52 protein-coding genes and 3 tRNA genes (2 of these 55 running past the window's edge) are annotated in these 57671 nt (G+C 42.6%); 34 read left to right on the top strand and 21 right to left on the bottom strand.

The annotated features are described in order from the left end of the window. Nucleotides 1-550: the 5' portion of a PAS domain-containing sensor histidine kinase gene (locus tag B3H30_RS15425; RefSeq protein WP_070561174.1), read on the bottom strand. It extends 1466 nt beyond the left edge of the window; only the first 550 of its 2016 coding nucleotides appear in the window; its start codon is at nucleotides 548-550; its stop codon lies off the left edge, out of view. A gap of 144 nt (nucleotides 551-694) precedes the next feature. On the opposite strand from B3H30_RS15425, the gene B3H30_RS15420 reads away from it, so the two are divergent. The 5 genes from B3H30_RS15420 (at nucleotide 695) to B3H30_RS15400 (ending at nucleotide 5145) form a co-directional block, all read left to right on the top strand. Beyond that, a complete protein-coding gene (locus tag B3H30_RS15420; RefSeq protein WP_070561173.1) occupies nucleotides 695-955 on the top strand; it encodes a hypothetical protein in 261 nt (86 codons plus the stop codon). Between the two features lie 117 nt (nucleotides 956-1072). After that, nucleotides 1073-1966 (top strand): helix-turn-helix domain-containing protein, encoded by an 894-nt coding sequence (locus tag B3H30_RS15415; protein ID WP_070561172.1) that lies wholly within the window; start codon nucleotides 1073-1075, stop codon nucleotides 1964-1966. An 86-nt stretch (nucleotides 1967-2052) separates the two neighbouring features. After that, nucleotides 2053-3282: a TCR/Tet family MFS transporter gene (locus tag B3H30_RS15410; RefSeq protein ID WP_070561171.1), complete on the top strand. Its 1230-nt coding sequence runs from the start codon at nucleotides 2053-2055 to the stop codon at nucleotides 3280-3282. Between the two features lie 107 nt (nucleotides 3283-3389). Further along, nucleotides 3390-4166: an SDR family NAD(P)-dependent oxidoreductase gene (locus tag B3H30_RS15405; RefSeq protein ID WP_070561170.1), complete on the top strand. Its 777-nt coding sequence runs from the start codon at nucleotides 3390-3392 to the stop codon at nucleotides 4164-4166. A 58-nt stretch (nucleotides 4167-4224) separates the two neighbouring features. Continuing rightward, nucleotides 4225-5145, top strand: a complete 921-nt coding sequence (locus B3H30_RS15400; RefSeq protein ID WP_070561169.1) for a helix-turn-helix domain-containing protein — start codon at nucleotides 4225-4227, stop codon at nucleotides 5143-5145. Nucleotides 5146-5277: 132 nt separating this feature from the next. Here the strand turns inward: B3H30_RS15400 and B3H30_RS15395 are convergent, their stop codons facing one another. The 7 genes from B3H30_RS15395 to B3H30_RS15365 form a co-directional block, all read right to left on the bottom strand. Next, nucleotides 5278-5886, bottom strand: a complete 609-nt coding sequence (locus B3H30_RS15395) for a flavin reductase family protein (RefSeq protein ID WP_070561168.1) — start codon at nucleotides 5884-5886, stop codon at nucleotides 5278-5280. 17 nt (nucleotides 5887-5903) lie between these two features. Further along, nucleotides 5904-7322, bottom strand: a complete 1419-nt coding sequence (locus B3H30_RS15390; protein WP_070561167.1) for an SDR family oxidoreductase — start codon at nucleotides 7320-7322, stop codon at nucleotides 5904-5906. Nucleotides 7323-7645: 323 nt separating this feature from the next. After that, nucleotides 7646-8638 carry an ABC transporter permease gene (locus B3H30_RS15385; protein WP_070561166.1) on the bottom strand — a complete coding sequence of 331 codons (993 nt, stop codon included), beginning with the start codon at nucleotides 8636-8638 and terminating at the stop codon, nucleotides 7646-7648. Beyond that, nucleotides 8601-9602, bottom strand: a complete 1002-nt coding sequence (locus B3H30_RS15380) for an ABC transporter ATP-binding protein (RefSeq protein ID WP_254667634.1) — start codon at nucleotides 9600-9602, stop codon at nucleotides 8601-8603. The genes B3H30_RS15385 and B3H30_RS15380 overlap by 38 nt, the downstream gene beginning before the upstream one ends. A 21-nt stretch (nucleotides 9603-9623) precedes the next feature. Further along, nucleotides 9624-10478: an NEW3 domain-containing protein gene (locus tag B3H30_RS15375; protein ID WP_070561164.1), complete on the bottom strand. Its 855-nt coding sequence runs from the start codon at nucleotides 10476-10478 to the stop codon at nucleotides 9624-9626. A gap of 208 nt (nucleotides 10479-10686) precedes the next feature. Next, nucleotides 10687-10977, bottom strand: a complete 291-nt coding sequence (locus B3H30_RS15370) for a hypothetical protein (RefSeq protein WP_070561163.1) — start codon at nucleotides 10975-10977, stop codon at nucleotides 10687-10689. Nucleotides 10978-11053: 76 nt separating this feature from the next. Continuing rightward, nucleotides 11054-11500, bottom strand: a complete 447-nt coding sequence (locus B3H30_RS15365; RefSeq protein ID WP_070561162.1) for an Hsp20/alpha crystallin family protein — start codon at nucleotides 11498-11500, stop codon at nucleotides 11054-11056. Nucleotides 11501-12102: 602 nt separating this feature from the next. Here B3H30_RS15365 and B3H30_RS15360 point away from each other — a divergent pair. The 4 genes from B3H30_RS15360 to B3H30_RS15345 all read left to right on the top strand — a co-directional run bounded on the left by B3H30_RS15360 (nucleotide 12103) and on the right by B3H30_RS15345 (nucleotide 14657). Continuing rightward, the gene (locus tag B3H30_RS15360; RefSeq protein ID WP_070561216.1) at nucleotides 12103-12750 is read left to right on the top strand and encodes a hypothetical protein; all 648 of its coding nucleotides are present in this window, start codon (nucleotides 12103-12105) and stop codon (nucleotides 12748-12750) included. 260 nt (nucleotides 12751-13010) lie between these two features. After that, on the top strand, nucleotides 13011-13586 hold the full coding sequence (locus tag B3H30_RS15355) for a Crp/Fnr family transcriptional regulator (protein WP_070561161.1): 576 nt from the start codon (nucleotides 13011-13013) through the stop codon (nucleotides 13584-13586). Between the two features lie 63 nt (nucleotides 13587-13649). Then, the gene (locus B3H30_RS15350) at nucleotides 13650-14270 is read left to right on the top strand and encodes an NAD-dependent epimerase/dehydratase family protein (RefSeq protein ID WP_254667633.1); all 621 of its coding nucleotides are present in this window, start codon (nucleotides 13650-13652) and stop codon (nucleotides 14268-14270) included. Then, nucleotides 14271-14657 (top strand): hypothetical protein, encoded by a 387-nt coding sequence (locus tag B3H30_RS15345; protein WP_254667632.1) that lies wholly within the window; start codon nucleotides 14271-14273, stop codon nucleotides 14655-14657. Between the two features lie 47 nt (nucleotides 14658-14704). On the opposite strand, the gene B3H30_RS15340 is transcribed toward B3H30_RS15345, so the two are convergent. Further along, on the bottom strand, nucleotides 14705-16837 hold the full coding sequence (locus B3H30_RS15340) for an ATP-binding protein (RefSeq protein ID WP_070561160.1): 2133 nt from the start codon (nucleotides 16835-16837) through the stop codon (nucleotides 14705-14707). Between the two features lie 146 nt (nucleotides 16838-16983). Next, complete coding sequence (locus B3H30_RS15335) at nucleotides 16984-19311, bottom strand: hypothetical protein (protein WP_070561159.1); 2328 nt, start codon at nucleotides 19309-19311, stop codon at nucleotides 16984-16986. A 290-nt stretch (nucleotides 19312-19601) separates the two neighbouring features. On the opposite strand from B3H30_RS15335, the gene B3H30_RS15330 reads away from it, so the two are divergent. The 4 genes from B3H30_RS15330 (at nucleotide 19602) to arsB (ending at nucleotide 22150) form a co-directional block, all read left to right on the top strand. Next, nucleotides 19602-19931: an ArsR/SmtB family transcription factor gene (locus B3H30_RS15330; protein ID WP_070561158.1), complete on the top strand. Its 330-nt coding sequence runs from the start codon at nucleotides 19602-19604 to the stop codon at nucleotides 19929-19931. Nucleotides 19932-20009: 78 nt separating this feature from the next. After that, complete coding sequence (locus tag B3H30_RS15325; protein ID WP_070561157.1) at nucleotides 20010-20483, top strand: DUF6428 family protein; 474 nt, start codon at nucleotides 20010-20012, stop codon at nucleotides 20481-20483. Between the two features lie 18 nt (nucleotides 20484-20501). After that, nucleotides 20502-21116 (top strand): low molecular weight phosphatase family protein, encoded by a 615-nt coding sequence (locus tag B3H30_RS15320; RefSeq protein WP_070561215.1) that lies wholly within the window; start codon nucleotides 20502-20504, stop codon nucleotides 21114-21116. A 2-nt stretch (nucleotides 21117-21118) separates the two neighbouring features. After that, nucleotides 21119-22150 carry an ACR3 family arsenite efflux transporter gene (arsB, locus tag B3H30_RS15315; protein WP_070561156.1) on the top strand — a complete coding sequence of 344 codons (1032 nt, stop codon included), beginning with the start codon at nucleotides 21119-21121 and terminating at the stop codon, nucleotides 22148-22150. Between the two features lie 204 nt (nucleotides 22151-22354). On the opposite strand, the gene B3H30_RS15310 is transcribed toward arsB, so the two are convergent. The 7 genes from B3H30_RS15310 to pfkA all read right to left on the bottom strand — a co-directional run bounded on the left by B3H30_RS15310 (nucleotide 22355) and on the right by pfkA (nucleotide 26697). Then, nucleotides 22355-23263 carry an SMP-30/gluconolactonase/LRE family protein gene (locus tag B3H30_RS15310; protein ID WP_070561155.1) on the bottom strand — a complete coding sequence of 303 codons (909 nt, stop codon included), beginning with the start codon at nucleotides 23261-23263 and terminating at the stop codon, nucleotides 22355-22357. Between the two features lie 120 nt (nucleotides 23264-23383). Beyond that, a tRNA-Leu gene (locus B3H30_RS15305) sits at nucleotides 23384-23468 on the bottom strand. A 5-nt stretch (nucleotides 23469-23473) separates the two neighbouring features. Next, nucleotides 23474-23546 (bottom strand) — tRNA-Gly (locus B3H30_RS15300). 50 nt (nucleotides 23547-23596) lie between these two features. Beyond that, nucleotides 23597-23672: transfer RNA gene (locus B3H30_RS15295), tRNA-Phe, on the bottom strand. A gap of 175 nt (nucleotides 23673-23847) precedes the next feature. Continuing rightward, on the bottom strand, nucleotides 23848-24846 hold the full coding sequence (gene gap / locus B3H30_RS15290) for a type I glyceraldehyde-3-phosphate dehydrogenase (RefSeq protein WP_070561154.1): 999 nt from the start codon (nucleotides 24844-24846) through the stop codon (nucleotides 23848-23850). A gap of 4 nt (nucleotides 24847-24850) precedes the next feature. Further along, nucleotides 24851-25702, bottom strand: a complete 852-nt coding sequence (locus B3H30_RS15285; RefSeq protein WP_070561153.1) for a hypothetical protein — start codon at nucleotides 25700-25702, stop codon at nucleotides 24851-24853. A gap of 17 nt (nucleotides 25703-25719) precedes the next feature. Then, nucleotides 25720-26697 carry a 6-phosphofructokinase gene (pfkA, locus tag B3H30_RS15280; RefSeq protein ID WP_075994837.1) on the bottom strand — a complete coding sequence of 326 codons (978 nt, stop codon included), beginning with the start codon at nucleotides 26695-26697 and terminating at the stop codon, nucleotides 25720-25722. A gap of 185 nt (nucleotides 26698-26882) precedes the next feature. On the opposite strand from pfkA, the gene B3H30_RS15275 reads away from it, so the two are divergent. The 7 genes from B3H30_RS15275 to B3H30_RS15245 all read left to right on the top strand — a co-directional run bounded on the left by B3H30_RS15275 (nucleotide 26883) and on the right by B3H30_RS15245 (nucleotide 38281). Next, the gene (locus tag B3H30_RS15275; protein ID WP_075992906.1) at nucleotides 26883-27554 is read left to right on the top strand and encodes an NUDIX hydrolase; all 672 of its coding nucleotides are present in this window, start codon (nucleotides 26883-26885) and stop codon (nucleotides 27552-27554) included. A 254-nt stretch (nucleotides 27555-27808) separates the two neighbouring features. Then, complete coding sequence (locus tag B3H30_RS15270; protein WP_286834568.1) at nucleotides 27809-28408, top strand: TetR/AcrR family transcriptional regulator; 600 nt, start codon at nucleotides 27809-27811, stop codon at nucleotides 28406-28408. A 28-nt stretch (nucleotides 28409-28436) separates the two neighbouring features. Beyond that, nucleotides 28437-29783: a TolC family protein gene (locus tag B3H30_RS15265; protein WP_115049040.1), complete on the top strand. Its 1347-nt coding sequence runs from the start codon at nucleotides 28437-28439 to the stop codon at nucleotides 29781-29783. A 14-nt stretch (nucleotides 29784-29797) separates the two neighbouring features. Further along, nucleotides 29798-30853 carry an efflux RND transporter periplasmic adaptor subunit gene (locus B3H30_RS15260; protein ID WP_286777384.1) on the top strand — a complete coding sequence of 352 codons (1056 nt, stop codon included), beginning with the start codon at nucleotides 29798-29800 and terminating at the stop codon, nucleotides 30851-30853. Between the two features lie 64 nt (nucleotides 30854-30917). Continuing rightward, nucleotides 30918-34100, top strand: coding sequence for an efflux RND transporter permease subunit (locus B3H30_RS15255; RefSeq protein WP_145326907.1), 3183 nt, complete (start codon nucleotides 30918-30920; stop codon nucleotides 34098-34100). Between the two features lie 150 nt (nucleotides 34101-34250). Next, nucleotides 34251-36092 carry a glutamine--fructose-6-phosphate transaminase (isomerizing) gene (gene glmS / locus B3H30_RS15250; RefSeq protein WP_286777385.1) on the top strand — a complete coding sequence of 614 codons (1842 nt, stop codon included), beginning with the start codon at nucleotides 34251-34253 and terminating at the stop codon, nucleotides 36090-36092. An 8-nt stretch (nucleotides 36093-36100) separates the two neighbouring features. Further along, nucleotides 36101-38281 carry a DUF4954 family protein gene (locus B3H30_RS15245; protein ID WP_286777386.1) on the top strand — a complete coding sequence of 727 codons (2181 nt, stop codon included), beginning with the start codon at nucleotides 36101-36103 and terminating at the stop codon, nucleotides 38279-38281. Nucleotides 38282-38493: 212 nt separating this feature from the next. On the opposite strand, the gene B3H30_RS15240 is transcribed toward B3H30_RS15245, so the two are convergent. The 4 genes from B3H30_RS15240 to lgt form a co-directional block, all read right to left on the bottom strand. Further along, on the bottom strand, nucleotides 38494-39060 hold the full coding sequence (locus B3H30_RS15240) for an AraC family transcriptional regulator (protein WP_286777387.1): 567 nt from the start codon (nucleotides 39058-39060) through the stop codon (nucleotides 38494-38496). A gap of 202 nt (nucleotides 39061-39262) precedes the next feature. Then, nucleotides 39263-39805, bottom strand: coding sequence for a L,D-transpeptidase family protein (locus B3H30_RS15235; RefSeq protein ID WP_286775266.1), 543 nt, complete (start codon nucleotides 39803-39805; stop codon nucleotides 39263-39265). A 94-nt stretch (nucleotides 39806-39899) separates the two neighbouring features. Then, the gene (gene trpB, locus B3H30_RS15230; RefSeq protein ID WP_236560212.1) at nucleotides 39900-41090 is read right to left on the bottom strand and encodes a tryptophan synthase subunit beta; all 1191 of its coding nucleotides are present in this window, start codon (nucleotides 41088-41090) and stop codon (nucleotides 39900-39902) included. 152 nt (nucleotides 41091-41242) lie between these two features. Continuing rightward, nucleotides 41243-42058, bottom strand: a complete 816-nt coding sequence (gene lgt, locus B3H30_RS15225) for a prolipoprotein diacylglyceryl transferase (protein ID WP_046672457.1) — start codon at nucleotides 42056-42058, stop codon at nucleotides 41243-41245. A 272-nt stretch (nucleotides 42059-42330) separates the two neighbouring features. Here lgt and B3H30_RS15220 point away from each other — a divergent pair, with 272 nt between their 5' ends. The 14 genes from B3H30_RS15220 to B3H30_RS15155 all read left to right on the top strand — a co-directional run. Then, nucleotides 42331-43449, top strand: a complete 1119-nt coding sequence (locus B3H30_RS15220) for a M42 family metallopeptidase (RefSeq protein WP_070561144.1) — start codon at nucleotides 42331-42333, stop codon at nucleotides 43447-43449. A gap of 36 nt (nucleotides 43450-43485) precedes the next feature. Beyond that, nucleotides 43486-43827, top strand: a complete 342-nt coding sequence (locus tag B3H30_RS15215; protein ID WP_046672455.1) for a DUF3467 domain-containing protein — start codon at nucleotides 43486-43488, stop codon at nucleotides 43825-43827. 417 nt (nucleotides 43828-44244) lie between these two features. Beyond that, entirely contained in the window at nucleotides 44245-45753 is a 1509-nt protein-coding gene (locus tag B3H30_RS15210; protein ID WP_046672920.1) for a bifunctional GNAT family N-acetyltransferase/carbon-nitrogen hydrolase family protein, read from the top strand. Between the two features lie 30 nt (nucleotides 45754-45783). Further along, the gene (locus B3H30_RS15205) at nucleotides 45784-47826 is read left to right on the top strand and encodes a M13 family metallopeptidase (RefSeq protein ID WP_159332955.1); all 2043 of its coding nucleotides are present in this window, start codon (nucleotides 45784-45786) and stop codon (nucleotides 47824-47826) included. A gap of 159 nt (nucleotides 47827-47985) precedes the next feature. Next, complete coding sequence (gene rplU / locus B3H30_RS15200; protein ID WP_028068281.1) at nucleotides 47986-48297, top strand: 50S ribosomal protein L21; 312 nt, start codon at nucleotides 47986-47988, stop codon at nucleotides 48295-48297. Nucleotides 48298-48341: 44 nt separating this feature from the next. Beyond that, nucleotides 48342-48605 (top strand): 50S ribosomal protein L27, encoded by a 264-nt coding sequence (gene rpmA / locus B3H30_RS15195; protein ID WP_046672918.1) that lies wholly within the window; start codon nucleotides 48342-48344, stop codon nucleotides 48603-48605. A 350-nt stretch (nucleotides 48606-48955) separates the two neighbouring features. After that, nucleotides 48956-49699, top strand: coding sequence for a hypothetical protein (locus B3H30_RS15190; RefSeq protein ID WP_115049607.1), 744 nt, complete (start codon nucleotides 48956-48958; stop codon nucleotides 49697-49699). A gap of 5 nt (nucleotides 49700-49704) precedes the next feature. After that, the gene (locus tag B3H30_RS15185) at nucleotides 49705-50295 is read left to right on the top strand and encodes a hypothetical protein (RefSeq protein WP_112376352.1); all 591 of its coding nucleotides are present in this window, start codon (nucleotides 49705-49707) and stop codon (nucleotides 50293-50295) included. Between the two features lie 235 nt (nucleotides 50296-50530). Further along, the gene (locus B3H30_RS15180) at nucleotides 50531-51499 is read left to right on the top strand and encodes a formylglycine-generating enzyme family protein (protein WP_070561140.1); all 969 of its coding nucleotides are present in this window, start codon (nucleotides 50531-50533) and stop codon (nucleotides 51497-51499) included. A gap of 26 nt (nucleotides 51500-51525) precedes the next feature. After that, nucleotides 51526-52839, top strand: a complete 1314-nt coding sequence (locus B3H30_RS15175; RefSeq protein ID WP_046672915.1) for a Gfo/Idh/MocA family oxidoreductase — start codon at nucleotides 51526-51528, stop codon at nucleotides 52837-52839. A 12-nt stretch (nucleotides 52840-52851) separates the two neighbouring features. Further along, a complete protein-coding gene (locus tag B3H30_RS15170) occupies nucleotides 52852-53874 on the top strand; it encodes an FAD:protein FMN transferase (protein WP_070561138.1) in 1023 nt (340 codons plus the stop codon). A gap of 15 nt (nucleotides 53875-53889) precedes the next feature. Then, nucleotides 53890-54813: a hydroxypyruvate isomerase family protein gene (locus tag B3H30_RS15165; RefSeq protein ID WP_070561137.1), complete on the top strand. Its 924-nt coding sequence runs from the start codon at nucleotides 53890-53892 to the stop codon at nucleotides 54811-54813. A 95-nt stretch (nucleotides 54814-54908) separates the two neighbouring features. After that, a complete protein-coding gene (locus tag B3H30_RS15160; RefSeq protein WP_070561211.1) occupies nucleotides 54909-56147 on the top strand; it encodes a nucleoside permease in 1239 nt (412 codons plus the stop codon). Nucleotides 56148-56189: 42 nt separating this feature from the next. Further along, nucleotides 56190-57671, top strand: the 5' portion of a protein-coding gene (locus B3H30_RS15155; protein ID WP_286834564.1) for a GMC oxidoreductase. The gene runs 204 nt beyond the window's last position; 1482 of the gene's 1686 nt are visible here — the first part of the coding sequence; it begins with the start codon at nucleotides 56190-56192; its stop codon lies beyond the right edge, outside the window.

Genomic DNA, 57671 nt, shown 5'->3' with positions numbered 1-57671 from the left:
AACTGTTGAGCTCATCATTTGTAGCGGTCAATTCTTCGAGCGTTGCCGCCATTTCCTCCATAAGCCCTTGTTCCTTTTTTTCTTTTTCCTGTATTTGTTGCTGATGCTGCCTCCTTAAAGTAACATTGTGGGCCGTGTTCAAAATACACCAGGTTTGATTGTTTTGGTCTAATAGGGCTCTATATTCATAATCGAAATAGTCAGTCACCGGAACACCGTTTTTAATGAGTCTGGCCGGCGCTTCCTTAACGGAATAGGATTTGCCCGTACGCCAAACCTCTTGCAGAATAGATAAGAACGGCTGGTCTTCCAGTTCGGGAATAGCACTGATCAGCGCCTTTCCAATAACGGATTCATCTTTGCCCCATAGGCTAAGCATACCCGCATTGGCAAACTGGATGGTCATCTCTGTCCCAGTATATATTGACGTCGGCTCGGGAGAACTGCTCAGCGCCTGTAAGATGTGGTCCTCGCCAAAAGTGGCACTGCCAAATTTATTATTGATGTCCATTAGTCCAAAGATAAAGAATACATTTTTATAAATAGACATCTATCTTTTGGCACGATTATTTGTTGATATTCGTTATAAAAAAGTATGAAATAGGAAGCTGATTTGTGTTCGATTCACATACTTTTTAGCATATTCGTATTGGCGTAATTGCTGTATTTTAAAAATTTTAGAGGATCTATATTTATGCAAGGCACAATTGATGGGATAAGCGGGGAACCACATCGTTCACAGGTGTTCCGTTTAACGTATAGAGGACAGGATTATCAGCTGGTGTTGTTGAAAAAGTCTTTATCAAAGCTCGATACGGAATTGCCCATTTTGCTCGATGGAATTGAGCAAAATCTGGTAAAAAGAGGTGACCATTGGTTTTTTGAAAACAGGCATTCAGATCAGCATTTTGCGACAGAAATTTGGCGCAATTTATCCCTTCGATATCGGCTTTAGCACAAATTGTCATCCTTTTAGGGGAGTCCCTGCTTACCTAACTTCGTGTTGTCATCTGCTTCTGATTTGTGTCGCTCAAAATACGGATCACAAAAAATATTTTTTCAATATTTGTACATGGCTTTATTTATAACACTCGATAACGTTTATCAATTATATCCTATTGATCCTTCAAAAAAGACAGACGGTATCGTTGTATTCCATCAATTGGCCGGATCAAGTGCGGGGTATACCGAGCATAGCCGGTTATTTGACGGATTGTTACTTGGTTTCATGCTAAAAGGAGCTATGAAAATGCAGATCCATTTCCTGGATTACGAAATAAAGGCCGGTGATATAGCTGTTTTACCACCGCAGTTATTAATGGATACAAAATACCTGAGTGATGACGCAGAGATCGTCACAATTGGAATCTCACTAGATTTTATGTCCGCATTTCCAATGTTGCGTGAATTTGTAATGAATGATCAGCTACGTTGGCAACCTGTAGTTAGGCTTCAAGAGGACGAAGGTAGATTGCAAAATGAACTGTTATCTTTGATTAAAGGATTTTACAATAAAAAGCCAAGTCCGAATAAAGCCGAAATGCTTAGACATCTGGTCATGGTAATGATCAATATGATCTCCGAAATGTATTCAGAGCTGCCCAATTCCAAGAGTTCACCAAAAAGCCGCACACACGAGATTATCGATGATTTCTATCAATTAATTTTAAAACACACCAAGGAACACAGGAACGTTAATTTTTACGCGGAGAAATTGCATTTAACACCACAGTATCTTTCCACCTTCCTGAAGGAAAAAACGGGTAGATCGGTAGCGCAATGGGTTGACCATATATTGATCTTGGAAGCTAAGACACTCCTTAAATCGACCAACCTATCGATCAAGGAAATCAGCAATGCGTTAAACTTTGGCGAGACCAGCATCTTCTGTCGGTATTTTAAAAGAATCAGTGGGGTGTCTCCAACATCCTATCGGAATCAAAAGAACATAGCTAAACTTCCATAGGTAATCGACAAATCACCTTAAAAATTGCACGTAAATCCCATTAAGGTGTCAATGCCTACTTTTTTGACGCTGTCTATTTTTATGCCATGAAAAAAACAGCGAAAAAAGCAGCCGTTGGTTTTATATTTATCACGTTGCTAATTGATATTACAGCTTGGGGAATTATACTTCCCGTTGTACCTAAACTTGTCGGTGAACTTATCCATGGTGACATCACTGAAGCGGCGACATATGGTGGTTGGTTGGGTTTTGCCTATGCTTTCACCCAGTTCATATGTGCGCCGATGGTCGGCAATCTCAGTGACAGATACGGAAGAAGTCCGATCCTGTTAATTTCGCTCCTGGGATTTGGATTGGACTACCTCTTACTTGCATTGGCCCCTTCTATTGGTTGGCTATTTGTCGGACGCATCCTAGCGGGCATCACTGGAGCCAGCATATCAACAGCAAGTTCGTATATTGCTGATGTGTCTACGGATGAAACCAGAACGATGAATTTTGGTTTAATAGGTGCCGCATTTGGTCTGGGATTTATTATAGGGCCGGTACTGGGAGGCTTGCTCGGGCACTATGGTGCGCGAATTCCTTTTTATGTTGCATCGGTTCTCTGTTTATTGAACTTCATCTATGGTTATTTCATTCTTCCTGAAAGTTTGGACGAAACCAAAAGACGACCCTTTGAGTGGCGACGCGCAAATCCGATCGGATCGCTAAAATTGCTGGCAAAATATCCAAAAATTTCAAGTTTAGTAATTGCATTAATTTTGGTCTATATCGGACTCCATGCCGTACAAAGTAACTGGCATTTCTTTACCATGTATAAATTTGATTGGTCGGAAAGAATCGTAGGTATGTCATTAGGTGTACTGGGGCTTTTACTTGGATTAGTCCAGGGTGTTTTGATCAGATGGACCACGCCAAAATTAGGGGAGCAAAAAAGTATCTATTATGGCTTGATTTTTTATGCACTGGGCTTATTCCTGTTTTCTTTTGCAGCGGAAGGTTGGATGATGATGCTTTTTCTTATTCCTTATTCATTGGGTGGTATCTGTGGGCCTTCACTTCAGTCAATGATCAGCAAAAGTATCCCCTCAAATCAACAGGGAGAGCTTCAGGGTGCATTAACAAGTCTGGTAAGTGCAACTTCAGTCGTTGGGCCGCCTATGATGACTAATCTTTTTTACTACTTTACACATGATAAAGCACCGTTTAAGTTTTCAGGTGCTCCCTTCTTGTTGGCCTCTATGTTGATGATGCTAAGTGCTATGATCGTCTATTATACGTCAAAAAAAAGCAAACCATCAACTGCGTCATAGCTGAATTTGCATCTACCCTTAATTTGGTTAGAAATTTCCTCAATTCGACTACAATTGACCATTTGTAGATGCTGAACTTTGTCCTATTAAATTTAAAATAATGAGACATGCAGACAAATGAAATAAAAGTAGCCCTTGTTACGGGTGCCAATACAGGTGTTGGTTTTCAGATAGCCAAAGCTCTTGCTGATCATGGATATGATGTGTTTGTTGGATCGCGAAATTTACAAAAAGGAGAAGACGCCGCCAAGCGGATAGGATTTAAAACGCAGGCTATTCAGCTGGATATCACCGACACCAATTCAATCAAGAAAGCAGTAAGTAAAATAGAAAATGATTTTGGGTGTCTTACTTTGCTGGTCAATAATGCGGCGATTTCAAACGCTGGAACTCCCGGTCGCACCATGTGGGAAATTCTTAGTGCCCAGAAAGCAAGCGTTGCATCAATAGATGAAATGCGTCAGGTCTGGGAAACCAATGTATTTGGCACCCTTGCCATAACACAGGCATTGTTACCCTTACTGCGGAATGCGAAACAATCAAGGATCGTAACGGTTTCAAGTTCCCTAGGTTCACTAACGCTGAATGCCGATCAGGACAATACCTTTCGTAGTGGATTTGATGCGGTATATGGGGCTTCCAAAACAGCGTTGAATGGAGTTTTCCTTTCTCTTGCAAATGAGTTGGAAAATACAAATGTTAAGGTAAATCTGGTAAGTCCGGGTTTTACAGCTACAGCCCTGAATAATTTTGAAGGGACGGATACGGTGGAAGAAGGGGCACTTGAGCCGATACGCGTTGCGCTCGCAGAAGATATTCCCAATGGGAGCTTTACGGGACCGGCTACTTACCGAACAGAACAAGGCGGTCAAGTTCCCTGGTAGAATCACCGATTCAAAGACCTGTAATCATGCGTTACAGGTTTTTTTATAAATTTATACTATGAAAAAGAAAGACGGTAAGTTAAGGCGCTTTATATCCATATCAGAGAGTCATGAAGCTTTTGGCCTGCCAAAACCACAGCATCCCTTGATTAGTCTGGTTCATTTTAATCAGGACAACCCATTCAATACCGATATGGCTCCAATCTATGATGTCCTCAGTTTCTACAAAATAACGTTTATAACAAAAAATAGCGGAAAACTCAAGTACGGTAGGGGTTATTATGATTTTAATGAAGGAAGTATGCTTTTCTTTGCACCCAATCAATTGGTGGGTAGCACAGAATATAATAAGGATACCTATGCCTATCTGCTGCTGATTCATCCTGACTTTTTCCTGGGTTCTCCCTTAGCACATAAAATTAGAAAGTACGGCTATTTTACCTATTCTGTGAATGAAGCGTTACATTTATCTGATCAGGAAAGAGAAACGATGATAGCTATCTTGAACATCATGAAAAATGAACTGGACAATCGGATAGACGAATTTAGCCAAGAAGTCATTATTTCCCAGATTGAGTTAATGCTGAGTTATGTCAACCGATTTTACAAGCGACAGTTCATTACTCGGAAAAATGTAAACAATGATATTTTACAGAAGGCAGAGGCGCTGTTAGATGATTATCTGAACAATGATAATTCGGTTGTTCGAGGTGTTCCAACTGTACATTTTCTTTCGGAACAGTTGAATCTCTCTGCAGGTTATTTAAGCGACATGCTACGTGCGCTCATTGGTCAGAATACCCAGCAGTTTATCCACAATAAACTTATTGAAAAAGCCAAAGAGAAATTATCAACAACACAACTAACGGTAAACGAAATCGCTTATGAACTGGGGTTTGAGCATGCCCAAAGTTTCAGCAAACTTTTCAAGAAGAAAACTGCTCAAACACCACTGGAATTTAGGGGCATGTTTAATTGAATGAATTTGACGGGACATTTGTATGCACATTAATCCACGTTGGATCGCATTATCTTCCGTTCGGCGGAGTAAAGTCTTAATAAAATTCGAATAATCTGTTTCGCTCTGATGTAAATTCCAGCCCAAGGTTACCTAAGGCTTTGCATAAGGTAACCGATCTATCCGGCTTGTGGTATGATAACTATCAAGACCGCTGGTGGTAACTGTCCCGGCTTCTTCGATATCAATATAGCCATCCTCTTTTAAACAGTTGTCCGGTACCAAAACTGCCTTGATCTGACCAATGACCATTGTGGTGCCATTCAGCTCAATGGCTGTTTTCTGAACAAAGTTGCAGGCAAATTTTATCTTACTTTCTTGGACAAAAGGCGCCGGAATATTTTCCAGATATTCAGGGGTAAGTCCAACCTGATCAAATTCGCTAACACCTTTTGGGTATTTGGCACTGCATTGATGCGCCTGATGTACAAATGCGGGGGAAACATGATTAATCGTATACCATTTCTGCGCTAGGATATTTTCCAGTGTGCTACTAAAATCTGTTGCCGGCCGGATTATGATACCGCAGAGTGCCGGATCTGCGCCTAGGTGGAACAAACTGCTGAAAGTGGCCAGATTTTCACTGCCGTCCCTGTTTTTTGTACCGATCAATACCAGACTTTTAAAGCCGCCCAGCGAGTTGATAAAATTAGCTCTGTATCTTCTTTCAAATGCCACAATGGCCTGTTCATTATAAATCATAGTGTATGAATACTTTTTTACGTGTTAGCGATCCTGTTGATCATGCCCTTAAATATGAAGCCGTGAAAAGGCCATACGGCATACCAATAGAGCCTTCCGGCGATGCCTAGCGGTCTGAAGGTCGCGGTCTGGACCAAGATATTATTTTCGATTTTAAATTCTAGCCATGCTTCTCCGGGGAGTTTCATTTCCGCATAGAGCAGCAGCCGTTTCGTTTTTCGATCTGCGATCAGCACGCGCCAAAAATCAAGTGCATCGCCGGCTGCAAGGTCACTTTTATTTTTGCGTCCCCGACGCATGCCTACGCCGCCGACCAGTTGATCCATGAAGCCCCGGATTTTCCAGAGCCAGTTGCCATAATACCAGCCCGAATTGCCGCCAATGGACCAGATTTTGGTCAATGACGCTTCACTGTCAGGAAGTGGGGCTGTACGAATATCCTTAAAGCAGCCATAGCTGGGCACTTCCAGCAGCCGGGTAAGCCCGCCCGATAAAATTTTACTGGTCTGTGCGTCTTTCCAGCTGGACACCACGTTGTCGCTTTCAATTTTTTGAAAAGCTAAGCGGATGGATGCACGGTAGCTGATCAGCTGGATGCCGAGATCTTCGGCCAGATGATTTGGTTGACAGACCACTTCCACTTTCATGCTGTCGACCAGGTTTTTAGCCAGGTTATAGGACGTCGAAGTCACAAAATAGAGCCAGTAGGAGGAGAGCCGCGGCGTCATGAGCGGGATCACAATGATATGCCGGCTGAGTTTCCGCTCCGCAGCATATTGCAGCAGCATTTCTTTATAGCTGAGGATGTCGGGACCGCCGATGTCATAGCTTTTGTTAAAAGTCTGCGGTCTGGCGATGACCCCGATCATAAATTCGATCACATTGCGTATGGCGATGGGCTGACATTTTGTTTTCAGCCATCTGGGGGTAATCATTAGGGGAAGTTTTTCCACAAGGTCGCGGATGATCTCGAAAGATGCGCTCCCCGAGCCAACGATGATACCGGCGCGCAGTGTGGTGATCGGAATGCGCCCGCTTGCTAGGATGTTTTCAACGTTCCTTCTTGAGTCGAGATGCTTCGATAAGTGATCCGAATTAACTATTCCGCTCAGATAAATGATCTGCTGCGCGTTGGTTTTTTCAATAAAGTTCCGGAAGTTGGTCGCACATTGGGCTTCCATCTGCTGGAAATCACCGGATTGCGTAGCCATTGAATGGATCAGGAAATAAGCGATATCAATTTCAGCCGGGATATTTTTCAGGGTCTCCTGATCCAAGAAGTCAACTTCGACAACTTCAACAGCTGCCGGGATGGCCGAGGTGTCAAAACGATTCTTATCTCGTACACAGCAGATCACTTCATGTCCCTGCTCCAGCAGCACTGGCAGAAGACGTTTTCCGATATACCCGGTAACACCGGTCAAGAGAATTTTCATAGCCTGATTTGTTAAGTGCAGCTGTTCATTTTATTATATACAAATATACCAAAAATGGAGCTAATTTGTTTTTATTTGGTATATTATTATTCTATTATCTTCGTCTTATCTTGTCTATTATCGTGTAGGCGGCCCTGTTGTTCTTTGACTTGATGTCGTCTTTCTATTATCGTGTGAACGCCCCTGTTGCTCTTTGACTTCATCAGAGAGAGCAAATTAATGACCTAAACGGAGGGGCTGAAAGGAAATAAAAAAAGGCGCACGGGAGGGTGCGCCTTACAGTTTATGAATGCAGTTTTGATAAGCTCTTTTGGTGGAAGCCCTTAACTTCTGATTTCCCGCCGCATAAAAATGTAATAAGACCAGGCAAAACAGATCATCATGGCTGCGCTGAGTCCACTGATCTGGGGCCATACCATGAGAAAACTTTCCCGAAAGGAGAGTGGCGAAGGGATGGCACCGACCATCTGTTCCATCGAAATGGGACCCAGGCTGCGTACCGAAGGCATCAATAGGGTGGTGGTTGCATCAGTGTAGAGCTGGCTCGGTGATAAGCGAAGTAAATTTAAGATGAGTTCGTTATAGCCAATATATTCCTGCTCAGAAATATAATTGGGATTGGGCAAAAAGGGACGTATTGCCAGGTTGACCAGGATAGGGAAAAATACCGTAAAAAACAACCAGATGCCGATTGCGGTAAGTGCTGAGGTGGCCGGCTGGCGAAAGCGGATCGACAACAGGATGGAAAGGCTCAGCCAGAAGGCAACATACAGCACACTGATCAGGGTGAAACCCAAAATACGTACCAATTCCTGCGGTTCTATCCGTACACCAGTGCCCAGGAGACCGCCACCGATCATCAGCATAACCAGCGCAACAAATAATGTACCCACCACGGCCAGCGGCGCCAGAAATTTGGCGAACAGGAGATTGTCACGGTAAATTGGCTGCGCCAGCAAACGGGTGAGTGTTCCTTGGTTATATTCCGCATTGACGGCATCGAAACCCAAGGCTATGCCCAACAAGGGTGCTAAAAAGTTTAAAAAAACATGAAACGGCGGAATAGAATTATCCGTTATGGTCAGTAGCTTTAAATATAAAAATGACTGATCGGGATCGCGCATATTGCTGACAGCATCTTTGAGCCCCATGGATGATACGTAGAGGGAGGCGCCGAAGGTCAGCACGATGAGTAGGATCAGTATAATAAAGCGCCAGCTCCGGATATGTGACGCAATTTCTTTGCGGACCAGCACCTGCATCGGTATGACTGGCCGCTTATTGATATCTTTTGAAGAAACCGTTGGATTTTTCATAGACAGTATCTGTTGTTATGCTATTCTCAAAATAGGTGTTATAAATATCATCGAGCTGATAGTCGTTGCGGTTCACCGATACAATATCGGCGCCATTGTTTACCAGCAGGCGCACGGCCATTGCTGTTGTATCGCTGTCGGTCATTAGCTCGATCGTAGATCCGTTGATCGTAAGATCACGGAGTCCGGGTAGATCCTTTAATACTTCTTCAAAGCGTTTTTGATTGCCCTGGGCATGCTCAAGGGTAATGACTGTGCTGATGCCTTTCTGCTGCTGTAAATTTTGGGATAGGCTTTCGATAGATCCCTCGACCAGCAGCTTTCCGCCAACAAAAATACCCACCCGATCGCATACGCGCTGCACCTGGTGAAGGTGATGTGAAGAAAGCAGTACAGTTAGGTTGTGTTCTCTGCTGAGCTGTTTGATGAGTTCGAGGAATTCGTCAACACCTTTGGGATCAATACCCAGTGTTGGCTCATCGAGGATGGCAACCTCGGGAGCCTTGATCAGCACTTCAGCCAAACCTAGCCGTTGTTTCATCCCACGGGAAAACGCAGCGGTTTTTTTATGCATTTCCCGTTCGAGTCCAACGACATGTAACATGTCTTTTGCAGCCGCTTGGGCATGGGATTCTGTAAGTCCATTTAACCGGGCAATAAAGCTTAGGTTTTCCAGCGCGGTCATATCCGGGTAGAAGCCCACATTGTCAGGCAGGTAGCCGACTTTGCGTTTCACCGCGATCGGATTGCGCGTGGCATTATGTCCGCAGACATAGGCGGTGCCGGCTGTGGGTTCGGTCAGGCCCAGCATCATGAGAATGCTGGTGGTTTTTCCGGCGCCATTGGGGCCGAGCAGACCAAAGATCTCTCCGGGATAAATGTGCAGGTCCAACTGGTCTACGGCGGTTACTTTGCCATAGCGTTTTGTTAGTCCTGTCAATTGAATGATAGGATCCTTCATCATGATAATCTTTTTGTTGCGCCCTTATCTGCGGCCGTATTTGCGGATGAGAAAATACACCAAACCAATGGCCAAAACGATGACCAGCATGCCGATCCAGCCAGAAAGCAAAGAGGTCTTCACAATCATACGGAATGAAATGTCGGCGCTGCTGTTGGATGATTTGATCTCAAATTTGGAAGCATAGTCACCGGCAATAGTTTTGTCGGGAACTTTTAGGTTGACTTTGACGTCAATAGATTTACCTGCTTCGAGCTGTTTGATGTTCGACGGATCGAAGCTTGCCTCCCATCGGCTGGGTAATTGGGACGTCAGTTCCAAAGCATTGAGTGGCAGGGTGCCCGTGTTTTTGACTTTAAGTAGAATTTCCTTGCTGCTGCCGGATACGACTTCGTCGCTCAGCCGTCCGCTGGGGGTGGTCAATTCAAGGGCATAGGAGCCTTTAACGACTGCTTCGAGATCAAGCTTTAAGGTGTCGGTCGGGGAGATCGCCCGTACCGGAATTTTATATTTATCGGGCTTGGCCGTGATCGGACAGCTGATTTCAATGCTGATTTCCTGGGCTTTATTGGGTTGCATCTGCAGGGAAGTCACCTGCGACCCTTCTACGCGGTAGCTGATCTGCCATCCATCGGGCAGCTGGGCATTCAGGTTGTAGTTAACCAATTGGGCGGATCCATTGGTCAGGGTCGTTGTATAACGAAAAGGTTCGTTGCTGGGGGCTTCAATATTGATGAGCCTCGATTCGAAACCGGATTTAAGGGGCTTTGTGGTTTGCCCCGAAAGATTGAAACTGTTGGCCAGCACTAGAAGTGCGATAAAAAATGGCCTGAAAGAAAAACGTCGGTCTGTGTTTGTAATTAGTAATTCTGTTAACATGATCCAATAACTAAAATTTATATTTAAATAGAATATTAGCTTTTAAAAAATGTTGGTTTGGGCAACAGGTGCCTTTTTGAAAACCGTGCCCAAATTAAAAATCAATTTGATAAAAATCAAGATTGAAATAAAAAAAATAATGTAAAAAAAATGTGTTTAAACGGTCTAAAAGCTGGTAGTTGACGGTAAATGTCGTTGCAGGCTGACATCAGTCAAAGTTGATTGAGCGGAAGGTCTTCTTGATGATCATCTTGGTATTCTCGGCCAATTCATCCAGTGTACAGTGTATGGACCGCAACTGCGTCTTCGGAATTGCGGTGTCGTTCAGCAGAAGATTGATGCGCAGCCGTCTGCTATCGGAGGCTTCGTGCTCACCGAGCAGTTCATCAAATAGTTCATGAATAATCTTTTCACAGCTGTTTTTGTCAAAACTGGCGATCGTGATGTAACGTCCGTGGCAGTACATCTGTATTTCAATATAGTAATTCGACGTTTTCATAGTCCGGGGATTAAAGACTGAAAAATAGGTTAGCCTCCAGGGGAGGCTAACCAGGTTATTGCTGCTAGCTGGATTTTTAGGATATTTCGATCATCTGCGGTTCTTTCTGTTTGGCTTCTTCTTTCTTTGGTATTGTCAATCGGAGCATGCCATTTTCATAGCGTGCCTGGATATTGTCCTGATCGACAACCTCCTTTTGAAGTTCGAAGCTGCGCTGAAAAGATTGGTAGCTAAACTCCCGGCGTGTATAGTTGTCTTTATGTTCCTCGTTTTCTTCCTGCTTAGCCGAAGATATGGTCAGGAGATTGCCGTCGAGTGTGACCTTGAAATCGTCTTTGGCCATACCGGGGGCAGCGACCTCCACTTCGAAAGTGTCTCCGTTTTCCTTAATGTTGACTGCAGGAACAGTGGTACTTGTTGATGAATAGTTTTTGTTGTCCCAGTTTAAAAGCTCACGGTTAAAATTATCAAACATGGGCGAAAAAAGTGAAAAATTGTTCCAGTTTCTTTTTGCAAGTTTCATAGTAACCTCCTTTTAATGAAGTATAACAATAATCTATAATTGCCAGTCGGCCGACTGTATTAAAAATTGCACAAAAAAGATACCGAGTTCAAAAAACTGATTTTTTTTCACGAAAACTGTCAGATTTTACATGAAAAATTGACAGCAATAGTAGAATCTTCGACAGCATAGTGCTAACTTTAATTTTTTTCAAATGATATCCAACTCAACCTTGTCTTTCTCAATCTTGACTTTTAAACTGGATGTGCTGTCGTGTATTTTGCCGGTAAAGGGGCTGATCAATTGACGTAGCGGCAACAAGCCGAGGTGCCTAGCGTTTGATGGAGGCGACATTGACCATTCCTGAACAAGCCAGTCTGGACGCTAAAGCGATTGAAAGACCAACCGGACCAAGTTAATGACCGTGGCCTGGTATGTGAGGGGGTATGGCTGCCGTTAAGACATTTTTAGGCCAATTGCTGTCGGAAATGCTTGAAAATACAACGAATTGTAAATGAATGCTGTCGGATATTAGATGGAAGAATATAGCCGCTATAAAATCAGTAAATTCGAGGAAAATTGAACGATCGTTATCGCTCAATGACATCTTAAAAACAATCATAATGAGAAAATATTTGTGTATAATACTTCTTTTTATAGCCGCAGCAGGTAGTCTGCGTGCCCAGACGGTGACAACTAAATTGGTTCCGCTCCGTTTAGCGGCAAGCTTCGAACGTGTAAAAGAATCCCTTCCAAATATGGCCGGCCAGTTTGTGGACAGCAAAATGAAAATCACAGCCCTGGAAAGTACAGATTCCACGGCCAGCTTTGAAATTGAGGAGCAGGGAATAAGTATTGAGACGGTTGTGGATAACGAAAAAGACTATAATAAACTGGTCGCGGCAGCAGCGAAAGATGTTTCCAAACCAAGTATTCATCTGCTGTATACGTATACCCTAAAGAATAAAAAATTGAAAGTGCCGCCGCCGAGAAAAATCTTTTTCGCTCCGGAGTACGGGGTACTCTGGACCTTGATCGTAAAAAAAGTGGCCGAAAAGGAAACCGAAATTGCCCTGCACTACAAATCGCTATCGCCTGCATTCGCCGAGAAAATCGAAAGCGAATTTGAAACCGATTCCTATTACAACCACAAAATTGTAAAAATAGCCGTCAATGATAAGCGCATGCGTCACCTGATCAACGAAGTTTTGATCAATCAGATGCATGTCGACAGGGACTATCCCGCGCCAACGTATCCCGCGCGCAATTAATGATCGCTGGGCCGCTTATCGTTCATGTCGGTTTATTGCTCTTTATTGTGCCAAGCTTGCTGTAATTTTTGGCTTTCGCCAGCAAGGAATACCGGGCATAAAAGTCCTGATGCAGAATTTATTTACTAATTTTATTAGTATATTAATCGTTTTTAGTATATTTGTTTGGTTAATGGGCGATACCCAGCGATGCGACACTCAAGCACAGGAAATGGCAGGTGTACGTATGAAAGGATTGGGAGACGATTAAAACAGATAAAATGCACGTAAAGTTTATTCAGCTGATCAAACAACACAGCCAGCTATCGGAATCCGAGATTGAGCTGCTCAAAACGTATATGGAGCCTGTGCGCTATGCTAAGCATCAGCTCATTGAAGAGGAGGGAAAGGTACCGGCTTACCTCTATTTTGTGGTGTCGGGCTTTGTTCGTCTGTTCCATTACAATGATAAAGGCGATGAACTGACGACACATATCAACTGCCCGCCGGGATTTATCTGCTCTTACCAAAATTTCAGCAACCAGACCTGCACCGAAGAAAATCTGGAAAGTATCACCGACTGCGAACTGCTACGCATCAGTAAGGCAAACCTCGATCTGCTTATGGTGCAATCGCCTGATTTTAAAGATTTTAGCATGTATGTGTTTCAGCAAGCTTTGAGTTACAATGAGAAGAGATCGAAAGAGCTAGCCACGCTTACGGCTGAAAAACGTTATCTCAAACTCATGGCCGAGCAGCCGGAGTTGCTGCACAATGTACCCATGCAATATATCGCATCTTTCCTCGGTATGAACCCCAAAAGTTTGAGCCGAATCCGCAAACAGATCATTAGGTAACATTTGTGAACTGGTTTTGAATGGCCAAAGCAGAACTTTGTGCTATCATTTAAAATCAAACACATGACAACAAAAACACTGGTATTGGTGTCGGGTGCAAATGGGCACCTGGGAAATAACCTGGTCAGACTGCTGCTCACAAAGGGTTTTCAGGTACGCGCTTCTGTGCGAAATCTCGATTACAACGCTGCATTGAAAAACTTGCCTTGCGAACTCGTATCGGCAGATATCACCGATAAGGCCTCTTTTGTCAGGGCGCTCCAGGGCGTGGATACGTTCTATGCCGTGGGGGCGGCTTTTAAGCTATGGGCCCGCGATCCGCAAAAGGAAATCTACGACGTGAATATGCAGGGTACCCGCAATACCATCGAAGCCGCCGCAGAGGCAGGCGTCAAAAAAATCATCTATGTAAGCTCTATTGCTGCACTGGATTACACGCATACGCCCACAAAGGAGAGCAACGGTTACAACCCCGACCGGCGGGATGCCTACTACAATTCCAAAAACGATGGGGAAAAGCTGGCCTTTAAACTGGCGGTCGAACTGGGCATCGAGCTGGTGTCGGTTATGCCCGGTGCCATGATCGGCAACGAAGCCGCTCTGCCCCTCAATGTATCATACGATGTGCTCCGCCTTATACTGACCAAGCAGATTCCTGTCGATACCGGCATCGCCCTCAACTAGGTGGACGTCAAGGATGTCGCCGAGGGCTGCTACCTCGCGGCCCTCCACGGAAGAGCAGGCGAACGTTATATTTTGGCCAATGAAAAGTGTATGACGATAACTGATACGACCAAATTGGCACAGAAACTATATCCCGAATTAGGGCTCAAGATTCCCGCAGCCGTTCCCAAAATGTTGCTTTACGGAGTCGCAGGACTTATGGAGCTCGCAGGACGGTTGAAAGGTGCGGCGCCAACGATTACCCGCAAAGATATTGCGATGTTTTCGGGGCTGCAGCAGGATTTTGATATCAGCAAAGCACGCACCGAACTTGGTTTTAATCCCAAAAGCAGCGAACAGGCCGTACGTGAGGCATTGGCCTACCTGATGGAACATCGAATGGTTTAAAGGTGGCCGAGACCAAGGACGCTTGATGTACTGGCTTAAACCTTAGTTCACACGCTTTCATCAGGATGCGGTTCGGCATGCGGTATGGTAAACCAAAAATTGCTGCCTTGGCCGGGACTGCTGTCCACACCGATCTCACCACCATGGCGCTTGACAATTTCTGCCGAGATATACAGCCCCAATCCAAGTCCCGAGTACTTCTTGCCATCGGGATAGACCCTGTAATAACGCTCGAAAATCTGCTGCTGTAGCTCCGCTGGAATGCCTTCGCCATAATCCCTTACATTGATCTTAACAGATCGGGGAAGCTGCTCGATGCGCACGTCAATGGTATGCGAAGCCGGTGCATATTTGATGGCATTGTTGATCAGGTTGGAGACCACCTGTTCGATGCGCTGTTCATCAGCATGGAGCCTGGCCTCGATGTCGCCCTCCAGGTTGAGCTGATGCTTGCCGATCATATTGATGTCGCGAAAGCAGGAGCGGATCATTTGGGCTGCTGCAAAAGTTGTGGTATTCAGTTCGAGCTGCCCTAGGCTGATGCGGTGCATATTCAACAGGTCATCTACGAGTGCGGTTATTTTTTTGATGCTGGCGCCCGACATGTCAATAAGTTTGCCGATGGTGGCATCTGCCGATTTGTCTTTCAGCATCTCCAGCATCTGTATCGTCCCCCGAAGGCTGGTAATGGGGGTTTTGAGCTCGTGGCTGGCGATACTCAGAAAATCTTCTTTTTGCGCCTCGTAATTTTTGCGGGTGGTTACATCCACCGTTACCCCGATCAGATCGATTGGGGTGCCTTCGGCATCATAGTGGGTCAGTCCCGAGGAATTGATCCAATGGAGCGAACCATCTGGCCAGCGGGTCATATATTCGGCCTGATAGGTAATCTTTTTGGCAATGGCTTCCTCCACTTTTTGCTGCACCATATCGCGGTGTTCGGGGATAATCGCCTGAATGAAGTCGTCAAATTCAAAGGTCTCATTTGGCGGTAGGCCAAAATGGCCTTTACAGGTAGCTGAAGCCTGATTTTTCCAGTTTTGAATATCCAGGTGATAGGTGCCCAGTTCGCCGGCTTTGAGGGCCATTTCCAGCTCCTGGTTGAGCCCTTCCAGATGGTTGTTCTGCCGGATACGCTCGGTCACCTCGTTGGCGATCACAATAATGGATTCTGTTTTTCCGTCTTCGCCTTTGACCGGTTCGTAAATAAAATCAAAATAATGGGTGCTTACTATTCCATCCTCTTCTAATTCCACTGGAGCCGTATCACCGATATAGGCTTGTCCACTTGTGAACACGTTGTCGAGCAGATCAAAATAAGGCTGGCCTTCGAGCTCCGGCAAGGCTTTTGCCAGTGGCAAGCCTACCACGGCATCGGTTTTACCCCATATATGGAGTACCTTATCGTTGGCGACCTCGATCTTCATTTCGCGGCCCGTTAGAATGGCAAAGGCGATGGGTGCTTTGGTGATAAAGGATTTCAAGCGCTGCTCGTTCTTCTTGAGGTTTTTGTTGAGCAGCAGGGTCACATCGTACGATTTGAAAAGCATGCTATTGGTCTGGGTAAGCTGCGCATTGGCAGTTTCGAGCTCGCTGTTGAGATCAAGCAGCCGCTGCTGCATATTGGCCAGATGGGTATTGACGGCGGCAACCTCTTCGATCTTCGCTAGTGCTGATTGGCGCAAAGCGACCTGATCCATAGCTGTTTGGGCAAAGGAGGCCAGCTTGTCCCGTTCGGCTTCGCTAAACTCGCGCGGCTGATGGTCGGCAATGCTGAATGTGCCGATCAGAAATCCATCGGCTGTCACTAGCGGGGCACCGGCATAGAAGCGAAGAGCATGGCTGTCGATCCAAGTGCGATCGCCTGTCCATGCTTTTTCGTGTAGCAGATCTTCAATCACCATCACCTGCTGATGTTCAATGGCACTGGAAAAAAGGCTATTCGCGCGGTTGATAGGCTCAGCCTGGCCGATGCCCAAGCTGGATTTAATAAAGATATGATCTGCACCGACAAAGGTGAGCAACATTGCTGGCACCTGAAAAACCTGTGCAGCTAGCTGTAGCAGGCCATCAAAAATGCGTTCGGAAGGACTATCAATAATATCGTAGCGCTGTAATGCCGCTAGTCGATCCCTTTCCCTACGGTTTACAGCAGCTTCGTTGAATGCATTTTCTATCATATGGCCCGATCAATCTTTGAAGTAAAGATAACCCAATCTCGGCGAAATTGCTATTGTAATGCAATAATTTTTCCTTATAAAATAAAAAAAAGCTACCGTTTACTTTTCGGTAATCGAACCTGTCCGAAATGATCGTTGCTGTTTTCCTATTGTTCCTGAAAGTGAAAGCCTACACGGATCGCTTTCAGGCCAACGAGGCCCTGCAGATCTTCCACCTCAAACTGTTCGATTTTATCCTGCAATAATCCCTTGTGTTGAAGTAGGTTGATGTAGCCTAGGTACTCTGTCTCTTCATGTATATTGGAGTAAACAATGACCAGTTTGCCTTTTTGGGTAATGCGTTCTGTCGAACCTTTGATCTTGGCTTTGTCGATCCGTTTCTTGGCAATTTCATAGCGCACATTGTAGGAGCCATCAATATCGAACTGCTTCTCGTCCATGCGAAAGCGGATGGAAATGGGCGTGGCGAACACCAATATCAAGGATGTTACCTCGAGCAGGTGGGGCAGTGAGGGTTGCAGCTGCCTAAATTCCTGTTCCATGGCACACATCACCTGCAGTTGCCACAGGCGTAAATTGCGCAGATAATACAGCTCAAAATTCCGGTCCGGAGCAATGGATGCCCCGATATACATATTGTGCTCGATACCATCTGTCTTGTAGCGCTCGTAGTAATGTGGAAAGTACTGTTGGGCTTCCACCTGCTTCTCGTCGAGGACGGCCACCAGCTTTTTGTTGATCAGCGTGATGGAGTTGTCATAATCCTGGCGGGCCTCATAAAAACCGCCGATGGACAGGTTGATTCGCTCAAAATAACGGTCTATGGACTCTGTGGCGAGGCTATTTGTGTTATTCTTTCTGAAATTCTCCAGAATAGGATGGATATCCTGGTTAAAATAATCGAGCATAAGCTGTTCCGTATCCGTCAGCAGCCCATGTTGCAGCGTCGTCAGATTTCGTTCCAAATCGAAAATTTTCTGCTCAAATAGGGGTAATGGCTGCGTCTGGTTGACCGCCGTAAACAGCGCGATAAGCTCCTCGCTCTGATTGATCAGATCTTGCCGGATGGCCTGATTGCGGGACTCGGAGGAGCCCTGTACGTCGATTTGTCCATAGAGCGGATAAACATGGTCAAAGACGATTTCCTGCAGGGCATAGTCTTTGCCGAAGGCGCGGTCGTTGAGGAAATGGATGGCTTCTTCCTGAAACCGCCATTTGACACTCGGGTGGATCGATGTATATTCTTTTTGGATCACCGCTTCAATCTGGTTTTCAGTTTCGGAAAATGCCTTCGAGACTTTATCCTTTATAAAGGGCAAGATGAAGTTGAGCTTGTTGGCATTGACCGAATTGAGTTCGCGTACCCTGGAGGAAGACATTTCCAGTAAACCCAGCACTTTGTCGCCCTCGATCAGGGGAACAAAAATAAAGCTCTTTACATTTTGCTGCTTCAGCTTATTGATAAAAAAGGCCTGTTTTGGATCAGCAATCGGCAGTTTGTCAATATCCGGTACAACAAGGTATTCGTCCTTGCTGAGCATGCGCTCCAGGGTCTCGCTGCAGAGCATGCTTTCACACTCCTCGATGGTCGAATCATAAAGTAGGTGACTGTACAGCTGCTTTTCGACAAGCCGTAAGTTGTACTCGTCCCTGACTTTTTCAAAGGAGGTGAGTCCGATCCGCAGATCATTTATTTTATAAATCGACCTGAAGATGCTTTCTATTTCCGCCATTTGGATCGCACTTTTTTCGCGCAGCAGATTGCTCTTAAAGCTCGATACCGCATTTTCAATGGTGGCATCGAAGAGCGTCATAATGGAAAAGCCCTTCAGGATCCAGCTCTGCTCGGGGAATTTGGACTTCCATAAGGCAATATCTGAAAAGTTGTCGACCAGTTCGGTAATATCTTCTGCCGAAATTTCGATAGCCTGTTCTGTCGGAAGGACATCGATAAAATCGGCATTGAAGAGGACGCGGTAATGATGAATGATATTATTCTTGTCTGGAATATCCAAAAAGAGCGGGGCATCCATAGCATCCACCTTAAAGCCATAATATTGACTGATGATGACGCAGCAATTGAGGATATAATAGGTGTCGGGCGAGATGTCGCGCAGACTAAATTCATAGTGATCGCCGGCGTCCTGTAATATTTTTTCCAGTCTTGCGGTATGGTTGAACGTATAGAGATGGAAGGGAATGGTAATGGCCTTGATCTCATTATGCGTCAGTGAGCTTGGAAACAGATCTGCCAGCAGCACCTTGATGATAGGCTCGTATCGCAGCAGGTCTTCGGCTTTTTCTACGCCCTCGATAAATTCGGGGTATTTGCTGATTTCTTCCAGCAGCGATCGGGCGTAATTAGCCTGAAAGCCAACCGGCGATAGGGCCGCTGCTTCAAAAGAGGGTATAATCTTATGAAAAGCGATCAGGGTTTTAAACGGACTGGAATCAAAGGCGAAATTAAACTGCATAATGGTTGTTCCCGACTAAATTAGATTATTGCTGGAAGATGTACAAAAATATAAAATAATCAGCGAAAAGAAAATCCAAAGCGCAAGGCTAAAAACGTTGTACTTTGGATTTTTCGGATGGGTCCGTCATCGGATGCGATGTAAAGCAAGATAGATGGTAGTTGCCGTTTTCATTATTGCCATACCTAGAATGGTGGCGGATTGCTGATAGGTGGAGTCGGATAAATATGTTGCTTGCATTTGGATTTGTTAAATTAATATCGTAATATTGCGATGTATTAATTGGCAATATGGGAATTACGAAAACAGAAATTTACACCGACGAGCAGAATAAACTGGCTTCATTCCTCAAGGTCTTAGCACATCCGGCACGGATAGCAATTCTTCAGTACATCATAAACCAAAAAGCTTGCATCTGTAATGATTTGGTTGAGGAATTGGGATTGGCACAGGCGACGATATCACAGCACCTGAAAGAGCTTAAAAATATAGGTATCATCCAGGGTACCATAGCGGGAAAATCAGTCTGTTACTGCATTGATGAAAATTTGTGGAAACAAACCCAAGGTGTACTGAATACATTCTTTAACCAGGATGTAAAAGTAAAAGGATGCTGTTAGTGCATTTTTTTGGCAATACGTATCGTAATATTGCGATATATCATTAATAAATAGTGCATTCATTTAAATTGAATTATTATGAGATTATCAGAAATTAAAGAAGTCCTTCCAACCTTAACAAATGTTGAGTTTCAATTGGAAAACGGCAATTTTGTGCCCGAGCATTTCCATGTGACCGAGGTTGGTCAAATCACTAAGAACTTTATCGATTGTGGTGGCGTTGTCCGGAATGAGAGCGTAGTCAACTTTCAATTGTGGAATGCGGACGATTATGAGCACCGCCTCAAACCTGCAAAGCTACTCCATATCATCAAGCTCTCTGAAGAAAAACTAGGACTGGAAGATGCTGACATCGAAGTGGAATACCAAAGCGATACCATCGGTAAGTACGACCTTGATTTTAATGGGAAAACGTTTATACTGAAAAATAAAACGACTGCTTGTCTGGCGCAGGATGCCTGTGGCATACCATCGGAAAAAACGAAGCTGAACCTGGCGCAGCTACCGATAGCGCAACCCTCATGCTGTACACCTGGATCAGGATGTTGTTAAATTGTTGATCATCGCATGATCTACCCTAAATTAGCGGATACCATTGAGCAGCTCAATTGGACGCGATTAGATAACGAAGGTAGCAGCACCGTTTTAAAGTCTTTGATCCTTGCTATTCAGGAGAAGGTTGATCAATCGGAGGCTGTAAACCTCAATTTCATCTGTACCCATAATTCAAGGCGCAGCCACTTGTCCCAGGTTTGGGCGCAGGTGGCAAGTGCATATTTCAATATTCCAAAGGTATATTGTTATTCGGGCGGTACAGAAGAAACGGCCCTATTTCCTAAAGTAGCGGAGACGTTGGCCGGGCAGGGTTTCCATATCTTTACGGTTTCGGAGACCCTTAACCCTGTATATGCTATAAAATATGATGACAATGCGCTTCCCGTAATTGGTTTTTCAAAAAAATACGATAGCCCCTTTAATCCGGTATCGAAGTTTATCGCCATTATGACCTGTTCGCAGGCCGATGGGGGATGCCCGTTTATAGCAGGTGCCGATAGAAGGTTTCCGGTCACTTTTGAGGATCCCAAAATCGCTGATGATACGCCCGACCAGACCAGAATATATGCCGAGCGGAGCCTTGAAATTGCAAGGAGCATGTTTTACGTCTTTTCAAAAATCAAGCGATAGCCATGCAGCCAAAATTAAAATTTCTGGACCGTTACCTGACTTTATGGATATTCCTTGCGATGGCAGTAGGGATAGGTCTAGGGCATTTCTTCCCACAGATTTCTCATCTCACCAATACGCTTTCTATAGGTACGACCAACATTCCCTTGGCAATCGGTTTACTATTGATGATGTATCCGCCGCTTGCAAAGGTGGATTATGCATTATTGCCAAAAGCATTTAAGGATAAAAAAGCGATTGGTATATCCCTATTCTTGAATTGGGTGATCGGAACAACATTGATGTTTGGATTGGCGGTCCTGTTTCTAAGAGATGAACCCGATTATATGGCGGGACTGATACTGATTGGATTGGCAAGATGCATTGCCATGGTCATCGTCTGGAATGATCTGGCAAAAGGAAATAGGGAGTACGCTGCATTATTGGTGGCGTTGAACAGTATTTTTCAGATGATGACCTATAGTTTCCTGGTGTGGCTATTTATCAATGTCTTACCAAGTAAACTTGGTTTGGCCAATTTTAATGTGAGCGTTTCCATGAAGGATGTTACCCAGAGTGTATTGATATACCTTGGAATTCCTTTTTTTGCGGGCTTTTTAAGTCGTTATATTCTTGTAAGATTTAAAGGTATAGCATGGTATAACCACCGGTTCATCGCCAAAATATCGCCTATTACCCTGTATGCTCTACTTTTTACTATTGTACTGATGTTTAGCTTGAAAGGAGATCAAATAGTGGAATTGCCGATGGATGTCATCAAAGTGGCATTACCATTAATTATTTACTTTATACTTATGTTTTTCCTTAGCTTTTTTGTCAATAAATTGATGAATGTTCCCTATGATAAAAATACCGCCATTTCATTTACTGCAACAGGTAATAATTTTGAATTGGCAATTGCTGTTGCGATAGGCGTATTTGGTATACATTCGCCACAGGCTTTTGTTGGCGTAATAGGCCCGCTGGTGGAAGTTCCTGTATTGATATTATTGGTAAAGGCAAGCCTTTGGTTAAAGAAAACATACGACTACTAAAGCTTATGGATAGTAGTTAATCCAATAGATAGATCTTCTTTCCTTTTAAATTGAATCCAAGCTTTTTACCTAACCAATTGATGCTTGTCATGCGCTTTTCCCGGAACATAATAATTGAATCTTTATTTCAATATAAAGATAAATAAAGTTGCTTGACGTTTCATCATTTTAAAACTAGACTGCTTCTATGTATCATGAAATGTATTAATCCACGCCCTTGGTACGCATGGGAATCCTATAGATGGCTGTTGAGGCGGTTATAAATAAGTCGCTGCGATCTTTGCCTCCAAAACAGACATTGGACGTCCATGGTTCATTTACTTCAATATGTCCGATCAGCAGGCCTGTAGGACTATAGATAAAAACGCCTTTGCCTGTGAGGTAAATATTTCCTTGGTGATCCAAAGTCATCCCGTCAGATCCCTGATCGATAAGCGCCGTCTGCCTGCTGAGCTTACCGTCAGACTCTATGCTGTATCTGTACGTTTTATTCCGTTCGATATCGGCCACATACAGGTATCTTCCATCGGCCGAGCCTACAATGCCGTTCGGTTTGGTGACATCGTCAGCTACTACAACGGGTTTTTTCCCTTTTCCTGGTGGAAGGTAGTAGACTTTCTGCCCTGCGATCTCTGGCTTTGTCCTTGTCCAATAATCGCGCAGATAAAAGGGGTCTGTAAAGTAGATGCCGCCTTTCTTGTCTGCCCAAAGGTCATTTGGACCATTCAGTTTTTTCCCATCAACTGCTGAGAGCAGCACGGTAACCTCTCCATCTTTGCTGATTGACCAGATTTCGTTCTTTTCGTCGGCACAGGCGAGGAGCTGACCCTGATGGTTAAAGTACAAGCCATTGGCGCGGCCTGCAGCATCTTTAAAAAGCGTAAGTTGCCCTTTAGTGCTATATTTCCAGATTTTGTTATTGGGCTGGTCGGTGAAATAGATGTCCCCCGACTTATCCACTGCCGGTCCCTCGGTAAAGGCAAACTGCCGGGCTATTAATGTTAGGCTGTCCTGATGAAACAATTGCGCACTGAGGTCTAAACCCATTACGGAGAAGAGCACGCACAGTAGGAGTGTCGGCCAATGCCGGCGAGAATGAGCTGAATGGAACATATCATCTAATTTATCAATTTTCGGACAAAAAATAGTCTTCTCGGACGCATTAAGTTCGGATAAGTCTTTGGAGGCAAGGGGCTAAAACAAGAAAAGCCCATCGTTAGATGAGCTTTCTTGTACCTAGGGCGGGAATCGAACCCGCACTCCCTTAACGGGAACAGGATTTTAAGTCCTGCGTGTCTACCAGTTCCACCACCTAGGCAGGTGAGCGAAAAACGAGATTCGAACTCGCGACCCCAACCTTGGCAAGGTTGTGCTCTACCAGCTGAGCTATTTTCGCATTGGAATTATTATTCTTTCAATCTGTCAGAACCTTGCGTTCTTCCCTTTTGGTGGTGCCAGCTGGATTCGAACCAGCGACACAAGGATTTTCAGTCCTTTGCTCTACCAACTGAGCTATGGCACCTTTTCAATTTAGCTGTCTGCCTTATTGATGATGCAAATATAGACGGATTATTTGAATTACGAAAGCTAAAAGCGCTTTTTTTTGCGTTTAAACGCCAACCTGCTGATTTTTAAGGAAAAAAAATAAGGGGCTATTCGTGTAGAATAGCCCCTCTATAGGATATTGGTCGAGTTGATTAAGACAATTTACCAACTTCTAATACCAAGTCAACGATTTTGTTTGAATATCCCCATTCGTTGTCATACCAAGAGACAACTTTAACGAAGTTATCATTCAATGAAATTCCTGCTTTTGCATCGAAGATTGATGTACGTGCATCACCTAAGAAATCTGAAGAAACAACTTCGTCTTCAGTATAACCTAAGATACCTTTCAATTCGCCTTCAGAAGCTTCTTTCATTGCAGTTTTGATTTCTTCGTATGAAGCACCTTTGTTCAAACGTACTGTTAAGTCAACAACTGAAACGTCTGCTGTAGGAACGCGTAATGACATACCGGTCAATTTACCTTTCAATTCTGGAAGAACCAAACCTACTGCTTTAGCAGCACCTGTAGATGAAGGGATGATGTTTTGGTATGCACCACGACCACCTCTCCAGTCTTTTACAGAAGGACCGTCTACAGTTTTTTGTGTTGCTGTAACCGCGTGTACTGTTGTCATCAAACCTTCAACGATACCAAATTTATCGTTTAATACTTTAGCGATAGGCGCTAAACAGTTTGTTGTACATGAAGCGTTTGAAACGATGTGTTGATCGGCTTTCAATTCTTTGTGGTTTACACCCATGACGAAAGTAGGGGTGTCGTCTTTCGCTGGAGCAGACATCACCACTTTTTTAGCACCTGCATCGATGTGTTTTTGAGCCAACTCTTGCGTCAAGAAGAAACCTGTAGATTCGATGATTACTTCAGCACCTACTTCATTCCATTTTAAGTTTGCCGGATCTTTCTCAGCTGTAACACGGATAGTTTTTCCGTTAACAACCAAGTTACCGTCTTTTACTTCTACAGAACCGTCAAATTTGCCATGTGTTGAATCATATTTCAACATATAAGCCATATAATCTGGTTCAACTAAGTCATTGATACCAACAATTTCAATTTCTGGACGATTGATAGCCGCTCTAAATGCTAAACGACCAATACGTCCAAATCCGTTAATTCCAATTTTCATATTCTTAATTTTTATTGATATAATATTTAATTAAATTATGTATCGGTTCTTTTACAACATTACCAATACTGATATTAAATTCGTCTGTGGCAACTTCCCGAAGCAAGTGCTCATAATTAAACGCTACTGAACCCGTAAAGTTTACGTCACTGTCCGGATATTCTTTCATTAAGGGCTTGATGTAGGTTTTTATAAACGTACGAAGCCCATTTTTAACCAATTGACTAATGAATAGATGATCTTTATTTTCGAGGACAAAGTCTGTAAATGAATTCAGAAAATTTGTCGGTTGTGGGGAAATATACACCCTTTCCAAAATGGTTTTCTTATCGATGTTAAATTCTCTTTCCAGTTTGTCCCGCAGATCAACAGGTAAGGTATCCGTCATGTAATGTTTGAGCAGCTGCTGGCTATTCCAGTTTGTCGCCCCCTCATCGGCCAGAATATAACCTAGACCATAATTGTTGTCAATGATTTTTTTCCCTGTATAGTAAGCTGCATTTGATCCACTGCCAATGATGCCAATAATTCCTCTTTCGTCGCCGAAAGTGGAAATTGCCGAAGCAATGACATCATGATCAACCCGTACGCGCGCATTGACGAAAAAACGTTCGAGGACGTTTTTTATTTTATCTTTACGTTCCTTCGAGGAAGATCCCGCTCCGAAAAAATAGATCCGTCTGATTTTTTCGGCATTGTTGATCAAATTGGTGTTTTTATGCAAATGCTGTAGTATGGAGCGCTCATCCTGAAGATAAGGATTGATCCCGTTCATGCGGAACCCCGTAGTGATCCGCCCCTTGTCGGCCAACCGCCAGTCTGAAAATCGAGATCCACTATATACTACTGCTATCATGTCTGTTCAAATTACGATTATAAAATCTCAGCCATTTCCAATAAATCAGGGCTAAGTTTAATTTCCTTATTGCTGATTGCTTCTTCAATTGGAGTTGTCTTGATTTCATTACCACGAAGCCCAACAGTAACTCGTGTGTTTCCGGCCAATAATTCATTGACCGCAGCAAAGCCCAATCTACTCGCAAGCACGCGGTCGAAACTCGTCGGAGAACCACCCCGTTGCAAATGCCCTAATATACTAACTTTCGTGTCGTAATGATCAAACTTTTCTTTTACTTTTTTTGCGACATAATAAGCACCACCATTTTGGTCGCCCTCTGCAACAATAACTATAGATGACGATTTCTTCTTAATGGCACCGTCTTCTAAATGACGGATTAGATCGTCAATGGCCGTTTCTTTCTCTGGAAGTAAAATGGCTTCGGCTCCGCCAGCAATACCGGCATTTAAGGCGATACAGCCTGAATCACGGCCCATCACTTCAACAAAGAAAAGACGTTCATGTGACGCCGCAGTATCTCTGATTTTATCAATCGCTTCGATGACAGTATTGTTGGCTGTATCGTAGCCGATAGTATAATCAGAACCGTAAAGGTCGTTGTCTATCGTACCCGGAATACCTATAATAGGTATTTCAAATTCTTTGGAGAAGAAGTTAGCACCTGTAAAGGTACCGTCACCACCAATGACCACCAAGGCATCTACACCGGCAGCGATCAGATTGTCATAGCCTTTTCGACGGCCTTCAGGCGTCTTAAACTCCATGCAACGCGCGGTTTTTAATATTGTACCACCACGTTGTATAATATTGCTGACCGAACGCGTATCCATTTCAATGAAATTTGCGTCGATCAAACCTTGGTATCCTTGATAAATACCCGTTACTTGCAATCCTTTATGTAATGCTGTTCGAACGACAGCACGAATACAGGCATTCATGCCAGGAGCATCACCTCCCGACGTCAATACACCTATTTTTTTAATTTCTTTTATCACACGCTATATTTTAGGTTTTACGAATATAAGATTTTTATAGTGTATATTCTACACTTTGAATAAATTTTTCAATATTTTTTTGCGCATCACGTTTAGGAAGCGTATAATTGTTACAGATAACCCGATGATTAGTAACCGCTAAATTTAGCTCAGTATATTGCACATAAATAAATTTAGAAGTTTTGTATAGTAATTTTACCGTTGACTGTGTCATATTAGGCTTTCACGAAGGAGAATTAAAAGTTCTTTTGGCCGAAAGAAATGAATATCCTTTTAAGGATTGGTGGGCATTGCCAGGTTTTTTCGTGGATAATGACGAAGAGATGGAAGATGCCGTAAAACGAATTTTGTATGAGAATACAGGTTTGAAAGATGTATTTATGGATCAGCTGCATTCCTTTGCCGGATTAAAACGGCATCCAAAGGGACGTATTCTGACGGTGGCGTATTACGCCCTCGTGCAGCTGGATAATACCAAATTGAAAACCAAACCTGTTACAAACTATATGAAGCAGGCAAAATGGTTCCCCGTTCGGAATGTACCTGAACTGGCCTTTGACCATAAGCAGATTTTGGACCTCTGTCTGGAGCGGTTGCAGCGCCGCCTCGCCTATAAGCCGATTGCTTTCGAGCTGCTGCCTGAAAAATTTACACTCACCCAGCTACAGCTGGTGTATGAGGGAATTTTGAATAAACCACTCGATAAACGCAATTTTAGAAAGAAAATGCAGAATTATGGCTTTCTAAAAGAGCTCGACGAAGTGCAGACTGGAGTAGCCTATCGTGCAGCAAGGCTCTATAAATTGGATAAACGAAAGTTTTTAAAACATTTTCAGAACACGGTCGCATTCTAATAGATCTGTTCGTATAATAAAAGGCAAACTTTCGAGTTTGCCTTTTTTTTTGAAAGTGTCTGATCTTATTGGCCAGAAAGAACCTTCAGTTTGCTTTCATTGCTGCTGGTGTCTGCGAAGTCATGAAGGTTTTGTTGTCAGGTTAATATCAAAATTATTACAATTTCAAAATTTATTTTGTCCAACATGTTACTTTTTATATTTTTGAACAATTTTTGATAAAAGTCAGAAAGTAGAAAGGAGTTTTTTGAAGAATGGAAGATAGAAAAGATCAAATCATTCATGCGGCGATAAGACGCTTTATGAATTACGGTTTTAGTAAGACTACGATGAATGAAATTGCGGAGGATATAAAAATTACCAAAGCGAATTTGTATTACTATTATTCGGAAAAGAATGCACTTATAAGGGATGTGATTGTGCGTTTGACGGATGAATATAGGGAAGAGGAGGAGAAGATGGTGGCTGTGCATGTGGGCACCACCTACGAGCTGATCATTAAAATTTTGGAACTGCGCGATGCATTTGTCCGGAAATACTATATGTTGCACATGAATGAAAATCTGGAATGGATCAAGGGACTTTCCATGCAGGATTTTTTCCAGTGCCTACACGACCGTGATGTGAAAGCCTTGTTTGAGATCCTTGAGATCGGTGCCGAAAAAGGTGAAATCGATGGGGAGCATCTCTATGAAACGGCCGAAATCTATGTGGAATTGATGAAGAGTTTATCCCTGATGTGCAATATCTCCGATATCATTTCAGGAATTCCAAATCAGGATCGTTTTGATGAAGTGCTGCAAAAGCAAAAGCTGGCTACCAAGCTTTTTTTTAATGGTATAAATAAAAAGTAGATATAAAATTAGGATAAATAAATTAGGAATGAAAACAATCAGAATACTAGCCAGCCTTTTATTAGGTACGATGGTTTTCCAGAGTCATGCACAGCAACAATTGAGCTTAAGTGATGCGATTAAATTTGCTTTGCAGAACAAGGCTGATGCGAAAAAGGCAGGTCTCGATGTTGCGAATGCGGAGAGTAAAATCGCTGAGGTCCGATCTAGTGCTTTACCACAGGTAAATTTGACTAGCTCGTTGAATTTGAATCCCAAAATTCAACAGAACGCTATTACAATGATTGATGGAAAAACGGGCGAATCTACAACCATGTTTATCGAATTTGGTCAAAAATGGCAATCGACGAATGCGGTTAGTTTGACCCAGCAATTGTTCAATCAAACGGTATTTACAGGACTAAAAGCAGCAAAGACCACACGCGAGTTTTACGTAATTAATAAAACATTGACCGACGAGCAATTGATCGAAAAGGTGGCCAATAGTTATTATGATGTTTATCAATCAAAGTTACAATTGAAGACCATTGAAAATAACCTGGAAAGTACAACCAAGACTAGGGATGTGATCGAGGGATTGTTTAAAAATGGATTAGCGAAAAAAATTGATCTTGATCGCACGAACGTAGCGGTCACAAATTTGAAAGCTTCTCGTCAACAGGTTATTAATGCTGTTGAGTTAAAGGAGAATGCGCTTAAATTTGTTATTGGTATGCAGATGTCCGAACAAATTGCAATGCCGACCTCAACTTTCGAAACTGTAGCGTTAAATGCTGTATACGAGCCTATTGATATTACAAATAGAACCGAAATTCAGGTACTCAGTAAACAGAACGAATTGTTGGAACTGAACAAAAAAGCAGAGGTGTCGAAATATTATCCAACATTGTCTTTTACGGCAAATTACGGTTATATGGGAATGGGACCGGTTTTTCCTATTTTTAGTAAAAATGAAGGTGTAAAATGGAATAGCTATAATGGTGTAGGTCTAAATCTATCTATTCCAATTTTCAATGGTTTCCTCACACGCTCTAAAGTTCGCCAAGCACAGATTGATATCGATAAGTTGCAGGTGGATATCGCGGATACAAAATTAGCCTTGAATCTGGCAGCAGAAAACTCCAAGGTTCAGATTAAAAATTCTTTGTTAACGATTGAGTCAAACCGTAAGAACGTGGATTTGGCAAAATCAGTGCTGGAAGATACTAACAACAATTACAAAAATGGTCTGGCAACATTGACCGATCTTTTGGATGCGGAAAATGCCTATGCAGATGCCCAGAATAATTTAAATACCTCTTTGCTCGATTATAAAATTGCTGAAGTGCAGCTGATCAAAGCGAATGGAAATCTTAAATCACTAATTAAAGAATAATTGACTAATACAATATGAAACGCGGAATTATTACCTTACTTATTATTGCTGCTGGTCTAGCAGGAATATTTTTTGTGTTAAATAAAAATAAAAAGAAAAATGAGGCCGAAACTGCAGAGGTAGCAAAGAAAAATGTGGCTATTGCAGTGCGTATCGATACGGCAAAAGTATCTTCCATGGACTTACGTTATACGGCTAACGGAACATTTTCTCCGAAACAAGAAGTAACTGTTTCGGCTGAGACTGCAGGTAGAGTGGTGAAAGTATTGGTTGATGAAGGTTCTCATGTAAGCGCCGGTCAGACTTTGGCGATCATCGAGGGCGATAAACTGAATGTGAACGTAGCGAATGCGCAGGCTGCATTTACCAATGCGCAGGCCGATCTGCATCGCTTTGAAAGTGCCTTCTCTACAGGTGGTGTAACCAAACAACAGTTAGACCAGGTGAAATTGCAATTTGAAAACGCGAAAAATAACTTAAAAGCGTCTAAATTGAATGCTGGCGATGTAACCATTAAAACGTCGGTATCGGGTATCGTCAATGCACGTAAAATCGAACCGGGCACTTACCTAAATGTGGGCGCTGCAGCCTTCGATATTGTCAATGTCGCCACCTTGAAATTGCGTGTCAATGTAGACGAAAAGAATGTGACTACCTTAAGGATCGGTCAATCTGTTGATGTGACAGCGAGTGTATATGCAGACCAACGCTTTATAGGTAAAGTAACTTTTATTGCGCCTAAATCGGATGGTAGCTTAAACTTCCCGGTGGAAATCGAGGTAAATAATGCATCGAACCAATTGCGTGCTGGTATGTACGGTACAGCCATTTTCGGTGAAGGTGTTGCCAGCAATACGTTGATCGTACCTCGTAATGCCTTTGTGGGTAGTGTGAGCGACAACAAGATCTTTGTGCTGAAAAACGGTAAAGCCATCGAAACAAACGTCAAATCAGGTAGAAACTTTGGTGATTACATCGAGATCTTAGGTGGTTTGCAAAATGGGGATCAAGTGATTGTTTCGGGTCAGATCAATCTATTTGACCAAAGCCCTGTAGAGATTATTAAATAGAGCATACTGTAATCGGTAGCAGATGGAACCTCGGTTGCATAGCTATTAAAAATAAATTATTCGAATGAAAATTACCGAAATATCGATAAAACGCCCCAGTATAATTATCGTATTATTTATAATACTGACATTAGGCGGGTTGTTTTCTTATACGCGATTGGGCTATGAATTGGTCCCTAAATTTGAAATTAACGTCATTACGGTACAGACGGTCTATCCGGGAGCTTCACCTGCAGAGGTGGAGAGTTCGGTGACCAAAAAAATAGAGGATGCCATTTCATCCTTGGAAAGTATCAAAAAGGTGGAGTCGACTTCCCTTGAAGGGGTATCGATTGTCATGATTACCCTCAACAACGGTGCGGATGTCAACTTCCTGCTTACGGATGCTCAACGGAAAATCAATGCCGTGATCAACGATCTGCCGGATGATGTAAAGACACCTTCACTCTCCAAATTCTCCCTGGATGATGTGGCCATCATGAGTTTGGCCGTCACGTCCAACTTATCGGAAAAAGAACTCTACGATCTTTTGGACAATAAAATCCAGCCGGTCTTTGCGCGGATCAATGGTGTTGCCAAAGTGGACCTGATCGGAGGTGAGGAACGTGAAATCCAGATCTCTGTAGACCCGAAGAAAATTGAAGGTTATGGACTGACAATTTCGCAGGTACAGCAAATTGTAGCATCATCCAATCTCGATTTCCCGACAGGTAACGTCAGTACTCGTGATAACCGGACAACCATCCGTCTTTCGGGTAAAGTAACTTCAATCGAGGAGCTGCGTAACCTCCCGATCACAACGCCGGCAGGGGTGCAGATTTATCTGCGCGATATCGCCGATGTGCGGGATGGTATTAAAGAGATTGAAAAAGTAGCCCGCCTGGACCGTCAGAATACAATCTTATTGCAGGTCTTTAAACAGTCTGATGCAAATGCGGTAGCGGTGTCCGAAGCGGTCAAGAAAACCATTGCGGTACACGATAAAGACGGAAAAGTAATTTCTGGTGTAGAGAAGGATTATGCTGCACAGAATATTAAAATTCTGGTTGCCAATGACTCTTCAGAATTTACCTTGAATGCAGCCGATAACGTGATCCATGACTTAATGATTGCCATTGCATTGGTGGGCTTTATCATGTTGTTCTTCTTACAAAGTTTACGTAATGCGGCGATTACCATGGTGGCGATTCCATTATCTTTGATCGCTACCTTTATTGGCTTGCTTTTGATGGGCTATACCTTAAACTTGATGTCTTTACTCGGTTTATCCCTGGTAGTAGGTATTCTTGTGGATGACGCGATCGTTGTTATCGAGAATATTCACCGCCACATGGAGATGGGTAAAAACAAGGTGCGTGCGGCCTATGATGGTGCTTCGGAAATCGGATTTACCGTAACGGCGATCACCTTGGTTATCGTGGTAGTGTTCCTGCCGATCGCGATGTCTACGGGTTTGGTGGCCAATATCCTGGCACAATTCTGTGTGACGGTAATCATCTCGACTTTATTATCCTTATTGGTGTCATTTACGGTAGTGCCTTGGTTATACTCGCGTTTCGGTAAATTGGAGCACTTAAGCAAAACTTCTTTCTTTGGTCGTATTATTCATGGTTTTGAAAGCGGTTTGAATAGCTTTACACATTGGGTTGCGGGATTGTTGACCTGGGCTTTAAAGAACGTCGGTACGAAATTGGCTACGTTGTTTTTGGCAATCGGTTTACTTGTCGCATCGTTTTTTTTGGTCGGTATGGGGTATATTGGTTCGGACTTCTTCCCGAGTATCGACCGTAAGGAGTTTTTCATCCAGTTAGAACTCGATAAAGATGCTTCCCTGGAGAAGACCAACTTGTTGACGCAAAAAGCGGAGGCTTACATTAAATCGAAACCTGATGTCAAAGAAATTATTACGACAGTGGGGCAGTCTTCGGACGGTATGGCTTCAACAACGGGTTCGCGTTATAAATCGGAGATCCATGTGATCCTCGACAAGGAAAATTTTGAGGGTAACTCACAGGTGTATTCAGCGACGCTGAAGCGTGAACTGGAAAATAAACTGATCGGTGCAAAAATCAAAACCGTCAATGTGGGTATCATGGGAGCGGAGCAGGCACCATTGAAGCTGACCATTATCGGTGCTTCTGTCGAAGATGCACAGGAATTTGCAGAGAAGGCGGCAGATCAATTACGTAAGATTCCTGGGGCTGCGGGTGTCAAATTGACTTCTGAAGCGGGTAACCCTGAGATCAATGTGAAGATCGACCGTGATAAAATGACCTCTTTGGGACTGAATGTCTCTACTGTGGGGATGACAATGCAGACGGCATTTTCAGGAAATACGGATAACAAATACAGAGCGGGTGATAACGAGTACGATATCAATATCCGCTATGCGGAAAATGGTCGAGCCAATATCGACAACGTACGTGATCTGAAATTTATCAATAATCAGGGTGCCTCTATTTCTTTGGATCAATTTGCCAATGTAACTTTTGGTTCGGGACCTACGTTGTTGGAACGTCGCGACAAGTCGCCGGCAGTATCCATTCAGGGACAGGCAATCGGTAGACCAATGGGTACCGTAGCGCAAGAGTGGCAGGCACAGTTTGAAAAACTGCCGCGTAAACCGGGTATCGTCTTTATCTGGGGTGGTAATATGGAAAACCAAACCGAAGGTTTTGGTACTTTGGGTATTGCCTTATTGGCATCTATTATCCTAGTATACTTGGTAATGGTTGCTTTATACGATAGTTTTATCACACCATTTGTGGTCTTGTTCTCGATTCCATTGTCGTTTATCGGAGCCCTATTGTTCTTGGCGCTGGGAAATCAGACCTTGAATATCTTTACGATTTTGGGTATCATCATGTTGATTGGTCTGGTGGCCAAAAATGCGATCATGCTGGTTGACTTTGCCAACCATCGTAAGGAAGCTGGCGATAATACACACGATGCGTTGGTGGCAGCCAATCACGCGCGTCTTCGTCCGATTTTGATGACGACAATTGCCATGGTATTTGGTATGATTCCTATCGCAATCGCTACTGGAGACGGTGCCGATATGAATAGAGGTCTGGCGATCGTTATCATTGGTGGTTTGTTATCTTCTTTATTTTTAACCTTGGTTGTTGTACCGGTGGTGTACTCCATATTTGACAGTCTTCAACGTCGTTTTGGAAAGAAAGAAAAGACAAATTATGAAGCCTTGATGAAGGAAGATTATGACCATGTCGACGTGGCAGAACATTAGAAAATAATACATTTTACAATAGAAAAAGGCGGCTAATAAAACATTAGCCGCCTTTTTTGTGTTAATTTTAGGTTAATCAATCGATTGCGTAAATATTTTTTATTACATTGCGGCGCATTAACAAAATATACACTTAAAATTGAGACATACATGTGTGGAATTGTAGGATACACAGGTTATCGTCAGGCGTATGGTATCGTCATTGACGGATTACAAAAGTTAGAATACCGTGGTTATGACAGTGCTGGAGTGGCATTGCATAAAGGTGAGCAGATCGATGTTTACAAAAAAACAGGTAAAGTCGCAAACTTGGAAGAGTTTGTGTACGGAAAAGATCTACAGTCGACCACAGGGATAGGCCACACCCGTTGGGCTACCCATGGTGAACCTTCTGATCGGAATGCACATCCGCATTATTCCAATAGCGGACGCATCGCGATGATTCATAATGGTATCATTGAAAACTATGCTTCCTTAAAATCAGAATTAATCAATAAAGGTTATACGTTTAAAAGTGATACCGATACAGAGGTTCTGGTCAACTTTATCGAAGAAATCCAATTGCAGAATGAATGCTCGTTAGAAGAAGCGATCCGTATTGCTTTAAAACGGGTCGTCGGGGCCTATGTGATCCTCGTATTGGAAGCTGGTCATCCGGATCGTATTATTGCAGCACGTAAGGGAAGTCCTTTGGTAATTGGTATCGGTAAAAATGAACATTTTTTGGGTTCAGATGCTTCCCCGATGTTAGCGTATACCAAAGAAGTTGTTTACATCAATGACTATGAACTGGCCATTATCACACCGGAGGAGCTGATCCTTAAAAATCTGGGTAATGAGCGCATCACACCTTATGTCCAAAAATTGGATCTGGAACTGTCAGCTATTGAAAAAGGGGGCTTTGATCACTTTATGTTGAAAGAGATCTTTGAGCAACCGCAAACGATCTTTGACTCCATGCGTGGACGTCTTGATCTGCAATCCCATCAGATTACACTCAGCGGCATTGAAAAATTTGCCAATGAGATCAGCAACACCAATCGCATTGTAATTGTTGCCTGCGGTACCAGCTGGCATGCCGGACTTATTGCAGAATATGTTATTGAGGAATTGTGCCGTATAAATGTAGAAGTTGAATATGCATCGGAATTCCGCTACCGTAATCCGGTTATTCATCCAGGGGATGTTATTTTGGCGATTTCCCAAAGTGGTGAAACGGCTGATACATTAGTTGCGTTGGAAAATGCAAAAAAACAGGGTGCTATTATATTGGGTGTGGTCAATGTTGTTGGATCTTCTATCGCCCGACTTTCGGATGCAGGTGCCTATACCCATGCTGGACCAGAAATCGGCGTAGCAAGTACAAAAGCATTTACAGCACAGTTGACTGTATTGAACCTGATTGCCTTAAAGATTGCTTCTTTAAGAGGCTCCATCAGTGAAGAGCGTTATCAAAAACTTGCACAGGAATTAAATGAAGTGCCTGAAAAGGTGGAGTGGATTTTGGATACGCAGGTTGATAAAATTAAAACCATTGCCAAAAAGTACAAAGATGCCCGCGACTTTCTTTTCTTGGGTAGGGGATATAATTTCCCAGTTGCCCTGGAAGGTGCGCTTAAACTCAAGGAAATTTCCTATATCCATGCCGAAGGTTATCCTGCAGCAGAGATGAAACATGGACCGATCGCATTGGTTGATGAGAACTTGCCTGTTGTTTTTATCGCTACAAAAGATGCTTATCACGAGAAGATTGTTTCAAATATTCAGGAGATCAAAGCACGTAAGGGAAAGATCATATCGGTGGTTACCAAGGGCGATACCGTTTCTGAAAATCTATCGGATGATTTTATGGAAATTCCGGAGGCCGATGAGATTATTGCGCCATTGATTTCCGTTGTACCATTGCAACTGCTATCGTATTATATTGGTGTAGAGCTAGGCTTGGACGTGGATAAACCACGTAACCTGGCGAAGTCGGTAACTGTAGAGTAAGGAGGCCAATGAGTGTATTGAAGAAGAAACCTTTGGAACAGCTGGGCTATGGATTTATCCCAGATGAATTTATTCCAGCAGGACAAGATGAATATACCCTGCGCTTTCAGCAAAACCCGCGTAATGACTACCGCGATCTGACGGAAACAGAGATTCAACAGTTGATTCATAACGGTAACTGGTCCAGCGACTGGACCAAGGTCAAAGTATCGGCAGTCTTCGATCCGAATCAGGTGCAGCACTGTAAGTTCTACGGTCTGGTCCGTATTGGCAATTTGAGCCCGAGTTACCTGGATTACCGCAATTTGCAGTTGCCCATTGGCCTGTACCATTCGACGATCATCAGCTCGGACTTTGGTGACGATGTTGCCGTTCATTATGTGGGCTACTTGTCCTACTTTATTGTTGGTAATGAAGTGCTGTTGAGCCAGATCAAGGAAATGGAGACCGGTAGTACAGCCAAGTTTGGTAATGGTATTCTCCGTGACGGTGAAGAGCCTGAAAAACGGATCGAGCTGGAGCTCTGCAACGAAAATGGCGCCCGCTCGGTTTACCCTTTTGATGGCATGCAGGCTGCAGATGTATACCTTTGGACCCGCAATCGGCATGACCATGCTTTACAGCAGCGATTTGGAGAACTGACGGATCAGAAATTTGGAAGTCAACGCGGCTATTACAGCCAGATTGGCGACCGTTGTGTCATCAAAAATACGCTTACGATCAAGAATGTCAAGATCGGGACTGATGTTTATATCAAAGGGGTCAGCAAGCTGAAAAATGTAACCGTCAATTCCTCGCAGGAATCGTATACGCAGATCGGTGAAGGCTGTGAGCTTGTTAATGGAATTATTGGCTATGGCTGTCGTATATTTTATGGCGTTAAAGCCGTACGTTTTATCTTGGCTTCCTATTCGCAGTTGAAATATGGTGCGCGTTTGATCAACTCTTATTTGGGTGACAACTCAACAATTTCCTGTTGTGAAGTATTAAATTCCTTGATTTTTCCAGCCCATGAACAGCACCATAACAACTCGTTTTTATGTGCGGCATTGGTGATGGGCCAAAGTAATATGGCTGCTGGAGCAACTGTAGGATCCAATCACAACTCCAGAGCTGCGGACGGTGAAATTATCGCGGGACGTGGCTTTTGGCCCGGACTCTGTGTCAGCCTAAAACACAACTCCAGATTTGCCTCGTATTGCCTGATTGTAAAAGGGGATTTTCTGCATGAACTGGATATCAAGCTACCGTTCACCTTAGTAAGCAATGACGTACAACATGATCAATTGGTTTTGATTCCGGGGTATTGGTTTATGTACAATATGTATGCATTGGTACGAAATGCCAATAAGTATGCGGCGCGGGACAATCGACATTTCAAAAATCAATATTTTGAATACGATATGTTGGCACCGGATACGGTGAATGAAATGTTTGAAGGTATGGATATGCTGGCCTTGGCCGTTGCAGACAGCCTTCACACTGCAGCAGGGAAGGATGAGCACGAACGTATTGTTGCCGGTCGGGCACTGCTTGCCAACAACATGGATCTAAAAGATCAGACCATCGTGTTGCAAGGAGCCGAAAATTCACGCAGACCGACTGTTATTCAGAAAGTTGGTGAGGCTTATCACTTATATCGTTCGTTTATTAAGTATTATGGTGTATTGCACCTGATCGATGCCCTCGAAGAAGGTCTTTCACTGCAGGATATTATTGCCTCCTTGTCGTGTCGATCGCGGACGAGCTGGGAGAATATCGGTGGACAGCTGATCGAAAGCAATGCCCTGCATATTTTCTTAGATGATGTCAAATCAAAGAAGATAGATTCATGGGATGATATTCATGAATTCTATCATGATAAAAGTAAAGATTACCCCCTAGATAAACGTGAACATGCACTCTTGTCTTTAATTGAAGTCTTAAATTTGGAAGGTATGATTTTATCAACCGATAAAATTGTATCTTTGTTGGATCAGGCGCTTGGGCACCGGATCTGGATTGGTGAACAGATTTATAAATCCCGGGCTAAAGACTACAAAAATCAGTTCAAAAACATGGTTTATGCCAATGATGAAGAACGTGATATTGTGGTCGGAAAACTGGAGGACAATTCTTTTATTAATCAACAACAAAAAGAATTAGAGATATTTAAGATAAGGGTTGCTAATTTGAAAGGGCAATTTTAAAAGAAAGGCTTCCGCTCGGAAGCCTTTTCTTTTTTGACGTACTTTTCTTTTTTTTTGACCTGCCTCGGCTTTGGCCTGCTGTTCTTTTTTTTGACCTGCTTCTTCTTTGGCCTCCTGCTTCTTTTCTTGGACCAGTTGCTTCTGTTTTTTGTCTGTTTTCTAATCCTGGAAGTCGAGTCTGTTAGGAAGCTTGCTTTTGTCGTTCCACGCCTTTAATCATTGATTTTATCCAGAGGTTTGCGTTTATTGTCTTTGATCTGTTTAAAGTGGCTTGGCGTCAATCCGGTTACTTTTTTGAATTGATTGCTTAAATAGGCAACACTGGAGTAATTGAGTTTATAGGCAATCTCACTCAAGGTAAGTTCATCGTAAACCAATAACTCTTTGACATATTCAATTTTCTGGCCGATGAAGTATTTTTCGATGGTTATCCCTTCCACATCCGAAAATAGATTGGAGATGTAGTTGTAATCATGGTGTACTTTCGTGCTGATAATTTCGGAGAGATTAAGGCTGGTGTCGTTATGTTGATTACGGATGAGATCCAACACCACATGTTTTACCTGTTCGATAATAACGGTTCTTTTATCGTCAATCAGTTCAAACCCAAGTTCCGAAAAATTTGCAGCAAGTTGCTTGCTCTCCGTTTTGGTCAGTTCTTCTTCAATTTCCACCTGGCCCAAAGAAATATGCTTAACATGGAGATTGAGCTTCGCCAGTTCATTTTCAACAACCATTATGCATCTATTGCATACCATATTCTTTATTGCAAGTTTCATAAGAATTATTTTAAATACAAGTTACTCATGTAAACTCAAAAATCGCTAATTTATTAGACATGGGGTTGTAATATTTAGGGTTTATCTTGTAGTATTTTGAAAATAGGCTGTAGGAAAAAATAGGACGGAGGGTTAGATCACCTACGAATGAGTGTAAAGGGACGTATGCTAAGCGTTGATTTCAGTCAAGGTATTATTTCCGCTAGGGCTTGATTTCAATAGTTGTGCCGATTGGAACAGCGTCAAAAAGCTCGTCAATCTCCGAGTTTGTAAGTGCCATACAACCGAAAGTCCAATCCATGTGGCGTTGCAATTTACCGATAAAGCCTAGTCCGTTTCGGAGTCCGTGGATCTTGATGTCGCCACCGGCATCTTTTCCTAAACTTTTGGCATGGGCGATATCCAGTTCGTTCGGGTAGGAGACACCCAGGTTTTTGTGATAGTCGCTATTTGGATTTTTATCGTTGATCGTATAAAGACCCTCGGGTGTTTTTAAATCACCTTCAAATTCTTTGTCACCCACAGGTTGACCGCCTAGTGAAATACGATATGATTTTAGGAGCTTTCCCTTGCTATAGGCCAATAGTGTCCTTTTAGATTTATAGACAATCAGTTTGTCCACTTTCGCATGCCGATCCAACGTTGCTTCGGGATAAAGATTATAACCTATCAGGCCCAGGCAAAGTAAGACGAGGAGGCTGATGACTGTTTTTAAAACTATTCGACGTTTTCTAGGTCGTTTCATCTTGGCGATCGTTAGCTAATGGATAAAATGTTTAGACCGAGTGCATAACCTAGGGCTCGGCACTCGGTCTACTCATGTATTTTGATGTTACCGTCTAGAATTCGCGGTCAACATCCTTGTCGCCACGTCCCGAAAGGTTCACAATAGCGACTTGGTTTTTGTCTTTGAGCAATTTCACCGCAAGGGCAACAGCATGAGACGATTCAATGGCCGGAATAATACCTTCCAGTCGGGAAAGCAACTTGTAGGCATCAATCGCCTCGGTGTCAGTCACGGGATGATAGTTTGCACGATTGCTATCTTTTAGCTGGGCATGTTGCGGCGATATCCCCGGGTAATCAAGGCCTGCAGATACCGAGGTTGAGGGGATCGGATTACCTTCATCATCGACCAGACAGTATGAAAATGTCCCCTGGAATACAGTTGGTTTACCAAAAGAAAGTGTCGCTGCTGTTTTTGGATAAGTCCCGGTGCCACCACCTTCACCACCATGAATTTCGACGGCATGATCATCGAGAAAACCCGAAAATAAGCCAATCGCATTTGACCCGCCACCTACACAGGCAAAGATGCTGTCGGGAAGGCGCCCTTCCTGATCAAGGATCTGCTGGCGTGCTTCTTTACCGATAACGCTTTGAAAATAGCCGACCATTTTTGGATAGGGATGTGGGCCAACATGTGATCCCAATAGATAATAGGATGTGGGATTTTCGACGTAATACATCAAGGCCGCGTCTACGGCATCCTTCAATGTACGGCTACCTAAGTTGGTCGTTACAACCTCGGCACCCAACAATTCCATGCGTTTGACGTTCAGGGCCTGCCGCGCAGCATCGATTTCGCCCATAAATACTTTACAGGGGATGTTTAACAATGCTGCTGCTGTTGCTGTTGCAACACCATGTTGACCGGCGCCAGTTTCGGCAATGATCTCTGTAGCTCCCATTTGTTTAGCCAAAAGAATTTGACCGATACAGTTGTTTATCTTGTGGGAACCTGTATGGTTTAAATCTTCCCGCTTTAAATAGATTTTGGAACCTACGTGTTCGCTTAAATTCTTCGCGTAATATAAAGGTGAGGGGCGACCGACATAATGTTTTAAGATCGCAATAAACTCTTTCTGGAATTCTTCTTTTTGGACATGACTATCGAAAAAAGCAGCCAGTTTATTCAATTGCTCTTCCAATACCGGTGGGATGTAAGATCCTCCAAATTCTCCATATTGACCATTGTATTGAAGCATCTTCTCATTTGCTTCGACAGATGCAGCTTGTGTTAGACTCATTTTAGGCTTAAGTTTCTTGTTGTAAAAAGATATATTATTTATTGAAGCCTAATATAGTAATCTTTGCAGGTATAGAAAAAAAACAAGGCATCTTTTGTAGAAAAGATGCCTGTAAAATCTTGTATTAGCAAACAAAAACAATGTCTCCTGTTTTAAGCTTTGGTTTTCCGGAAGATAAAGTAGAAGCCTACCAGAATAAAAGGTATACTCAGTAATTGGCCCATATTTAAAGCCATACTTTGCTCGAAAGGTTCTTGGTCAATTTTAAAATGTTCCAAGACCATGCGTGCACCAAATAATAGGACCATGAATATGCCAAATAATTGGCCTTTTTGGCGATTGGGATTTGATTTGAATAGGGAGCCAATGATAATGAAGATCAAAATATAGGCGATTGCTTCATAAAGCTGCCCTGGGTGGCGTGGTACATTGTCTACACGTTCGAACACGATAGCCCAGGGTAGATCTGTAGGTGTGCCAATAATTTCGGAATTGAAGAAATTTCCGATACGGATAAGTGCACCGGCAATAGGGACTACAACGACCAATCGGTCCGCTAACCACAGAAAATCAGTTTTTGTTTTTCTGCAGAATAAATAGAGTGCGAGGATAATTCCAATGGCGCCACCGTGAGAAGCCAAACCTGCAAAACCAGTGATATGAAATCCTGTTTTATCCCATTTGAATGGCAGAAAGATTTCAAGTATATGATCTTTGTAATAGTCAAAATCGTAAAATAGGCAGTGTCCTAATCGTGCTCCGATCAAAGTGCCCAGAAAAATATAAATTGAAAGCTGATCCAACTGTTCTTGTGTGCGGCCTTCCTTTTTGAATATACGTAACATGATTACGTATGAAACAAAAAACGCTAACAACCAGCATAAGGCATAATAGCGAAGGGCAAAAGCGCCAAAGTTGAACATTTCGGGGTCAATATTCCAATGTATTGCACTTAATATTGAATTCATAAATTTTATAGCTTTTTAAATTACTTTGAAGTAAAGATAAGCTTTAATCTCATTTTTTTATTCCTACAATTTGTTTTTAAGCAGAATATCATTGGGCTGCGGATCTAATTCATTCATCGTGAACAAAATATTGTCTTTTGCGGATCCTTTTTACTTAAAGAGGAGCGTATAACCTAAAATAAATTGCGCAAACAATATTTCAAAAAACATTTTTACTTTTGCATTTCATTGAAATTTTCATATTTTGACGAAAGTAAATAGAAAAGGAAAAGATGGCAGAAAAAAACAAGAAAAAAGAGCCGAAGCACGACGCGGTTGTGACAAAAGATTCGCTTTCATTTTTTGAGAAATATATCAATAATGCTTCTCCTACAGGATTTGAGTGGGAAGGACAGCGCCTGTGGTTGGATTATTTGAAGCCTTATGTTGATGATACATTCGTTGACAACTACGGTACAGCTGTAGGGGTAATCAATCCAAAAGCGGAGTATAAGGTCGTTATAGAGGCTCATGCGGATGAGATTTCTTGGTTTGTCAATTACATTACCAAAGACGGACTGATCTATGTAATACGTAACGGTGGTTCAGATCACCAGATTGCGCCGTCTAAGCGCGTGAATATTCATACGGAAAAGGGCATTGTCAAAGCTGTATTCGGCTGGCCGGCAATTCATACGCGTTCGGGAGAGAAAGAAGAAAATCCTTCGCTGAAAAATATCTTTTTGGACTGTGGCTGTAGTACCAAAGAAGAGGTTGAAGCCTTGGGAATACATGTCGGTTGTGTCATTACATACGAAGATACATTCTCTATCCTTAACGACCGTTATTATGTTGGGCGGGCTATGGACAATCGTGCCGGTGGTTTTATGATTGCTGAGGTTGCTCGTTTGCTAAAAGAGAATAAAAAGAAATTGCCATTTGGATTATATATCGTAAATTCGGTGCAAGAAGAGATTGGTTTACGCGGTGCCGAAATGATTGCAGATCGTATCAAACCGAATGTCGCCATCGTAACTGATGTGACACATGATACGCAAACTCCGATGATCAATAAGATCACACAGGGCGATCTATTTTCAGGGAAAGGTCCGGTATTGTCCTACGCTCCAGCGGTTCAGATTAATCTGAATAAACTGTTGGTTAAAGTTGCTGAGAAGAATAATATTCCTTTCCAGCGTCAGGCTTCTTCTCGTTTTACAGGAACTGATACGGACGCATTTGCCTATAGCAATGGTGGTGTACCGTCTGCATTGATTTCTTTACCACTCCGTTATATGCACACAACAGTGGAGATGGTGCACAAGGAAGATGTGGATAACGTGATCCGGTTGATCTACGAAACATTATTGAATATTGAGAACGGACAAGATTTTAGAACATTTACAAAGTAGAATTTAAGAATATATTAACTTATCATTAGAATTATTATGGAAAATAACCAAAATCAAAACGAATTGAGCATCGAGTTGACAGAAGAAGTAGCAGAAGGAACCTACTCAAATCTTGCGATTATCACTCACTCTAATACTGAATTTGTGGTTGACTTTATCCGTGTGATGCCAGGAGTGCCAAAAGCAAAAGTGAAATCAAGAATCGTTTTGACTCCAGAGCATGCAAAACGCTTGTTAGGTGCATTGGTTGATAACGTGAACCGTTTCGAAGCATTAAATGGCCCAATTAAAATGGACTTAGGTGTTGCTGAACAACCTCAACAAGGTGGTGATCCTACAGTTGCATTCCCTTTTGGAACGCCACAAGGTCAAGCATAGTTGATTGCAGCTATCATTGAGATATCAAAAGCGCCAATTGAACATTGGCGCTTTTTTTATGTCCTTGATTTCAGCAAAGTCTTTCCGATGCTCCAATTGGGTTCATGTACGAAAAAAACGATTGCCCTAACTACCTGTTAAGGGATAAGATCATCAAGATCTAATTAAAATTGAAACATCTGCATATCAGGTAGTGCCTATTAATATTTCTTAATCAATGTTTAGACAGTAATAAGTCAGTGCATATTCAGTCTACACTGAGCAAGCACTGAACGAGCACTGAACAATCACTGAGTAAGCACTGTCTAAAATATAAAGTTGGATGCCATCTGATATTCGCCTGTGGGCTATTGTTAGTTTTGGACTTGGCATTTACTTTTACTAAATTTAGATAACTAATTCAAAAAGGAGATTTATATGGATATTCAAGTGCGGAACTTGACAAAGAAGGATTATGTTGATTTGAAACGATCGATGGAACAGGCTTATGATGGTGCAGGTGAGACCTGGTCAAAGGAAAATATTCAGGATTTGATTGATATATTTCCCGAAGGGCAATTATGTGTGGAGATTGATGGACATGTCGTTGCCTGTGCCTTGTCCATTATCCTGAATTCAAAAAAGAATAATATTTACGATAGCTATTATGAGATTATCGATGACGGTAAGTTTACCAAGCATAGTGATGATGGAGACACCCTTTACGGGATAGAAGTGTTTGTTCATCCGGCACATCGGGCGTTACGTCTCGGCCGGCGTCTCTATGATGCGCGTAAGGAGCTGTGTGAACAGATGAACCTCAAATGTATTGTTGCCGGGGGCCGTATTCCCAATTACCATAACTATGCGGATAAAATGAGTCCGCGGGTTTACATCGAGAAAGTCAAACGCAAGGAGATCTATGATCCGACGCTGACCTTTCAGCTTTCAAATGATTTTCATGTCAAAAAAATACTCAAGCATTATCTGCCTGAAGATGCTGAATCGATGGAGTTTGCTACCCTGTTGGAATGGAATAATATTTATTATGAGTCAGAGACACGGTCCATTTCGACCACCAAGCAGACGATCCGTTTGGGGCTGGTGCAATGGCAGATGCGCTTGTTTGATAATCTGGAGGCATTTTATGATCAGATCGAGTTTTTTGTGGATACCGTGAGTGATTATGGAACAGATTTTATCATGTTTCCGGAATTTTTCAATACGCCGCTCATGAGCCCTTATAACGATCTTCCCGAGCGCCTGGCGATGGAAAGGCTTGCGCAGCATACCTCCGAGATTATCGACCGCATTCAACAGTTTGCTGTATCCTACAACGTTAATATCATTGCGGGTTCCATGCCATTGATGGAAAACAAAAAACTCTACAATGTTTCCTACCTCTGTCATCGCAACGGTAAGCTGGATGAGTTTAAAAAAATTCATATCACGCCAAATGAATTTAAATACTATGGTATGGTGGGTGGTAGTGAAGTGAAAGTATTTGACACCGATTGTGGTAAAGTAGGGCTGTTGATCTGTTACGATGTCGAGTTTCCTGAACTGAGCCGTATTTTGGCCGATCAGGGCATGCAGATTCTATTTGTGCCCTTTATGACGGATACCCAAAACGGGTACATCCGGGTGCGTACCTGCGCGCAGGCCAGGGCGATAGAAAATGAATGTTATGTGGCTATTGCTGGCTCTGTGGGTAATTTGCCGCGTGTGAATAATATGGATATACAATATTCGCAGTCCGCCGTTTTTACTCCTTCAGACTTTGCTTTTCCCAATAATGCCATCAAAGCCGAGGCGACACCGAATGCGGAGATGGTGCTTATTGCCGACGTTGATCTGTATGCGCTGCGCGACCTACATGAGTATGGTACTGTTAAAGTGAAGAAGGATAGGCGGAAGGATCTGTACGAAGTGAAACTTTTGAAGTAAAATTTAAATACGCTTTTAATCTCTTAAAATATGATACAAAAAGTCAAATGGGGGACGCTATCCATGGTCTTAATGATGATGTCATGTCAGTCAAATAAGAAAAGCGATACTGCTCAGGAGGTCCGCACAAATTTTTTTGATGTCTCAGGTATGGATACGACGGTGAATCCAGGAGATAATTTCTTCCAATATGCGAATGGAAGCTGGATGAAAAATACGCAGATCCCGGCATCGGAAACAGGATGGGGCTCCTTTTATGTGCTCGCCGACGAAAATCTGGCAAACCTGAAATCTATTTTGGAAGGGGCCGCAAAGTCCGACAACAAAAAAGGTTCAGATCAGCAAAAGGCTGGCGATTTCTATGCGAGTGGTATGGATACGGTGACGATCGATAAATTGGGTGCGAAACCGATCGAAGGGGCCATTCAAAAAATCAATGGATTGAAAAGTATTGATGAATTGATTGCGTATGCTGCAGATGGATTTAAGGAGGGCGATGGTGATCTTTTTACCTTTTATGTCGCCGCGGATGACCGGATCAGCACTAAGAATGCATTGCAATTTTTTCAGGGGGGACTCAACCTGCCTGAAGCAAGTTATTATTTAGATCAGGATGAGAAAGCGAAGAAGATCCGGGAGGCCTATGTCGCGTATCTGGTCAAGTTATTCGGACTGATCGGTGAAGGGGCAAATGCCCAAAAGTCGGCTGAGGAAGTGCTAAGCCTGGAAACAGAAATTGCCAAATCGCATGCCACACCTGTAGAATTGCGGGATCCCATTAAAAACTACCACAAATTTGCGGTACAGGAATTTCAGAAGCAAACGCCAAACCTCAACTGGAAAGATATTCTGCGACGCTTGGATGTGAAGACCGACACGATTTTGGTACAGCAGCCAAAATTTTACCTTGCTTTAAATAATTTGTTGAAGTCGCAGTCCTTAGATAGCTGGAAAACAAAGCTAAAAGCAGATTTAGCGAATGCTTCTGCGGCGGCACTGAGCAAAGGTTTCCGGGAGGCCAAGTTTGAATTATTCGGGAAAACCCTGAATGGTCAGAAGCAGGAGAAAGAGCGGTGGAAGCTGATGGTGAGTTCGGCGGACGAGAATCTTGGCGAGATTGTGGGTAAGTTGTATGTGGATGAATACTTCAAGCCCGAAGCAAAAAAACGAATGCTCGAATTGGTCGACAATTTGCAGAAAGTCTACAAGAACCGCATTGAGAAATTGGACTGGATGACGCCTGAAACCAAAAAGAAAGCGATTGAAAAATTGGAAGCCTTCACCAAAAAAATCGGCTACCCGGAGAAGTGGAAAGATTATAGTGACGTGGAGGTAGCCAAAGATACCTACTATGCCAACTTGCAGTCTGCTGCAAAGCATGCTTATAAAGAAATGGTGGGTAAAATCGGTAAACCGGTTGACAAGGCAGAATGGCTGATGACAACACCTACGGTGAATGCCTATTACAATCCACCGTATAATGAGATTGTATTTCCGGCCGGCATCTTGCAGTTCCCCTTCTTTGATGCCAACGCGGACGATGCAATCAATTATGGCGCTATCGGTGCCGTTATCGGACACGAGATGACTCATGGTTTTGATGATCAGGGGCGCCAATATGATAAAGACGGCAACTTGAACGATTGGTGGACTGCCGTGGATGCGAAACAGTTTACGGAACGCGCTAATCAGGTAGCGAAGTTATATGGTGGTTTTACACTGTTGGACAATCAACATGTAAACGGTGAGCTTACTTTAGGTGAAAACCTGGCGGATATCGGCGGTTTAAATATTGCCTATGATGCCTTTAAATTAACCAAACAAGGGCAGGGGCAGGACAAGATTGATGGTTTTACTCCAGATCAACGTTTCTTCCTGAGTTTTGCGCAAGTGTGGCGCGTAAAGAGCAGCGATGAGCGCATGCGGCTACGTTTAAAAGTTGATCCACATAGCCCCGAACAATTTCGGGTAAATGGTCCCGTATACAATATGGAGGCTTTCTATAAAGCATTTAATGTACAGCCTACAGCAAAAATGTATGTGGCACCGGAGAAAAGAATTTTGGTTTGGTAAGCGGAAACAGGCGTGAACAGCATTGCCTAATACGGATTAAGGTCATGTTGTTCAACTGATAACGTTTAAATGGAAACGAAAAAGTAAATTTGTCTTTGAATTATGATAAAAACTGATTACTTTTGCCCTTCATTTAATAACACATTTAATTAATTAACAATGTACGCAATAGTAAATATAGCAGGACAGCAATTTAAGGTTGCAAAAGACCAGTTCCTTTTTGTACACCGTTTACAAGGAGATGAAGGCGCTAGTATTGAATTTGACAATGTATTGTTAGCAGAAGACGGTGGTAAATTTACCATTGGTACACCTAGCGTTGCTGGTGCAAAAGTTTCGGCTAAAATTTTGTCTCATTTAAAAGGCGATAAAGTTATCGTTTTCAAGAAAAAACGTCGTAAAGGCTACAAAAAGAAAAACGGTCACCGTCAACAATTTTCTAAAATCCAGATCACTGGTATTACGTTATAATTGAATTTTTAATCAGACAAATAGTCTTAAATTAAGATAAAGAAATGGCACACAAAAAAGGTGCGGGTAGTTCTAAGAACGGCCGTGAGTCACATAGCAAGCGTTTAGGTATCAAAATCTTCGGTGGTCAACAAGCAATCGCTGGTAACATCATCGTACGCCAACGCGGTACACAACACAATCCTGACACAAACGTTGGTATTGGTAAAGACCACACATTGTTCGCTTTAGTAGACGGTAAAGTAGTTTTCCGTAAAAAAGCTAACAATAAATCTTATGTATCTGTAGTTCCTACAGAACAAGCGTAAGGTTTTGCAACAATATTGGAAAGGCATCAAGAAATTGATGCCTTTTTTTGTTTGTCTGTTCTCCCATGGATCTACCCTTGGGCAATAGGAACGAAATCGGATGCTACTTGCTGCACTTTCGTTGCACAGAGCCACTGTTGGCAATATCGTTGGCCCGCAGCGTTGCTGCCCCGCCAATTTATCGGAGTTGGTAATGAGTGCGTTAAGGTTTTGGTTTTATTTAAATTGTTATTTTCTGTTAAATGTAAAGCTTTGGTACAATTTTTATAAAGGATAGGTGTTTTTAAGACAATAGGCGAAACATTCCGGAATACCATTGGATGCAAGCACGATTGAATAAATACTTACATATGAAATACAACAAGTTTGGATATGGTTTGTGTGCGGGGTTATTTGCCTGTTCATTTTATTCCTGTAGTTCGATTTACATGCCTAATGTGCCTTCAGCGCCGATGTTTACAGAAGCTGGCGAGGTATATGTTTCCGGTAATATCAATACAAAGGCTAATGTATCGGCCAACCTGGGGGTAGCCGTAACCGATCATGTAGCTGTCATCGCCAATGGTTCCTATGTGGATAATAAATCCAATATCAAAGACTATGCGCAAAAGATGGGCGAAGCGGGGATTGGCTATTATACACGTTTTGGTCGGAAAAACAATCGTGTGTTTGAGGTTTACGGGGGGTATGGGCTAGGCAATACCAGTGTGGTTGATAAGCGTTCGTCGACGATGGGACAAGCTATTGTGGAAACGAAGGATATGGATTTTGAAAAGGTGTTTGTGCAGGTAAACTTTTCATCGGAGAAAAAGGATGCCCTAAAGTTGTTTGGCAACCGGCACGATATCGATTACGGTACCATCATTCGGTTGAGCAATATGCGGATGAAGAATTTCGCTATTGATGGTCTTCCGGCAGAGAAAGAAGACAATATGCTTATTGAACCTGTATTTTATACAAGGATGGGCTTAGGGAAAGGATGGAAGCTGCAATATACGAACGGTATGGTATTTGGTTTTAAAAGTAATACCTATTTAAAAGCAGGGTACCCATTGTTTACACTGGGAGTTTTATATAAATTTGGAGGAAAATAGGGATTATGAGCAAGAAAATTTTATTTGGATGTTTGGTTCTGCTGGGTTTGTTTATCTCCGGCTGCGGCGTGAATCGACAAAAGGCACAGATCGAGAATTTGGCGAAATGTAAGTTCGATGTGGAATCGGTAGATAGTATACGGTTGGCCGGTACATCATTGCAACGACTGATCAAGAATAATCAAATCGACCTGGGAGCAGCGCCGAGCCTGGCGTTGGCCTATTTGCGGAAAGATATTCCATTGAATGCAGTTATCCGGCTTAAAATAGACAACCCGACGCTCAAAAAGGCATCCATTAATAAGTTTCAGTATATCATTCTTTATGGTGGACAGCAGCTTGTGGAAGGGATTGTCAATCAATCATTACAAATAGAGCCCGGAGAATCTACTGTGGCCAATGTGCGTATAGCGACCAATATCTATGATTTATTAAAGAATTCGGACCTGCAGGATTTTTTAATGTCAAGCGATGAGAATAAAAAGGGAATATTTACGTTAAAAGTGAAACCTTCTATCAATATCGCAGGGCAGTCGGTATTCTACCCGGGATATATTACCATCGATAAAGCGGTAAGTCGTAAGATTCTGCTTTAGACAGGGGCATACTGTGATAAGATATTATGGTTTTCCATGAGAATGGAAAACCTTTTTTATTGATCTTGATTTTCAGGCTAGTTAAGTTACCAGGGATACTTGCCAGCATCTGGCTAAATCGATATTACGAATGGACTATTATGTTAAGAATTAAACTGTAATAAAAAAGTTATAGTGTCAAAGTGTAAAGTATACACCTTATTTTATATTTTAGTCTTTAATTACAAACCTAAATATGTTAAAAAGAATCTTTATTCCTGTTTTGTTATTTGCCGGCGTGCACGCTATGGCTCAGAAAGCTTTCGAACCTTATGAGCAACCTATTGAAGGGACTAATCTGACGTTCAAAATGCTGGCAATCCCTGGCGGTAGTTTTAAAATGGGAACTACAAGCGGTGGGAAAGAGGATGAAAAACCTGCACACGAGGTGAAGTTGGATCCATTTTGGATGGGCCAGTATGAAGTAACCTGGGATCTGTTTGAGCCATTTCTGTATAAAGATTATGAGATCGCAAAGAGTAAGGACGGTAAAGTATCGAAAGAGATTGATGCCGTTACGCGACCGACCAAACCTTATTTGGATATGACTTTTGGTTTTGGAAAGGAAGGGCACCCGGCCCTAGCGATGACCCATTACAATGCTATTCAATTCTGTAAGTGGCTGTATGTCCGTACCGGTGTATTTTACCGTTTACCAACAGAGGCCGAGTGGGAATATGCAGCTCGGGCAGGTTCAAAGACGACTTATTTTTTCGGTGATCAAGCAACGCCATTAGCAGATTATGCCTGGTTTAAAGATAATGCTGAACAGAAAACACATATTGTAGGACAGAAGAAACCGAATCCTTGGGGCCTTTATGATATTTATGGCAATGTTGCCGAATGGACTTATGATCAATATAAGGCCGATAGTTACAATGAAGGTAAAGGCAAGGTATTGACTAATCCTGTAGTCGTTCCGACAACCCTGTATCCACATGTTGTACGTGGTGGTGCTTTTGACAGTGGTGCCGAGGACATGCGCTCTGCAGCGCGTGGTGCCTCAGATCCCGTATGGAAACAGTTGGATCCACAAATTCCAAAAAGTAACTGGTGGTTTCCAGAAGCCCCATTCGTGGGCATGAGACTAGTCAGACCCCTCAACCCACCTAGTCACGAAGAGATTATGGCTTATTACGACAAACAGCCAATCAAAGACTTTTAATATAAAATAATCAATATAAAACTGTTATGGAAAATCTAGAAAGAAGAGATTTTATTAAAACTTCTGCTGTAGTTGCTGGAGGCGCTGTGCTGAGCTCAATGCCTTTATCAGGTGCATATGCCGCTGGTTCGGATGTTATCAAAGTTGCCTTAGTGGGCTGTGGGGGCCGCGGAACTGGAGCTACATTTGATGCGCTAAGTTCGGGCATGAACATTAAAGTGGTGGCTCTTGCAGATGCTTTTAAAGATAATTTAGAGAGTACTTATAAAACGCTGAAGGAAAAATGGCAAGATAAGATCGATGTAAGTGACAATCACAAATTTGTGGGGTTCGATGCATATAAAGATGCAATTCAATTGGCCGATGTTGTTATTTTAGCGACTCCTCCAGGATTTAGACCAATGCATTTTGAGGAAGCGATCCGTCAAGGTAAACATGTTTTCATGGAGAAACCGGTCGCTGTTGATATCCCTGGTGTACAGCAGGTCTTACGTGTGGCTGCAGAAGCTAAACGTAAAAAATTGAATGTTGTAGTCGGTTTACAACGCCGTTATCAAACGAATTACCGTGAGGCGATCAAACGTATCCACGAGGGTGCAATCGGTGATGTTACTTCGGGACAAGTTTATTGGAACTCAGGTGGCGTATGGGTGCGTCCGCGTAAGCCAGAGCAAACTGAAATGGAGTACCAAATGCGTAACTGGTATTATTTCAACTGGTTGTGTGGCGATCATATCGTAGAGCAGCACGTACACAATATTGATATCGCCAATTGGGTGAAAGGTGCTTACCCGGTATCGATCCAAGGTACAGGTAGCAGGGCACACCGCACCGGCAAAGAGTATGGTGAAATCTATGATAATTTTGCATTAGAATTGACCTATGCCGACAACAGCGTTGTTTATAGTCAATGTAGACACTTCGAAGGTATACATAACCGTGTAGACGAGCAATTCCAGGCAACAAAAGGACGTGCTTATCTTTCTGCAGGTGGACAGGCTGTATTGTACGACTGGAAGGGAAAGGAAATCTATCGCCATGATGCGAAGGGTAATCCAAACCCGTATCAGCAAGAACATAAAGAACTATTTACGGCAATTTCGAAAGGCGAATATAAATTTGATAATGCAGAATATGGTGCTTACAGTACGTTAACAGGTATTATCGGACGTATCGCTTGTTATACCGGTAAGGTAATCAAGTGGGATGAAGCCTTGAAATCGACCATCAAATTGGGACCAGATGTACTTGCTTGGGATGCTAAACCAAAATTACTTCCGGATGCAGAAGGTTTTTACCCAGTAGCGATGCCTGGTCAAAACACCAACTTATATATTTAAGCAATTGGGCCGATGGGATTAAAGTGGAATTTGTGCCTTCTATTTTTTGCTACGATTTGTTGCATTGATGCACAGGCGCAGATACCGGCAACGAAACCCCATAAAATTCGGCTGGAGGGACCCGCGCAGGGTACCCAATTCCATATCACTTACTTCGCTTCCGACAGTCTTGTTAGGCGGTCGGAAGTTGACAGTATCTTAACGGCAATCGATTTGTCGATGTCAATTTACCGCAAAGACTCGAGGATATCCAAGTTCAATACAGATACGGTAATGTCTGTTGTGATGGATAGCCACATGGCTAAGGTGATAAATGCTTCCTTTAAATACCACAAATTATCGAAAGGTCAATTCGATATCACTATTGCCCCGTTGGTCAACCTATGGGGCTTTGGTGCTAATAAGAGCCCGGTGGCCCCGGATTCGGCGACGGTACGAAAAGCGAAGGAACTGGTGGGAATGCATTACCTGAAGGTCAGCGGCAACCGGCTGATTAAAAAGAAACAGGGGATTAAAATCGATGTTAATGGTATTGCACAGGGGTATACGGTAGACGTCTTGGCCGACTATCTCGAACGTAAGGGAATTGCCAATTATATGGTCGAGGTAGGTGGTGAAATCAGGGCTTTGGGAACTCCGCCAGGTGGGCAGGGCTTTTCCATTGGTATTGTTCAGCCCGATGGTGAAAGTGGGGAGGAATTGATGACTGCTGTTGCGCAGCTCAATGAAGGGGCGCTGACAACAGCCGGCAGTTTCGAAAAGTTTATTCAATACAAAGGGAAAAAATTGGGTCATCATATTGACCCTGTTTCGGGTTTCCCATACATGACCCATATATTGAGTGTCAGCGTCTATGCGAAGACTGCTATGGAAGCGGATGCACTGGATAATTATTTTATGGGCATGGAACCCGAACAAATTAAGACAAAGGCCAAAAAATTGAAAGGTGTGGCGGTTTTTGTCATTTTTAAAAATAAAAATCAGTCCATAGAAACGATTTATTCGGATGGATTTGGTAAATTATTTAAAAATTAATCAATTATAAATAAAATGAAGAGATCGGATTTTATTAAAGGTAGTCTTTTGGCCGCGGGGGCAGGACTAGCTGGACAGACTTTTGCGTCTACAACTCAAAATACAGCAAATACGATGGATAAAGGAAAGACATTCAATTTAAATTATGCTCCCCATCAGGGAATGTTCAAAAATCATGCAGGTGATAATTTCCTGGATGAAATTCGGTATATGTATGATTTGGGATTCCGTGGAATAGAAGATAATGGCTATTTGGGTAGAACATTGGACGAGCAGCAGAAGATCGGTGATTTATTAGCGAAGTTAGGCATGACCATGGGTGTATTTGTTGTGGATGGCGGACAAAACTGGATGCCTTCTTTAGCGACAGGAAAACAGGAGTATTTGGACAAGTTTGTCGAAACATGCAAGAAGTCTGTCGAAGCTGCCAAGCGTTGTAACGCAAAATGGCTGACTGTGGTACCGGGCTTTTATGAAAGAAAACTGCCTTGGGGTAATCAGTTCAGCAATATCCTTACTGCGATGCGTAAAGGTGCGGAGATCTTTGAACCACATGGTTTGGTGATGGTGTTGGAAACCTTAAGTGATACACCAGATTTGTTTTTGCAGCAAACGCATGAGACCTATGCTTTATGTAAGGCCGTGAATAGTCCATCCTGTAAAATTTTGTATGATATTTATCATATGCAGCGTACCGAAGGAGATTTAATTGCAAATATGAATCGTTGTTGGGATGAAATTGCGTATATTCAAATCGGCGATAATCCAGGTCGTAAAGAACCGACTACGGGCGAGATCAATTATAAAAACGTATTCAAACACATTCATAGTAAAGGATATAAGGGTATCATGGGGATGGAGCATGGTATTTCCAAGCCTGGTAAAGAGGGTGAGGATCGCTTGGTGGCGGCATATCGCGAGGTCGATAGCTTTTTGTAATATTTTAATAGTGTACTATTGACAATTAGATTTAATTTCTTAAATTGAGCAGGTAAAACCAATTAGTAGTATTGTAAAACACCATTTTTTTTATGATTTCATCAACAATAAAATTTAAACTATCCTTTATGATGTTCCTCGAATTTTTTATTTGGGGGGGATGGTTTGTCACATTAGGTACTTTCTTGAGCAAGAATTTGAATGCAACAGAATTTGAAAAGGCCAATGTATTTTCAACACAATCATTGGGAGCGATTATCGCGCCTTTTATTGTCGGAATGATTGCAGACCGTTATTTTAATGCGGAGCGTATTTTGGGTGTTTTACACTTGGTCGGTGCAGTATTAATGTATCAGATGTATAGTGCAACAGACATGTCGACATTTTATCCGTATGTTTTGGCTTATATGATACTTTACATGCCAACATTGGCTTTGACTAGTTCAGTTTCTTTTCGGCAATTGACCAATCCGGAAAAACAATTTTCAGGAATACGTATCTGGGGGACAATTGGTTGGATTGTTGCTGGTTTAGTTATTAGCTATTTTTGGGATGCAAAAGCATCTGAAGGAGCATTAAAAAATACCTTCCTATTATCGGGTGTTGCTTCTTTAGTATTGGGTATATTTTCTTTTGCATTACCTAAAACTCCACCGGTTAAACTGGACGAAAACGAAAAACCGTCCTTTGCATCAATCATTGGTCTGGATGCGATCAAATTGTTGAAAGACAAAAACTTCTTGATCTTTTTCATTTCTTCGGTATTGATCTGTATTCCATTGGCATTTTATTATTCAAATGCAAACCCTTTTCTTTCTGAGATAGGGCTGGAAAATGCTACTGGTAAAATGACAATTGGTCAGGGATCTGAGGTATTGTTCTTGTTGGCACTCCCAATTTTCTTTACAAGATTTGGCTTTAAGAAAACAATTTTGGTCGGTATGTTGGCTTGGGTAATCCGTTACCTGTTATTTGCTTATGGCAATGCAGGTGAATTGTCGTTCATGTTGTTGATCGGTATTGCATTGCACGGTATCTGTTATGACTTTTTCTTTGTTTCGGGACAAATTTATACGGACAGCAAAGCAGGTGTTAAATACAAATCTGCAGCACAGGGCTTGATCACGCTGGCAACATATGGTGTTGGACAGTTGATCGGTTTCTGGGTAGCGGGTTACGTCGGAGACAAATACAAAGCAATGAAAGCAACAGACCTAGCAGGATTCTGGAATCATACCTGGGTTGTACCTGCAATTATCGCAGCTGTTGTATTTTTTATCTTTTTAGCTTTATTTAAGGACGAAAAGATCGACAGTACAAATGCTGCACACTAAACAGAAAAAATAACTATTTAAAAACAAATAATTAGAAGAGAGATGGCAACAAATACTTATGACGCAATTGTAATCGGTTCGGGGATAAGTGGTGGATGGGCTGCGAAAGAATTGACAGAGAAAGGGCTGAAAACAATTATGCTGGAGCGTGGTCGTAACATTGAACACATTAAGGATTACACTGCGCCAAATAAAAATCCATGGGAATGGCCTCATGCTGGCGGTCGTACACAAAAAATGATCGAAGAATATCCGGTTTTGCGTAGAGATTATCCGTTGAATGAGAAGAACCTGGATTTTTGGGTAAATGAAAAGGAGAGTCCATATACAGAGGTAAAACGTTTTGACTGGTACCGTGGGTATCATGTTGGTGGACGTTCTTTAATGTGGGGGAGACAATCTTATCGTTTGGGCGATTTGGATTTTGAAGCTAACTTAAAAGATGGCCACGGTGTGGATTGGCCGATTCGTTATAAGGATATTGCCCCTTGGTATAGTTATGCTGAAAAATTTGCGGGTATCTCCGGAAATAGAGATGGTGTACCATCTTTGCCAGATGGAGAATACATGCCAGCAATGGCGATGAACATTGTTGAAAAAGACCTGGCTGAGCGTTTGAAAAAGCAATATGGTGGTCAACGTCATTTCATCATGGGTAGAACAGCCAACATTACTGTTCCGCATCATGATCGTGTAAATTGTCAATATCAAAATCAATGTTGGTTGGGTTGTAATTTTGGTGCTTATTTCAGTACGCAATCGGCAACTCTTCCTGCAGCACGTAAAACAAACAATCTAACTTTACGTCCTTTTTCTATCGTAACAAAGATTATCTACGATAAAAACACGAAAAAGGCAAAAGGTGTTGAAATTGTTGATGCTGAAACAAACCAAACGTATGAGTTTTTCGCTAAAGTAATTTTTGTTTGTGCATCTGCATTGAACTCGACTTGGGTGTTAATGAACTCAGCTACAGATGTTTGGGAAGGCGGTCTGGGTAGCAGCAGCGGTGAATTGGGCCACAATTTGATGGATCACCATTTCCGTTGTGGTGCCGGAGGTAAAATAGATGGATATTTGGATAGCTATGTATATGGTCGTAGACCAACAGGCTTGTATGTGCCACGTTTTGTAAATGTAGAAGGTGATACCAAAAAACGTGACTATGTACGTGGATTTGGTTACCAGGGTGCTGCAGGTCGTGGACGTTGGTCTGGTGCTGTTGCCGAGATGGAAGTTGGTGGTGCATGGAAAGATGCGATCTGTGAGCCAGGTGACTGGACTGTTGGTTTTACTGCTTTCGGAGAAACCTTGCCATATCACGAAAATAAAATTACACTTGACAAGAGCAAAAAAGATAAATGGGGCTTACCTGTATTATCATTTGACGCTGAGATCAAGGATAATGAATTGAAGATGCGTGGCGACATGCAAAATGAAATGAAGGAAATGTTGGAAAGCATTGGCGTAAAAGATACCTATACGTACGATAACGTATATGGTTTGGGCCAAGGTATCCACGAA

This window comes from Sphingobacterium sp. UBA7038 (assembly GCF_002494055.1).
GTDB classification, from domain to species: Bacteria; Bacteroidota; Bacteroidia; order Sphingobacteriales; family Sphingobacteriaceae; genus Sphingobacterium; species Sphingobacterium multivorum.
Note: the sequence above shows the minus strand (reverse complement) of the source record. Positions and strands in the feature narration are given on the sequence as shown.

Coding starts and splice junctions, on each gene's coding strand:
- B3H30_RS15420 (WP_070561173.1), top strand. CDS start 695: ATGCAAGGCACAATTGATGGGATAAGCGGGGAACCACATCGTTCACAG.
- B3H30_RS15415 (WP_070561172.1), top strand. CDS start 1,073: ATGGCTTTATTTATAACACTCGATAACGTTTATCAATTATATCCTATT.
- B3H30_RS15410 (WP_070561171.1), top strand. CDS start 2,053: ATGAAAAAAACAGCGAAAAAAGCAGCCGTTGGTTTTATATTTATCACG.
- B3H30_RS15405 (WP_070561170.1), top strand. CDS start 3,390: ATGCAGACAAATGAAATAAAAGTAGCCCTTGTTACGGGTGCCAATACA.
- B3H30_RS15400 (WP_070561169.1), top strand. CDS start 4,225: ATGAAAAAGAAAGACGGTAAGTTAAGGCGCTTTATATCCATATCAGAG.
- B3H30_RS15395 (WP_070561168.1), bottom strand. CDS start 5,886: ATGATTTATAATGAACAGGCCATTGTGGCATTTGAAAGAAGATACAGA.
- B3H30_RS15390 (WP_070561167.1), bottom strand. CDS start 7,322: ATGAAAATTCTCTTGACCGGTGTTACCGGGTATATCGGAAAACGTCTT.
- B3H30_RS15385 (WP_070561166.1), bottom strand. CDS start 8,638: ATGAAAAATCCAACGGTTTCTTCAAAAGATATCAATAAGCGGCCAGTC.
- B3H30_RS15380 (WP_254667634.1), bottom strand. CDS start 9,602: ATGATGAAGGATCCTATCATTCAATTGACAGGACTAACAAAACGCTAT.
- B3H30_RS15375 (WP_070561164.1), bottom strand. CDS start 10,478: ATGTTAACAGAATTACTAATTACAAACACAGACCGACGTTTTTCTTTC.
- B3H30_RS15370 (WP_070561163.1), bottom strand. CDS start 10,977: ATGAAAACGTCGAATTACTATATTGAAATACAGATGTACTGCCACGGA.
- B3H30_RS15365 (WP_070561162.1), bottom strand. CDS start 11,500: ATGAAACTTGCAAAAAGAAACTGGAACAATTTTTCACTTTTTTCGCCC.
- B3H30_RS15360 (WP_070561216.1), top strand. CDS start 12,103: ATGAGAAAATATTTGTGTATAATACTTCTTTTTATAGCCGCAGCAGGT.
- B3H30_RS15355 (WP_070561161.1), top strand. CDS start 13,011: ATGCACGTAAAGTTTATTCAGCTGATCAAACAACACAGCCAGCTATCG.
- B3H30_RS15350 (WP_254667633.1), top strand. CDS start 13,650: ATGACAACAAAAACACTGGTATTGGTGTCGGGTGCAAATGGGCACCTG.
- B3H30_RS15340 (WP_070561160.1), bottom strand. CDS start 16,837: ATGATAGAAAATGCATTCAACGAAGCTGCTGTAAACCGTAGGGAAAGG.
- B3H30_RS15335 (WP_070561159.1), bottom strand. CDS start 19,311: ATGCAGTTTAATTTCGCCTTTGATTCCAGTCCGTTTAAAACCCTGATC.
- B3H30_RS15330 (WP_070561158.1), top strand. CDS start 19,602: ATGGGAATTACGAAAACAGAAATTTACACCGACGAGCAGAATAAACTG.
- B3H30_RS15325 (WP_070561157.1), top strand. CDS start 20,010: ATGAGATTATCAGAAATTAAAGAAGTCCTTCCAACCTTAACAAATGTT.
- arsB (WP_070561156.1), top strand. CDS start 21,119: ATGCAGCCAAAATTAAAATTTCTGGACCGTTACCTGACTTTATGGATA.
- B3H30_RS15310 (WP_070561155.1), bottom strand. CDS start 23,263: ATGTTCCATTCAGCTCATTCTCGCCGGCATTGGCCGACACTCCTACTG.
- gap (WP_070561154.1), bottom strand. CDS start 24,846: ATGAAAATTGGAATTAACGGATTTGGACGTATTGGTCGTTTAGCATTT.
- B3H30_RS15285 (WP_070561153.1), bottom strand. CDS start 25,702: ATGATAGCAGTAGTATATAGTGGATCTCGATTTTCAGACTGGCGGTTG.
- B3H30_RS15270 (WP_286834568.1), top strand. CDS start 27,809: ATGGAAGATAGAAAAGATCAAATCATTCATGCGGCGATAAGACGCTTT.
- B3H30_RS15265 (WP_115049040.1), top strand. CDS start 28,437: ATGAAAACAATCAGAATACTAGCCAGCCTTTTATTAGGTACGATGGTT.
- B3H30_RS15260 (WP_286777384.1), top strand. CDS start 29,798: ATGAAACGCGGAATTATTACCTTACTTATTATTGCTGCTGGTCTAGCA.
- B3H30_RS15255 (WP_145326907.1), top strand. CDS start 30,918: ATGAAAATTACCGAAATATCGATAAAACGCCCCAGTATAATTATCGTA.
- glmS (WP_286777385.1), top strand. CDS start 34,251: ATGTGTGGAATTGTAGGATACACAGGTTATCGTCAGGCGTATGGTATC.
- B3H30_RS15245 (WP_286777386.1), top strand. CDS start 36,101: ATGAGTGTATTGAAGAAGAAACCTTTGGAACAGCTGGGCTATGGATTT.
- B3H30_RS15240 (WP_286777387.1), bottom strand. CDS start 39,060: ATGAAACTTGCAATAAAGAATATGGTATGCAATAGATGCATAATGGTT.
- B3H30_RS15235 (WP_286775266.1), bottom strand. CDS start 39,805: ATGAAACGACCTAGAAAACGTCGAATAGTTTTAAAAACAGTCATCAGC.
- trpB (WP_236560212.1), bottom strand. CDS start 41,090: ATGAGTCTAACACAAGCTGCATCTGTCGAAGCAAATGAGAAGATGCTT.
- lgt (WP_046672457.1), bottom strand. CDS start 42,058: ATGAATTCAATATTAAGTGCAATACATTGGAATATTGACCCCGAAATG.
- B3H30_RS15220 (WP_070561144.1), top strand. CDS start 42,331: ATGGCAGAAAAAAACAAGAAAAAAGAGCCGAAGCACGACGCGGTTGTG.
- B3H30_RS15215 (WP_046672455.1), top strand. CDS start 43,486: ATGGAAAATAACCAAAATCAAAACGAATTGAGCATCGAGTTGACAGAA.
- B3H30_RS15210 (WP_046672920.1), top strand. CDS start 44,245: ATGGATATTCAAGTGCGGAACTTGACAAAGAAGGATTATGTTGATTTG.
- B3H30_RS15205 (WP_159332955.1), top strand. CDS start 45,784: ATGATACAAAAAGTCAAATGGGGGACGCTATCCATGGTCTTAATGATG.
- rplU (WP_028068281.1), top strand. CDS start 47,986: ATGTACGCAATAGTAAATATAGCAGGACAGCAATTTAAGGTTGCAAAA.
- rpmA (WP_046672918.1), top strand. CDS start 48,342: ATGGCACACAAAAAAGGTGCGGGTAGTTCTAAGAACGGCCGTGAGTCA.
- B3H30_RS15190 (WP_115049607.1), top strand. CDS start 48,956: ATGAAATACAACAAGTTTGGATATGGTTTGTGTGCGGGGTTATTTGCC.
- B3H30_RS15185 (WP_112376352.1), top strand. CDS start 49,705: ATGAGCAAGAAAATTTTATTTGGATGTTTGGTTCTGCTGGGTTTGTTT.
- B3H30_RS15180 (WP_070561140.1), top strand. CDS start 50,531: ATGTTAAAAAGAATCTTTATTCCTGTTTTGTTATTTGCCGGCGTGCAC.
- B3H30_RS15175 (WP_046672915.1), top strand. CDS start 51,526: ATGGAAAATCTAGAAAGAAGAGATTTTATTAAAACTTCTGCTGTAGTT.
- B3H30_RS15170 (WP_070561138.1), top strand. CDS start 52,852: ATGGGATTAAAGTGGAATTTGTGCCTTCTATTTTTTGCTACGATTTGT.
- B3H30_RS15165 (WP_070561137.1), top strand. CDS start 53,890: ATGAAGAGATCGGATTTTATTAAAGGTAGTCTTTTGGCCGCGGGGGCA.